The organism is Streptomyces sp. NPDC058221 (assembly GCF_042882365.1).
Classification (GTDB): Bacteria; Actinomycetota; Actinomycetes; order Streptomycetales; family Streptomycetaceae; genus Streptomyces.
The window spans coordinates 1-57,671 of record NZ_JBHVWF010000013.1; the positions used below are offsets into that span (position 1 = coordinate 1).

44 protein-coding genes and 2 pseudogenes (1 of these 46 running past the window's edge) are annotated in these 57,671 nt (G+C 70.6%); 24 read left to right on the forward strand and 22 right to left on the reverse strand.

Going from position 1 to position 57,671, the window contains the following annotated elements:
• Nucleotides 1-146: 146 nt before the first annotated feature.
• Entirely contained in the window at nt 147-8,522 is an 8,376-nt protein-coding gene (locus ACFVW8_RS06755; protein ID WP_389686776.1) for a type I polyketide synthase, read from the reverse strand.
• A gap of 282 nt (nt 8,523-8,804) precedes the next feature.
• On the opposite strand from ACFVW8_RS06755, the gene ACFVW8_RS06760 reads away from it, so the two are divergent.
• On the forward strand, nt 8,805-9,449 hold the full coding sequence (locus ACFVW8_RS06760) for a LysE family translocator (protein ID WP_389686778.1): 645 nt from the start codon (nt 8,805-8,807) through the stop codon (nt 9,447-9,449).
• A gap of 68 nt (nt 9,450-9,517) precedes the next feature.
• Here ACFVW8_RS06760 and ACFVW8_RS06765 read toward each other — a convergent pair whose 3' ends face one another.
• The 3 genes and pseudogenes from ACFVW8_RS06765 to ACFVW8_RS06775 all read right to left on the reverse strand — a co-directional run.
• Nucleotides 9,518-10,129 carry a hypothetical protein gene (locus ACFVW8_RS06765; protein WP_389686780.1) on the reverse strand — a complete coding sequence of 204 codons (612 nt, stop codon included), beginning with the start codon at nt 10,127-10,129 and terminating at the stop codon, nt 9,518-9,520.
• Between the two features lie 83 nt (nt 10,130-10,212).
• Complete coding sequence (locus ACFVW8_RS06770; protein WP_389686782.1) at nt 10,213-11,547, reverse strand: family 43 glycosylhydrolase; 1,335 nt, start codon at nt 11,545-11,547, stop codon at nt 10,213-10,215.
• A gap of 54 nt (nt 11,548-11,601) precedes the next feature.
• A pseudogene (locus tag ACFVW8_RS06775) lies at nt 11,602-13,089 on the reverse strand (sulfatase-like hydrolase/transferase); the annotation flags it as partial.
• Nucleotides 13,090-13,507: 418 nt separating this feature from the next.
• Between ACFVW8_RS06775 and ACFVW8_RS06780 the strand changes: the two are divergent.
• The 5 genes from ACFVW8_RS06780 to ACFVW8_RS06800 all read left to right on the forward strand — a co-directional run bounded on the left by ACFVW8_RS06780 (nt 13,508) and on the right by ACFVW8_RS06800 (nt 18,430).
• Nucleotides 13,508-14,701 carry an ROK family protein gene (locus ACFVW8_RS06780; protein ID WP_389686784.1) on the forward strand — a complete coding sequence of 398 codons (1,194 nt, stop codon included), beginning with the start codon at nt 13,508-13,510 and terminating at the stop codon, nt 14,699-14,701.
• Nucleotides 14,702-14,720: 19 nt separating this feature from the next.
• On the forward strand, nt 14,721-15,536 hold the full coding sequence (locus ACFVW8_RS06785) for an ABC transporter permease (RefSeq protein WP_389686786.1): 816 nt from the start codon (nt 14,721-14,723) through the stop codon (nt 15,534-15,536).
• Nucleotides 15,533-16,312 (forward strand): ABC transporter ATP-binding protein, encoded by a 780-nt coding sequence (locus ACFVW8_RS06790; RefSeq protein ID WP_389686788.1) that lies wholly within the window; start codon nt 15,533-15,535, stop codon nt 16,310-16,312. The genes ACFVW8_RS06785 and ACFVW8_RS06790 overlap by 4 nt, the downstream gene beginning before the upstream one ends.
• Nucleotides 16,313-16,401: 89 nt before the next feature.
• On the forward strand, nt 16,402-17,385 hold the full coding sequence (locus tag ACFVW8_RS06795; protein WP_389686790.1) for an aliphatic sulfonate ABC transporter substrate-binding protein: 984 nt from the start codon (nt 16,402-16,404) through the stop codon (nt 17,383-17,385).
• 73 nt (nt 17,386-17,458) lie between these two features.
• Complete coding sequence (locus ACFVW8_RS06800) at nt 17,459-18,430, forward strand: formylglycine-generating enzyme family protein (protein WP_389686792.1); 972 nt, start codon at nt 17,459-17,461, stop codon at nt 18,428-18,430.
• Between the two features lie 99 nt (nt 18,431-18,529).
• On the opposite strand, the gene ACFVW8_RS06805 is transcribed toward ACFVW8_RS06800, so the two are convergent.
• Nucleotides 18,530-19,108, reverse strand: a complete 579-nt coding sequence (locus ACFVW8_RS06805) for a TetR/AcrR family transcriptional regulator (RefSeq protein WP_389686794.1) — start codon at nt 19,106-19,108, stop codon at nt 18,530-18,532.
• 240 nt (nt 19,109-19,348) lie between these two features.
• On the opposite strand from ACFVW8_RS06805, the gene ACFVW8_RS06810 reads away from it, so the two are divergent.
• From ACFVW8_RS06810 to ACFVW8_RS06820, 3 genes are read left to right on the forward strand one after another with little or no spacing between them, the layout of a single operon-like run.
• The gene (locus tag ACFVW8_RS06810; RefSeq protein ID WP_389686796.1) at nt 19,349-19,999 is read left to right on the forward strand and encodes a CatB-related O-acetyltransferase; all 651 of its coding nucleotides are present in this window, start codon (nt 19,349-19,351) and stop codon (nt 19,997-19,999) included.
• A gap of 41 nt (nt 20,000-20,040) precedes the next feature.
• The gene (locus ACFVW8_RS06815; RefSeq protein ID WP_389686798.1) at nt 20,041-20,370 is read left to right on the forward strand and encodes an erythromycin esterase family protein; all 330 of its coding nucleotides are present in this window, start codon (nt 20,041-20,043) and stop codon (nt 20,368-20,370) included.
• Complete coding sequence (locus tag ACFVW8_RS06820) at nt 20,367-20,774, forward strand: VOC family protein (RefSeq protein WP_389686800.1); 408 nt, start codon at nt 20,367-20,369, stop codon at nt 20,772-20,774. Before ACFVW8_RS06815 ends, ACFVW8_RS06820 begins: the two co-directional genes overlap by 4 nt.
• A 47-nt stretch (nt 20,775-20,821) precedes the next feature.
• Here ACFVW8_RS06820 and ACFVW8_RS06825 read toward each other — a convergent pair whose 3' ends face one another.
• Both ACFVW8_RS06825 and ACFVW8_RS06830 read right to left on the reverse strand, forming a co-directional pair.
• Nucleotides 20,822-21,718: an aminoglycoside phosphotransferase family protein gene (locus tag ACFVW8_RS06825; RefSeq protein WP_389686802.1), complete on the reverse strand. Its 897-nt coding sequence runs from the start codon at nt 21,716-21,718 to the stop codon at nt 20,822-20,824.
• Between the two features lie 65 nt (nt 21,719-21,783).
• A complete protein-coding gene (locus tag ACFVW8_RS06830; RefSeq protein ID WP_389686804.1) occupies nt 21,784-22,242 on the reverse strand; it encodes a MarR family winged helix-turn-helix transcriptional regulator in 459 nt (152 codons plus the stop codon).
• 63 nt (nt 22,243-22,305) lie between these two features.
• Between ACFVW8_RS06830 and ACFVW8_RS06835 the strand changes: the two genes are divergently transcribed.
• A complete protein-coding gene (locus ACFVW8_RS06835) occupies nt 22,306-22,674 on the forward strand; it encodes a VOC family protein (RefSeq protein ID WP_389686806.1) in 369 nt (122 codons plus the stop codon).
• 110 nt (nt 22,675-22,784) lie between these two features.
• Here the strand turns inward: ACFVW8_RS06835 and ACFVW8_RS06840 are convergent, their stop codons facing one another.
• The 5 genes from ACFVW8_RS06840 to ACFVW8_RS06860 form a co-directional block, all read right to left on the reverse strand.
• Complete coding sequence (locus ACFVW8_RS06840; protein WP_389686808.1) at nt 22,785-23,648, reverse strand: hypothetical protein; 864 nt, start codon at nt 23,646-23,648, stop codon at nt 22,785-22,787.
• A complete protein-coding gene (locus tag ACFVW8_RS06845) occupies nt 23,645-24,898 on the reverse strand; it encodes a glycosyltransferase family 4 protein (RefSeq protein WP_389686810.1) in 1,254 nt (417 codons plus the stop codon). Before ACFVW8_RS06845 ends, ACFVW8_RS06840 begins: the two co-directional genes overlap by 4 nt.
• 99 nt (nt 24,899-24,997) lie before the next feature.
• Nucleotides 24,998-26,656: an acyl-CoA dehydrogenase family protein gene (locus ACFVW8_RS06850; protein WP_389686812.1), complete on the reverse strand. Its 1,659-nt coding sequence runs from the start codon at nt 26,654-26,656 to the stop codon at nt 24,998-25,000.
• A 31-nt stretch (nt 26,657-26,687) separates the two neighbouring features.
• A complete protein-coding gene (locus tag ACFVW8_RS06855; protein ID WP_389686814.1) occupies nt 26,688-27,308 on the reverse strand; it encodes a TetR/AcrR family transcriptional regulator in 621 nt (206 codons plus the stop codon).
• Between the two features lie 259 nt (nt 27,309-27,567).
• Nucleotides 27,568-28,167 carry a hypothetical protein gene (locus ACFVW8_RS06860; RefSeq protein ID WP_389686816.1) on the reverse strand — a complete coding sequence of 200 codons (600 nt, stop codon included), beginning with the start codon at nt 28,165-28,167 and terminating at the stop codon, nt 27,568-27,570.
• Nucleotides 28,168-28,369: 202 nt separating this feature from the next.
• Between ACFVW8_RS06860 and ACFVW8_RS06865 the strand changes: the two genes are divergently transcribed.
• Nucleotides 28,370-30,181 carry a subtype B tannase gene (locus ACFVW8_RS06865; protein ID WP_389686818.1) on the forward strand — a complete coding sequence of 604 codons (1,812 nt, stop codon included), beginning with the start codon at nt 28,370-28,372 and terminating at the stop codon, nt 30,179-30,181.
• A 6-nt stretch (nt 30,182-30,187) separates the two neighbouring features.
• On the opposite strand, the gene ACFVW8_RS06870 is transcribed toward ACFVW8_RS06865, so the two are convergent.
• Nucleotides 30,188-32,038, reverse strand: coding sequence for a sigma-54-dependent Fis family transcriptional regulator (locus tag ACFVW8_RS06870; RefSeq protein ID WP_389686820.1), 1,851 nt, complete (start codon nt 32,036-32,038; stop codon nt 30,188-30,190).
• 217 nt (nt 32,039-32,255) lie between these two features.
• Here ACFVW8_RS06870 and ACFVW8_RS06875 point away from each other — a divergent pair, with 217 nt between their 5' ends.
• From ACFVW8_RS06875 to ACFVW8_RS06905, 7 genes are all read left to right on the forward strand, one after another.
• Nucleotides 32,256-33,050 (forward strand): acetoin reductase, encoded by a 795-nt coding sequence (locus ACFVW8_RS06875; protein ID WP_389686822.1) that lies wholly within the window; start codon nt 32,256-32,258, stop codon nt 33,048-33,050.
• A gap of 55 nt (nt 33,051-33,105) precedes the next feature.
• Nucleotides 33,106-34,107, forward strand: coding sequence for an amidohydrolase family protein (locus ACFVW8_RS06880; protein WP_389686824.1), 1,002 nt, complete (start codon nt 33,106-33,108; stop codon nt 34,105-34,107).
• 1 nt (nt 34,108) lies between these two features.
• Nucleotides 34,109-34,903, forward strand: a complete 795-nt coding sequence (locus tag ACFVW8_RS06885; RefSeq protein WP_389686826.1) for an iron-sulfur cluster assembly protein — start codon at nt 34,109-34,111, stop codon at nt 34,901-34,903.
• Nucleotides 34,900-35,925: an NAD(P)-dependent alcohol dehydrogenase gene (locus ACFVW8_RS06890; protein WP_389686829.1), complete on the forward strand. Its 1,026-nt coding sequence runs from the start codon at nt 34,900-34,902 to the stop codon at nt 35,923-35,925. The genes ACFVW8_RS06885 and ACFVW8_RS06890 overlap by 4 nt, the downstream gene beginning before the upstream one ends.
• Before the next feature lie 259 nt (nt 35,926-36,184).
• Nucleotides 36,185-37,885 carry a serine/threonine-protein kinase gene (locus ACFVW8_RS06895; protein WP_389686831.1) on the forward strand — a complete coding sequence of 567 codons (1,701 nt, stop codon included), beginning with the start codon at nt 36,185-36,187 and terminating at the stop codon, nt 37,883-37,885.
• A gap of 317 nt (nt 37,886-38,202) precedes the next feature.
• Nucleotides 38,203-38,937, forward strand: coding sequence for a dienelactone hydrolase family protein (locus ACFVW8_RS06900; RefSeq protein WP_389686833.1), 735 nt, complete (start codon nt 38,203-38,205; stop codon nt 38,935-38,937).
• Nucleotides 38,938-39,217: 280 nt separating this feature from the next.
• Nucleotides 39,218-39,979: a hypothetical protein gene (locus ACFVW8_RS06905; RefSeq protein WP_389686835.1), complete on the forward strand. Its 762-nt coding sequence runs from the start codon at nt 39,218-39,220 to the stop codon at nt 39,977-39,979.
• A 34-nt stretch (nt 39,980-40,013) separates the two neighbouring features.
• Here ACFVW8_RS06905 and ACFVW8_RS06910 read toward each other — a convergent pair whose 3' ends face one another.
• Together ACFVW8_RS06910 and ACFVW8_RS06915 are read right to left on the reverse strand one after the other, a co-directional pair.
• Nucleotides 40,014-40,391, reverse strand: a complete 378-nt coding sequence (locus ACFVW8_RS06910; RefSeq protein ID WP_389686837.1) for a hypothetical protein — start codon at nt 40,389-40,391, stop codon at nt 40,014-40,016.
• Nucleotides 40,388-41,470 carry a DUF3533 domain-containing protein gene (locus ACFVW8_RS06915; protein WP_389686839.1) on the reverse strand — a complete coding sequence of 361 codons (1,083 nt, stop codon included), beginning with the start codon at nt 41,468-41,470 and terminating at the stop codon, nt 40,388-40,390. Before ACFVW8_RS06915 ends, ACFVW8_RS06910 begins: the two co-directional genes overlap by 4 nt.
• A 359-nt stretch (nt 41,471-41,829) precedes the next feature.
• Between ACFVW8_RS06915 and ACFVW8_RS06920 the strand changes: the two genes are divergently transcribed.
• Together ACFVW8_RS06920 and ACFVW8_RS06925 are read left to right on the forward strand one after the other, a co-directional pair.
• Nucleotides 41,830-42,510 (forward strand): response regulator transcription factor, encoded by a 681-nt coding sequence (locus tag ACFVW8_RS06920; RefSeq protein WP_389686841.1) that lies wholly within the window; start codon nt 41,830-41,832, stop codon nt 42,508-42,510.
• Between the two features lie 452 nt (nt 42,511-42,962).
• Nucleotides 42,963-43,646 (forward strand): annotated as a pseudogene (locus ACFVW8_RS06925) (sensor histidine kinase); the annotation flags it as partial.
• Between the two features lie 46 nt (nt 43,647-43,692).
• Here ACFVW8_RS06925 and hutH read toward each other — a convergent pair.
• Nucleotides 43,693-45,270, reverse strand: coding sequence for a histidine ammonia-lyase (hutH, locus tag ACFVW8_RS06930; RefSeq protein WP_389686843.1), 1,578 nt, complete (start codon nt 45,268-45,270; stop codon nt 43,693-43,695).
• A 62-nt stretch (nt 45,271-45,332) separates the two neighbouring features.
• Between hutH and ACFVW8_RS06935 the strand changes: the two genes are divergently transcribed.
• Genes ACFVW8_RS06935 through ACFVW8_RS06950 form a run of 4 tightly spaced genes read left to right on the forward strand, consistent with a single transcriptional unit; the run spans nt 45,333 to nt 50,939 of the window.
• Nucleotides 45,333-46,907, forward strand: coding sequence for an NAD(P)-binding domain-containing protein (locus tag ACFVW8_RS06935; protein WP_389686845.1), 1,575 nt, complete (start codon nt 45,333-45,335; stop codon nt 46,905-46,907).
• Nucleotides 46,904-47,974, forward strand: a complete 1,071-nt coding sequence (locus ACFVW8_RS06940; protein ID WP_389686847.1) for an alpha-hydroxy acid oxidase — start codon at nt 46,904-46,906, stop codon at nt 47,972-47,974. Before ACFVW8_RS06935 ends, ACFVW8_RS06940 begins: the two co-directional genes overlap by 4 nt.
• A complete protein-coding gene (locus tag ACFVW8_RS06945) occupies nt 47,968-49,338 on the forward strand; it encodes a cytochrome P450 (RefSeq protein ID WP_389686849.1) in 1,371 nt (456 codons plus the stop codon). The genes ACFVW8_RS06940 and ACFVW8_RS06945 overlap by 7 nt, the downstream gene beginning before the upstream one ends.
• The gene (locus ACFVW8_RS06950) at nt 49,335-50,939 is read left to right on the forward strand and encodes an MFS transporter (RefSeq protein ID WP_389686851.1); all 1,605 of its coding nucleotides are present in this window, start codon (nt 49,335-49,337) and stop codon (nt 50,937-50,939) included. The genes ACFVW8_RS06945 and ACFVW8_RS06950 overlap by 4 nt, the downstream gene beginning before the upstream one ends.
• Nucleotides 50,940-50,958: 19 nt before the next feature.
• On the opposite strand, the gene ACFVW8_RS06955 is transcribed toward ACFVW8_RS06950, so the two are convergent.
• The 6 genes from ACFVW8_RS06955 to ACFVW8_RS06980 all read right to left on the reverse strand — a co-directional run.
• On the reverse strand, nt 50,959-52,416 hold the full coding sequence (locus ACFVW8_RS06955) for a class I adenylate-forming enzyme family protein (RefSeq protein ID WP_389686853.1): 1,458 nt from the start codon (nt 52,414-52,416) through the stop codon (nt 50,959-50,961).
• Entirely contained in the window at nt 52,409-53,953 is a 1,545-nt protein-coding gene (locus tag ACFVW8_RS06960; RefSeq protein WP_389686855.1) for an NAD(P)-binding domain-containing protein, read from the reverse strand. Before ACFVW8_RS06960 ends, ACFVW8_RS06955 begins: the two co-directional genes overlap by 8 nt.
• A 63-nt stretch (nt 53,954-54,016) precedes the next feature.
• Nucleotides 54,017-55,435, reverse strand: coding sequence for a purine-cytosine permease family protein (locus ACFVW8_RS06965; protein ID WP_389686857.1), 1,419 nt, complete (start codon nt 55,433-55,435; stop codon nt 54,017-54,019).
• A gap of 54 nt (nt 55,436-55,489) precedes the next feature.
• Nucleotides 55,490-56,425: an ABC transporter substrate-binding protein gene (locus tag ACFVW8_RS06970; RefSeq protein WP_389686859.1), complete on the reverse strand. Its 936-nt coding sequence runs from the start codon at nt 56,423-56,425 to the stop codon at nt 55,490-55,492.
• The gene (locus ACFVW8_RS06975) at nt 56,422-57,108 is read right to left on the reverse strand and encodes an ABC transporter permease (protein ID WP_389686861.1); all 687 of its coding nucleotides are present in this window, start codon (nt 57,106-57,108) and stop codon (nt 56,422-56,424) included. Before ACFVW8_RS06975 ends, ACFVW8_RS06970 begins: the two co-directional genes overlap by 4 nt.
• A gap of 4 nt (nt 57,109-57,112) precedes the next feature.
• On the reverse strand, nt 57,113-57,671 hold the 3' portion of the coding sequence (locus tag ACFVW8_RS06980; protein ID WP_389686863.1) for an ABC transporter permease. Its footprint extends 92 nt past the window's final position; the window shows 559 of its 651 coding nt (coding positions 93-651); its start codon lies off the right edge, out of view; it ends in the stop codon at nt 57,113-57,115.

Genomic DNA, 57,671 nt, shown 5'->3' on the forward strand with positions numbered 1-57,671 from the left:
TCGTACTCGTTCCCTGACCGCGGCCCGACCGCACCCGGCCGGGCCGCCACTTGAGGGCCGTCGCTGCTGCTCACCCACGTTGCCCGGGACGCCGAAGCGCGCCGAAGTGTCCCGGGCACCGTCCTTCCGGATACGGGCGGAGCCTTCTACCGTGCGGCCTCCCGCCCGGACGCGGCCACCGAGTGCTGCCCGGAGAGCCAGGCGTGGACGGCGAGGGCGGTCGTGCGGGAATGCTCCTCCAGAACGGTGAAGTGGTCACCGGGCACGGTGATCTCGGAGTGCGGCAGCCTCCACGGCTCGGCGGCCCCGATGCCGGGCAGGCGGTCTCCGGCCCGGACGAAGAGGGTGGGGGCCGTCAGGGCCGCCGGCTCCCAGCCGGCGTAGAGCTCCAGGTAGCAGGCCATCGCCGTGAGCCGGTCGGCCTCGGCCGAGGCGAACTGCGCGGCGTTGTCCAGCATGCCTGCGGTCATCGCCGAGAGCGCGGGACTGTCGCCACCGCTGCCACGGCTGCCGCCGAGACCGCCGGCCTCGCCGGGGTAGGTGTCGATCAGGACGACGGCGGACGGAATCATGCCCGTGCTCTCGAGCTTCTCGGCAACCGCGTGTGCCACCCATCCGCCGGCCGAGCGCCCCAGCAGGACGAACGGTTCGTCGCCTGCGCACGCGCGCACGGCGGCGGCCTGCGCCGCCGCGAAGGCGGCCCGGGTGGCGGGCAGCCGTTCCTGAGGAAGGAACCCCGGGTTCGGCAGTACCGAAACCGGGCGCCTGTCCTGGAGAGCCTGCCCGAAACGGGCGTACTCGTGCGGCCCCGACAGTGCGCTGAGGGCGGGAAAGCAGATCAGGCGGGGCCCGGGGCCCCCCGTCGCGAGGGTGACGGCCGGGGGCGGTGAGCCGAGGACGTCGGTGTCCTCGAACACCTCGCGCAAACGTGCTGCGATCGTCAGGAGAGCCATCCCGTCCCACGCCCTGCCACGGGCGCACGCCGTACGGAAGAGCGCGGACAGGGAGTCGGAGTCAGTGCCCTCCCGGGCCGGACTCCTTCCCGTCGCACCGCTTCGGCGACGGGGCGAGGCCCCACCCGGGTCCCCGCCGGCCGCTGCCGGACCGGTGGGGCCGGGGGCAGCCGAGGGGCCGGGCGCTTCGGGGGCGTCCTGGGACCAGCGTTCCTCCAGGTGGGCAGCGACCGCACGTGGTGTCGGGTAGTCGAACAGGAGCGTGGCCGGCAGGGCGAGTCCTGTCAGCGCCGCCAGCCGGTTGCGCAACTCGACCGCGGCCAGTGAGTCGAGACCCAGCTCCGCCAGCGCGCGGTCCGCCTCGACGGCGGAGTCCTCCGAGCCGTGGCCGAGTGCCAGGGCGGCTTCCGCCCGGACCTGCGAGAGGAGCAGAGCACCGCGTTCGCCCGAGGGCGTGGCGGCCAGCCGTCGGCGCAGGGAGTCCTCGCCTTCGGCGCCGGGCCCCGTGAGCGATGCGGAGGACGTCCGTACGGGCTCCCGGCCCGGTACACGCGAGAGCGGCGACCCGGGTTCCCCGGAGCCCCCGGTCGCCGCCGGGTCGAGACGAGCGGCCACGAGGACCGCGTCCTGTCCTTCGATGGCGGTGTCGAAGAGCGAAAGGCCCTCCTCGGTCCGCAGCGGGACGAAACCGGACCGGGCCATCCGGCGCAGGTCCGCACCCCGTAGCCCGGCCGTCATCCCGTCGCTCTGCTGCCACGGCCCCCAGGCGAGCGAGGTGCCGGGCAGTCCGAGCGCCCCCCGGTGCTGTGCCAGCGCGTCCAGGAACGAGTTCGCCGCCGCGTAGTTGCTCTGGCCACCGGAGCCGAAGACCCCGGCCACCGAGGAGAACAGGGCGAACACCGCCAGGTCGCTGTCCCGCGTCAACTCGTGCAGGGCGAGGCCCGCGTCCACCTTCGGCCGCAGGACGCGGTCCAGCCGTTCCTGGGTGAGCGCCGGGACCACGCCGTCGTCCAGGACCCCCGCGGTGTGCACCACGCCGGTCAGCGGGTGCGCCTCCGGCACGCTCGCGAGCAACGAGGCGAGCGCCGTCCGGTCGGCGACGTCGCAGGCGGCCACCGTCACCTCCGCGCCCCGCTCGGTGAGTTCCGTGCGCAGTCCGGCGGCTCCGGGTGCATCGGCTCCGCGTCGGCCCACGAGCAGCAGGTGACGTACCCCGTGCACGACCACGAGGTGACGGGCGAGCGCCATGCCCAAGGACCCGGAGCCCCCGGTGACCAGGACGGTGCCGTCCGGGTCCAGCCGGCGCGGCCCGCCATCGGCTGTTGCTGTTGCCGTTGCCGCGTGGGATGCGCGGACCAGCCGCGGTACGTACGCGACGCCCTTGCGCACGGCTGTCTGCGGCTCGGGGCTCGTCAGGGCGTGGGTCAAGGCCGCTGCGGACGCGGGATGTCCGTCGACGTCGATCAGTGAGAAGCGGCCTGGGTTCTCGGTCTGTGCCGAGCGGAGCAGCCCCCACACCGGTGCGTGGACGAGAGCGGCATCCTCGTCGAGGACGCTTCCGTCCACCTCCGTTCCGGTGGCGATGACGCCCGAAGTCAGGATGACGAGACGTGACGTGGCGAGCCGTTCCTCGGCGAGCCAGTCCTGGACGAGCCGCAGCGCCCAGCCGGCCGCACGGTGTGCTGCCGCCGCGCGGTCCGGCCCGTCCGCCCAGCTGAGCGGAGGGCGGGCGATCACGACGGCCGGTGCGTCGGCCGCCGCAGAGGCTGGATCCGGGTAGACCGTCAGCCGGATGCCCGACTGCCGGAAAACGCCGCTCTGGGGCGGGTCCGGCTCCCCCAGGAGCCCGAAGGGGGGCGGTTCTGCCGGCGTGGGGGCGGGGGAGTCCGGCAGCCGCGTCCAGTCCAGGCGGAACAGCGAGTCGCTGTGTGCGCGTACGCCGCTCAACTGCTCCCGGGAGAGCGGCCGCAGGGCGAGCGAGCGCACTGTGGCCACGCGGGCCCCGTTCTCGTCGGCCAGCTCCAGCCTGGTTCTGTTCCCCTCCGCCCGGGACACCCGCACGCGCAGTGTGCGGGCGCCGGATGCGTACAACCGCACACCACTCCAGGCGAACGGGAGCGACAACGCCGGTCCGGTACCGCTGCCGGCGGCGTCGCTGTCGGGCACGCTCCGATCCAGCGTCAGCGCGTGCAACGCTGAGTCCAGCAGCGCCGGATGCAGGGTGAACAGGCGGGCGTTCGCGTGTTCCTCCTCCGGGAGTGCGACCTCGGCGAGGAGATCGTCGCCCAGGCGCCAGGCTGCCCGCAGGCCCTGGAACGCCGGTCCGTATCGGAGCCCGCTGTGCGCGAGTCCTTCGTAGAGGCCGACGCCTGCCTCGGTGCCGAGCGGCAGCGGTACGGCATTCGCCGGAGGCCATGGGGACGGTGCGTCCGCGGAAGTCCGCGGATCCGGTGGGCCGAAGTCCGCAGGGGTCAGGACGCCGGAGGCATGGCGGGTCCAAGGGCCGTCGTCGTATCCGGGAGTGTGCGTCCGTGCGTGGAACACCACGGCCCGGCGCCCGTCCGGGTCCGCGCGCGCCACCTTCACCTGGAGCTCGACCGCCCCGTCGAGGGACAGCACAAGCGGCGCCGTCAGGGTCAGTTCCTCCAGTACGGAGGCTCCCGCCCGGTCCCCGGCGTGGATCGCCATGTCGACGAAGGCCGTCGCCGGCAGGAGCACCGCGTCCAGCACCGAGTGGCCGGCGAGCCAGGGCTGGTCCCGCAGGGACAGCCGGCCGCTCAGCAGCAGGCCGTCGTCGTCAGCCGTCGTCGTCGCCGCTCGCAGGAACGGGTGGAGCGCGGCGTCGGTCTCCGCCGCGGGATCCGGCCGGTCGGCCTCCAGCCAGTACCGCTCGCGCTGGAACGCGTAGGCGGGCAGTGCCGTACGCCGTGCGCCGCGCCCGGCGAAGACCGCGTGCCAATCCACCTCCACACCGTGGGCGTGCAGCGCGGCCACGGTGGTGAGCAACGCGCCGGTCTCCGGCCGTGGACCGCGCAGTGTCGGGACCACCAGAGGCGCGGGGCCGTCCCCGCCGGTGCCTGACGTGGTTGTCGCCGTGTCCGGCGTGGCCGCCGGACGGTGGTCGGAGAGGCAGTCGCGGGTCAGGCCCGCGAGCACACTGTCCGGGCCGAGCTCCACGAAGTGGGTGGCTCCCCGCTCCCGCAGGTACCGCACCGAGTCGGCGAATCGGACCGGTCTGCGTACCTGGTCGGTCCAGTACCGGGGCGAGCAGATCTCCTCGGTGGTTGCGGGCCGGTCCGCAACCGAGGTGACCAGGGGAATCCTCGGCGGGGCGTAGCTGATCCCCTGCGCGACCGCGCGGAAGGCGTCGAGCATCGGTTCCATGTGCGCCGAGTGGAAGGCGTGGCTCACCCGGAGACGGCCGGCCTCGCGCCCCTGCGCGTGCCAGTGCGCGACGACCTCCAGGACGGCGGCTTCGTCTCCGGAGACGACCACGGAGCGACCGTTCACCGCTGCGATGTCCAGGCCCCGCGCTTTGCCCGCTCCGTCGGCCAGGTACGCGGTCACCTCGCTTTCGTCGGCCCGGACGGAGGCCATCGCCCCACCGGTGGGCAGCGCGTCCATCAGCCGGCCGCGTGCCGCCACCAAGGTGCAGGCGTCCGCGAGTGACAGCACCCCGGCCACGTGCGCCGCCGCCAGTTCACCGACCGAGTGACCTGCCACCATGTCCGGGCGTACGCCCCAGGACTCCAGCAGCCGGAAGAGGGAGACCTCCAGAGCGAAGAGCGCGGGCTGCGTGAAACGCGTCGTGTGCAGGAGCCCGTCCGCCGGCGAGCCCCCGGCACCCTCGGCGCTCCCCTTGCTGTCTTCGGCAGCGTCGGTGCTCACTGCGGTCCCGGCAGCGAACACCACGTCCCGTAGGGGCTTCGGCAGGAGCGGGTCCAGCAGCGCGCAGATCTCGTCGAAGGAACGGGCGTAGACCGGATGGTTCTCGTACAGCCCCCGGCCCATGCCGGCCCGCTGGCTGCCCTGCCCGGTGAACATGAAGACGACCGGGCCCGCCGGGCGGGGGCCGCTCGTGTTCCGGCCCGGCCGGTCGCGGCCCGCGGCCAACGCGTCCAGCGAGGCGAGCAGTTCTTCGCGGTCACCGGCCACCGGCACCGCGCGGTGCTCGAAATGGGTGCGGGTCGTGGCCAGGGAGAAACCGAGGTCCAGCAGGTCTGCTGCGGGGCGTGCCTTCACGTGGGCGTGCAGGCGCCGGGCCTGCGCCCGCAGCGCCGGTGCGGTCCTCCCGGACACCGGGAACGGCACTGCCGTCCCCCGGGCGCCCGTCGGTCCGCCGTCCGGGCGGTGGTCGCCCGGGGCACCCGGCTGCTCCACGGGCGCCTGCTCGATGACCACATGCGCGTTGGTCCCGCTGATCCCGAAGGACGACACCCCCGCGCGCCGGGGCCGCCCCGTCCGGGGCCAGGGCACCGGACGGGTGAGCAGCGACACGGCGCCGGACGACCAGTCCACGCCGGGGTTCGGCTCCTCGGCGTGGAGCGTACGCGGCAGTACGCCGTGTGCCATCGCCTGGACCATCTTCATCATGGCGGCCATACCCGCCGCCGCCTGCGTGTGCCCGATGTTCGACTTGACCGAGCCCAGCCACAGCGGGTGTTCCCGTGAACCGGCCCGGCCGAAGGTCTCCAGGAACGCCTCCGCCTCGATGACGTCGCCGAGCCGGGTGCCCGTGCCGTGCGCCTCCACCGCGTCGATCTCCGCGGGTGCCAGTCGTGCGTCGGCCAGAGCCTGGCGGATCACCCGTCGCTGCGCCGGCCCGTGCGGCGCGGTCAGACCGTTGCTCGCACCGTCCTGGTTCACCGCGGAACCGCGTACCACGGCCAGCACCGGGTAACCCGCCCGCCGGGCCTGCGACAGCCGGGTCACCAGCAGCATTCCCGCGCCCTCGGCCCAGCCGGTGCCGTCCGCCGCCGCACCGAACGCCTTGCAGCGGCCGTCGGGGGCGAGCGCGCGCTGCCTGCTGAACTCGACGAAGGAGCGGGGTGCCGTCATCACGGTGACGCCTCCGGCGAGCGCCATGGAGCAATCGCCCCTGCGCACGGCCTGGGCCGCCAGGTGCAGCGCCACCAGGGACGACGAGCACGCCGTGTCCACGGTGACCGCCGGCCCCTCCAGGCCCAGCGTGTAGGCGATGCGGCCGGAGGCGACGCTGCCCGCGTTGCCGATGCCGAGATAGCCCTCCACCCGTTCCGGTGTGCGGGTGAGACGGTCGGCGTAGTCGCTGTACATGAGTCCGGCGTACACACCGGTGGGCGTGCCACGCACCGTGGCGGGATCGATCCCCGCGTGTTCGAAGGCTTCCCAGGCGACTTCGAGCAGCAACCGGTGCTGCGGGTCCATGGCCAGGGCCTCGCGGGGCGAGATCCCGAAGAAGGCCGGGTCGAACCGGTCGACACCGGACAGGAAGCCTCCCTCACGTACGTAGGTACGGCCTGACCGCCCGGGGTCCGGGTCGTACAGCCCGTCCACGTCCCACCCCCGGTCGGTGGGGAAGGGGGTGATGGCGTCGGTGCCGTCCTCGACGAGCCGCCACAGGTCCTCGGGGGTCTCCACACCGCCGGGGAAACGGCAGGCCATGGCGACGATGACCACGGGGTCCTCGTCGCCGCCGGTCCCCTCCGGGCGGCCGGGCGCGGCAGCGGCAGTCCCGCCGGTGAGCCGCGACCGAAGATGCGAGGCGAGTTCGGCCGTGGTGGGGAAGTCGAAGGGCGCGGCCTCGGACAGGGGAAGACCGGTCGCCGCCGACAGCCGGCCGCACAGCATCGTCGACGTCAACGAGTCGAGCCCCAGGTCGCGGAAGGCGGTGCCCTGCCCGACCTCGTCCACGGCGCAGCCGAGCACGGCGGCGACCTCGGTCCGCACCAGAGCCGTCAGGTCCACCGCCGCCGCATCCGTCGGCGTGAGGGACCCGGCGGGCAGAGGGCGCCCGGACAGGCCTTCGAGCGCGTACCGCTTGACCTTGCCCGAGGCGGTACGCGGGATCGCGTCCACCTCGTAGAGGGCGGCCGGCACCTTGAACGGCGAGAGGTGCTCCCGGCATGCGGCGATGATCGCTCTCCTGTCCAGAGCTCCGGCGTCCGCCGGGACCAGGTAGGCGGCCGGGATCTCACCGGCCATGTCGTCCGGGAGGCCGGCGACGGCGGCATCCTGAACTCCCGGCAGTGCCAGCAGTACCGCCTCGATCTCGGAGGGATGGACGTTCTCCCCGGCCCGGATGATCAGCTCGCTGACCCGGCCGGTGAGGGTGATCTCACCGTCGGCGTCGATCCGGGCCAGGTCACCGGTGCGGTACCAGCCGTCGCGCAGAACCTCGGCGGTGTCGTCGGGCCGCTGGTGGTACCCCGCCATGACTCCGGGCCCGGAGACCCACAACTCGCCCTCGCCCGAGGCCTCGGCGCCACTTCCGTCGCCGATGCGGGCCCGCATGCCCGGCAGCACACGGCCGCAGGAGCCGGCCACCCGGGCGGCACCCGGCGCCGTCATGGTGACCGGCCCCGCCTCGGTGCTTCCGTAATGGTCAAGGAACGGGACCCGGCAGACTTCCTCGAAGGCCCGCTGGAAAGCGGGAGTGGCGGCAGCGCCCCCGCTCACGCAGCCACGCAGCGCCGGTGCTCCCAGGCCGTCGTCGCCCACGGCGTCGAGGAGCTTGCCGTACGTCGCGGGAACGCCGGCCAGCAGCGTGAACGGGTCTTCGGTCCGGTGCAGTTCACTCAGCACGTCCGTAGCGGAGAACCGTGGCAGGAGCACGGCGGACGCCCCGGTCGCGGTGACCCCGAGGACGCACAGGAGCTGCCCCATGGCGTGGTGGAGGGGCAGGGGCCAGAGCAGGCGGTCGCCGGCCGTCAGGCCGAGGACGGCCACGAAACCTGATGCCACCGACGACAGCCGGCTGCGCTGGGTGGACAGCACTCCCTTGGGCAGACCGGTCGACCCGGATGTGTAGAGGAGCCAGGCCACCTCGTCGAGCCCGAGATCATCCGGAGCCGGCACGGGCGGTTCGGTGGCGACCAGGGTCGCGTAGCGGACCATGCCCGCTTCCCCGGCCGAGTCGCCACCCGTCCCCGCCTCCGGGGATCCGCCTCGCGTCCCGGCGTCCTGGACGAGGATCACGCCCAGCCGCGGGCGCTGCGGCAGCAACGGCAGTAACCGGCCCAGGGAGGACCGGTCGGTGAAGACGATCCGGGCCCCGCTGTCATCCAGCAGATGTGCCAACTCGGCGGTGGTGCTCCGCGGGTCCATCGGCACACCGACCGCGCCCGCCCGGACGACGGCCAGAACGCTCTCCACGGCCTCGACCCGGCTGCCCAGAAGGATCGCCGCCCGCTCCCCGTGACGCAGGCCGAGACCGACGAGGTGACCGGCCAGCCGGCCGGTCCGCAGTTCCAGTTCCCCGTACGTCACACCGCAACGGTCGTCCTGGAAGGCGGTCTTGGTACCGTGCCGCCGGGCATGCTCCCGGAGCAGATCCGGCAGAGGACGCAGGGCGGGCACATGCACTGTCACCAGGATGAACACTTTCTCTGGATACGGGAGTTGCCGGTGATCACGATAGGCGACCGGTGTACTGGGCCGGGAGCGGTGGCCCACCTGCCGTCCTCGTCGGCCGAGGAACCCCGGACCACCTGATTCGCCCGGCCCTTGCGTACGGCGGTGGGCTTGCGGACATGGATCTCGCTGCGGCAAGGCCGTATGCTGCAGCGTCGCGGCCGGCGCTGCTCAGCGTCGTACCCGCCGAGGGTGCCCATTCCGCAGCAGGTACCCGACGAACGACCTGGAGGTTGACCGGTGATCACTCTCAGCGCAGTCGCAGGAGTGGCTTTGGTCGAACTGGGCATGGCGCTCACTCCGGGACCGAACATGATTCACCTCGCCTCCCGTGCGATCACCCAAGGCCGCAGGGCGGGCCTGGTCAGCCTCAGCGGAACCGCTGTGGGATTCGTGTGCTACCTGGTGGCCGCGGCTGCCGGCCTGTCCGCGTTGTTCGCCGCCGTGCCGCTGGCGTACACGGTGGTCAAGCTCGCAGGCGCCGCCTATCTGGCCTACCTCGCCTGGAGCATGCTCAAGCCCGGCGGCCGCTCGCCCTTCGCCCCGGCCCAGGACCTGCCTCCGGTCTCCGACGCCCGCTTGTTCTCGATGGGGTTGCTGACCAACCTGCTCAATCCCAAGATCGCTCTCTTGTATGCCGCCCTGCTGCCTCAGTTCCTGGACCCGCACGGAGGTCCGGCCTGGGGGCAGCTGCTCCAGCTCGGCGGTGTGCAGATCGTCGTGGGGATCTCCGTGAACGCTCTGATCATGCTGGCCGCAGCGCGGGTGTCGGGGTTCCTGGCCGCCCGGCCCCGCGCCATGACCGCCCAAAGGTTCGCGGCAGGCGGCCTGCTCGGCGTCTTCGCGCTGCGCACCGCCTTGTCCCGCACTGCTGTCACCACCTGAGCCGGGCCCGCGTCACTGCCGGGCCGGTCCCGCTGTGAGCGCGCGATACGGGGGCGAATGCGGCTGTACTACCCCGCTGTCCGCGGAACGCCCGGATGCCATGACGTCAGACCGTCCGTCGGGGTCCGGGCCTTCCAGGCGCGGAACTCGTCGTAGGTGCGGACCCCGTGGTCCAGGGCGGCCTGGTAGACCCACACCCCTTGTGTCGCCTCTCCCCGTGCCGCCGCGCCCTCCTTGATCGCGAGGACGGCATCGCGCGTCGAGTCGTCCAGGGCGGCACGCACGGGGGAGACGAGGTCCGCCGCGCGGGGGCCGGGGTGGTCGTCCGGGAGCCACCACATGTCGATCTGCCAGGTCTCTTCGGGCGTGAACTCGTAGTCCAGCCGCCAGTAGAGGCCCCGGTCCGGCAGATCCAGGGCATTGGTGAAGCGCAGCTTGCGCACTCCGGGCAGCTGGGCGCAGGGGGCGAGCACGGCGAACCCCTCCGCGATGGACGGGACGGGGGAGTAGACCTCCATGTCGATGTCCGGCTCCACCACCAGGTCCAAGGCGACGGATCCGACGAGCACGGGCGATCCGAGCGGCCTCCACCGCTCGAACAGCCCGAGCCGGTCGAGGATCGTGTGCGCGGTGACCCGGCGTCGGCGGGCGCGATCCAGGCGTGTGTCCGGGGTGTCCATCCGTGGATCCTAGGACGTGTCCACAGATGATCACGAGCGCTGGATCATGGTCGCGGGCGGTGCGTGAGGAGATGTCCGGTGCTTCAGCTCCGGCGCCGCACGTACAGACGGCCGCCCTTCGGGCCGGTCCACTCCAGGCGTACGACGCCGGGGACCGCCGCATCGCCTGCGCGGGACGGGTCGGCCCAGTAACCCGCTGCCGGATTGCGGAAGAAGGTGGCCCACAGGTTTCCGTCGCGGTCCGTGAAGAAGTTGTTGTGCCCGGCGCCCACGCCTGCGGTCCAGCGCTCCGAGTACGGTCCTTCGAAGCGGTCAGCGACGGCGACGACCGCGTCGTACTGGTACTGCGTCCGGCCGGTGGCCGCCGCCTCGTAGGCGTGGCGCGGGCTGCCGTAGGCGTCGACCGACGTACGGTCCCACGCGGCGTGCACCAGGTAGTACTTGCCGCCGTACTTGAAGACGTAGGCGCCTTCCAGATACGGCTCCGGGGCGTACGGACTCTGCTGGAACGCCGGGAGGTCCGTCGTCGTGACGATGTCCTCCATGTCGTCGCGGAACCTGGCGTAGAGGTTGTTGTGCAGCACCAGCCACGCGTCCCCTCCCTCCGAGAAGAGGCCGCCGTCGATGTGGTGGTACGCGCCGGGCTCGATGAACGCCGGCCCGCCGATGAACGAGTCGCCGAAGGGTTTGTCGAGGTTGCCCTCGGCGAGGCGGTACGGGCCCGCGACCCCGCCCTCGCTCACCAGCAGGAACGAGCCGACCTTCCGGGAGTGATCGCCCATGCACGCGACGATGTACCACGTGCCGCGGAAGTAGTGCAGTTCGGGCGCCCACGCCTCGCCGCGCTTGCCGAACTGGTCGTCGTACCAGTACTCCTGCCACGGGGCGACGACCGTGCGGCCGGGGCGGTTCTCCCCGGCGAACTCGGGTGACCACACCTTTCCCCGCTCGGCGCCGGGCCGGATGCCGGTGGTGTCGGCCAGCTGCCAGGGACCGTGCAGGGACCGGGCCGTCCACACGAAGATGCCGTCGTTCCAGGGGCCGGCCGCGGTGAGACCGGGGACGCGGGTGGTGCCGGTGGCCACGTAGAGCGGGCGGCCGCCGACGGTGAAGCAGTTGACGTAGGTGTCGCGCATCCAGACGCGGCCCGACTCCTTGTCACGAGGACGGAGTTCGAGGGGCAGGACGAAGGAGTTGTCCTCGCGAGGCCACAAGTCCTCGCGGGCGTCGGCGAGTCCGTACGACTCGGGCGCGGGCCAGTTGGACGGGTAGCGCTTCGCAGGGTGCGCCTGCGCCTGTGCGGGCGCGGGCAGTGCCTGGGCAGTGGCCGTGGGCAGCGCGGCCACTCCCACGGATCCGGCCAGGCCGGCCAGCATGGACCGCCGGCCGAGGCGCGTTCCGTTCTCGGATCTCGTCATCAGTCTGTCTCCTTCGTCGTCAAGGGGATACGGCGTGCTGTCGGTGGACGCGGTTCATGGCCGCCCGGCCTCGGAGCGCTGTTCCGGCCCACCGGATTCGAAGACGGAGAGCGTGGTGTCGTAGTCCGTCTCCACGTCGTACATCGGCGTCATCCAGTGGTAGAAGTTGTCGCCGCGCTCCCGGAGCAGGTCGTACAGCCGCCGGATCAGTGCCGTGCGCACGCCGAGCAGTTCCGGGTGGTCGTAGCGGTTGTGCAGCTCGTCGGGATCGGCATCGAGGTCGTACAGCTCGTTGCAGGACTCGGGGTTGACCACCAGCTTGTGGGTCCTGGTGCGCAACATCCGCTGCGGGTAGGGGAAATGGTGACCGTGGAACTCGGCGAGATGGTGCTCGTCCCACTGCGGGTGCTCACCCCGTACGAGGGGGAGCAGGCTGCGGCTGTCCACGGCCGGCTCCGTCGCGCTGCCCGCCAGGTCGAGGATGGTGGCGGTGCAGTCGGTGAGGGAGACGAACTCCTCACGTACCTGGCCCCGCGGGGCGCCCGGGACCTTCAGCAGCCCGGGGATGCGGTAGATGTCCTCGTACATCGCCGGCCCCTTGTCGTGCAGCCGGTGCGCACCGGTGAACTCACCGTGGTCGGCGGTGAAGAAGACCGCCGTACGGTCGTCGAGCCCCAGTTCGCGCATGGCGTCGAGGATGCGGCCGATCTGCTCGTCGACGAGCGTGACGTAGCCCCAGTAGACGGCGATCAGCTTCCGCGACTCCTCCAACGCCATGGTGTCGAAGGCCCAGAGCTTGCTGTAGTTCTGCTGGACGGCCGGTTTCGCCGCGAAGGTCTCGCTGACGGAGGCGGGCAGTTCGACCAGCGCGGGGTCGTACATGTCGTAGTACGCGTCCGGGATGATGTACGGCAGATGCGGGCCGAAGAAGTGGGTGGCCAGGAAGAACGGGGCCCCGTCACCGTGGTCCTCCTGTGCGGCGAAGCGGTGGAGCATCTCGATGGTGCGCGTGGCGAGGTAGTACTCGAAGGTGGCCTCGACCGGCTGGTGGAGGCGGGCGGCAAGGAGGTTCCCGGGGCTGCCGTTGGGCGTGGTGCCCCGCACCGGATCCGTGATGCGGTACGGGGGCAGTCCGTTGTCCGCCAGGTAGTCGAGGTAGTCGGGGTGGTCCACGGGGTTGTGCCAGCCGGCCAGGTCGGGGCCCTCGAAGCCGTAGTCGGCGGCGGTGCGCCGCACGCCGCCGTGCCACTTGCCGAGCAGGCCCAGGTTGTAGCCCTCGGAGCGCAGTTGCTCGGAGAAGGTGAACTGGCCGTCGGCGAGGTCCTCCAGATAGCCCACGTTGCGCTCGTAGTTGGCCAGCAGCTTGTGCCGGAACGGGGCCGCCCCGGTCAGCAGGCTGGCGCGCGCCGGGGTGCAGATCGCGGTGGGGGTGTAGAAGCTGTCGAACCGGGTTCCCTCGTCCGCGAGCCGGTCCAGGTTCGGGGTGTGCGTGTGCGGATTGCCGTACGCGCCGAGCGTGTCCACCCGGTGTTGGTCGGTAACCCGTAAGACCTTTTTGCGGCCCCCGGCCGCCCTTGGGGGGTGGACCGGCTCGCTCTTCCCCCGCGGGGGGCGCCCCCATGGGCGGGCTTATTGGCGGGCATGCCGCCATGACGCCCCGGCGCAAGCCGTTTCGGGATGGCGCTGCGGCTTCCGGTGCGTGCTCGGTGGTGCCGTGCGACGCATGCTCCGGCCTGGCGATTATTTAAGTCAAGAGCATGGACTCAAATCGTGCGGAGGTGTCCCGCCGAGGTGTGCAGCCACCGTTCCGCGGTCCCGAAGAGCCACGGGGCGGGGTGCCAGGCACGTTTGCACCGTACACGCAGGCAGGTCAGGGCGGTGTCGATGCAGGCGCTGTTGACACATGGCGTTCATATGAACAATTTGTTTCGGGTCATTGACGAAAATACTCCGCACTCACATGCTGTCCTCCATGCACGAACACGACGGTCCGCTGACGCGCCTGCGCCGCAGCCATGAGCAAGCGGTTCTTGAGCTGCTCCGCAGGCACGGCCCGCTGAGCCGCGCCGAGTTGGGCGATCGCAGCGGGCTGTCCCGCACCACGCTCCACGACATCGTCGCCGGGCTGGTGGGCAATGGCTCCGTGGTCACCGGTACACCGCATGTCGAAGTGCGCAAGCGGGGCCGGCCGGTGGAGAAGCTCAGCCTCAACCCGGCCGCCGGTGAGGCGGTCGGCATCGACTTCGCCCGCCGCGCCGTGCACGTCGCGGCCGTCAACTTCGCCCATGAGGTGATCGGTTCGGCGAGCGAGGCGCATGCCCCGGACCTGTCCTGGCCTGAGCGGATCGATATCGCACGACGTCTTCTCGCCGCGTCGGCCACCGTTCAGCTCGACGCACTGAGCGCGATCGGTGTCGGTGTGGTCGGACCGATCACCGACCCCGGAAGTGAGAACGCCCGTGCGCAGGGCATCGACGGCCTGCCGGACCTGCTGCGCAAGCAGTTCGGTGTGCCGGTGCTCCTCGACAACAACACCCGGCTCGCGGCGCTCGCCGAGGCGGTGTGGGGTGCGGCGGCGGACAGCAGCGACGTGCTCTACCTGCGGTTGTCGCACGGTGTCGGCGGCGGCATGGTCGTGGGCGGCGCCCTGCACCGCGGCCGCAACGGCCTGTCCGGCGAGTTCGGGCACATCACCGTGGACCGGGCCGGCAGACCGTGCGAGTGCGGCGGGACCGGCTGCCTGGAGACCCGTGCCTCACTCGACGCGGTGGTGCACCGCTACCGCGAGTCCGGCGGCCGGGCCGATGATCTCGCCGGGTTCCTCGACGCCGCCGATGCCGGCGAACCGACCGCCCTGAAGGTGCTGGAACACGTAGGCCACGACATCGGCGGGGTGCTGGCCGCGGTCTGCCAGGCCGTCGGTCCGGGCGTCGTCGTCGTCGGCGGCGAGCTGGCGGAAGCCGGCCCCGCACTGCTCGAACCGGTCGAACGGGCGCTGCGGCAGCAGCTGATGCCGATGGCCCGCCCACACGTGGACGTACGGCGCGCGACGCTCGGCGACGCCGGCAGCGCGCTCGGCGGCATCGCCCTGGTTCTCCATGAATCCCCCCTGCTCTCCCACTACCCGCAGCCCGTCCCCGAGGAGAACGCGTGAAGCCACCTGCGAGGAACCCATGGCTGTGATCGCTCCCGTGGAGAAGAAGTCCGCCGCCGAAGGGCGGCAGCGGCAGCCGCGCCGTTCCGGGCGCCGGCCCCTGATCCTCAACGCCGTCGCGGTGGCGGCAGGCATCGCCCTCTGGGGCGTCGTGGCCGCGCTGGGGCTGGTCGAGAACCTGCCCGCGCCTGCGGCGGTGGCGAAGAAGGCCGGCACCATGATCTCCGACGGGACCCTGGCGTCCGATACGTCGGCCAGTCTGCGCCGGGTCTTCCTCGGCTACGCCCTCGGCGTGGCCGCGGCCGTCCCGGTCGGCTTCCTCATGGGCTGGTACCCCACCGCGCGCGCCCTGATCGAGCCGTACATCCAGTTCTTCCGCACCATCCCGCCGCTCGCGCTCATCCCGTTGGCGGTCGTCCTGCTGGGGATCGGTGAGGTGCCGAAGATCGCCGTGATCTTCCTGGCCTCGTTCATGTCCTGCGTCCTCTCCTCCTTCCAGGGTGTGATCGACGTCGACAGGACACTCATCGACGCGGCCCGGGTGCTCGGCGCCTCGGACCGCACCATCTTCGCCAAGGTGGTCGTCCCGGCCTCCACCCCGTTCATCCTCGTCGGCATGCGGATCGGCCTCGGTGCATCCTGGGCCACCGTGGTCGCCGCGGAACTCATCGGTGCACAGGAGGGGCTGGGCTACCGGATGCAGAAGGCGTCCACCTGGTTCGACATGGACGCGATCTTCGTGTCCCTGATCACGATCGGCGTGCTCGGGCTCGTCATGGACCGGCTGCTGCTGCTGGCCGAACGACGCCTCACCGGCTGGCAGGAGCGACGATGAACAGCAAGATCAGTTTCCGTGACGTGGTGAAGACCTTCCCGCTGGAGGGTGTGTCCTTCACCGCGCTCGGCGGGGTGAGCCTGGACATCGCGGACCGGGAGTTCGTCACCGTCGTGGGCCCGTCCGGCTGCGGCAAGTCCACCCTGCTGAGTATGGCCGCAGGGCTGCAGGAGCCCGACTCTGGCAGTGTCCTCGTCGACGGAACGCCGGTGTCGGGGCCCGACCCCGACCGGGGGGTGATCTTCCAGCAGTACGCACTCTTCCCCTGGCTGACCGTGCGGCAGAACGTGGAGTTCGGGCTCAAGATCGCCTCCGTACCCGCCGCCGAGCGACGCCGGCGCACCGATGAGGCCATCAGCCTCGTGGGCCTGAACGACTTCTCCGAGGCCCTGCCCAAGACGCTCTCCGGCGGAATGAAGCAGCGCTGCGCCATCGCCCGTGCGTACGCGGTCGATCCCCAAGTGCTGCTGATGGACGAGCCGTTCGGGGCGCTCGACGCCCTGACCCGGGTGCAGTTGCAGGATCAGCTGCTGCAGACCTGGAGCCAGGAGAAGCGCACGGTGCTGTTCATCACCCACGACGTGGACGAAGCGGTCTACCTCGCCAGCCGGGTCGTCGTCATGGCCGCCGGGCCCGGTCGCGTCTACCGCGTCATCGACGTGGATCTGCCCTATCCCCGCACCGAGGAAATCCGGCTCTCGCCCGAATTCCTGCACATCCGCAACAAAGTGTGGACCTCCGTGTACCACCAGGAAGCCCCGCCCCGGGCGGCCTGACCCGTCATCCCGGGGCCCTCGCACCGGCACCCCCGTACCAGGAACTTCGCAGCATCAACCCGCGCACCACCGCGAGAGGAAATTCCAGCATGCCCAGAAAACCGATCAGCCGCGCCGTCACGGCCCTGCCACTCGCGTTCATGCTCTCGCTGTCCCTCAGCGCCTGCTCCGACAGTGCTTCGGAGGACAACGGCACGGTCCGGTTCGGCTACATCGGCGACTACAACGGGGCAAGTCTGCTGGCGATCGCCGACAAGCAGGGCCTGTGGAAGAAGGCGGGCCTGACCGCACAGGTGAAGTCGTTCAACAACGGTCCCGTGCAGGTCCAGGCGCTCAGTGCCGGTGACCTCGACTACGGGTACATCGGTCCCGGCGCGATGTGGCTGCCCGCCTCGGGCAAGGCCAAGGTCATCGCCATCGACACCCTCACCTACGCGGACCGGGTCATCGGCCGGCCCGGCTTGACGTCCATGAAGGACCTCAAGGGCAAGCGGGTCGGCGTACCCGAGGGCACCTCCGGCGACATGGTCCTCAACATCGCCCTGGAGAAGGCGGGGATGACCGCGAAGGACATCGACAAGATCAACATGGATCCGTCCACCATCGTCTCCGCGTTCTCCTCCGGAAAGATCGACGGCGCCGGCTTCTTCTACCCCGCCATCGACACCATCAAGAAGAAGGTTCCGGGCCTTGAGGAGATAGCCAGTACCAAGGACACGGGGGACGCCTTCCCCACGGCGTTCGTCGCCGGCAACAAGGTGCCCGGGGCGAAGAACAAAAAGGTGATCAAGGTGCTGCAGCAGGCCAATGACTGGCGCAAGCAACACCCCGCAGAGACCCTCACGCTCACCGCCAAGATGCTCCAGGTCACCGAAGCCCAGGCGAAGGCGGACGCCTCGCATGTCGAGACCCTCTCCACCGCGGACCTGGTCGCGAAGACCAAGGGCGGTGAGGTGGACGAATGGCTGAAGAAGCTGGGCGCGTTCTCCGTCCGCAACAAGCTGCTGGACGACAACCCGGACCCCGGTGAGTACTACGACGGCGATCTCTACGGGCAGACCTACGGCAAATAGTCTTTGACCACGAAACGATCTCCCCTCGTATGACGCAGGCCCCCCAGTGACTGACGAGATCCGCAGGACGGCCATGACCAGCAGCACCCCCGGCAGCGCAAGGCGCGGCAGGCAGCCGAGCAAGAAGAGCTGTTGCGCCCCGTCAGGCCCGAAGCAGCAGCCGCGCAACGTCCCGGACCTGCCCGCAAAGGGCGATCGCTCAGCCACGGCTGCGCGCCGCTCTCCCGCCGGGTACGCAGACCGGGTAGCCCTTCCCGGGGGAACCTTCCGCATGGGCAGCGAGGACGCGGACGCGAACCCCGGTGACGGGGAAGGGCCCGTCCGCGCCGTATCGGTCCCGCCCTTCGCCATGGACGCCTACGCGGTCACCAACGCCCGCTTTGCGGCCTTCGTCGAGGAGACCGGCTACCTCACCGAAGCGGAGGGGTTCGGCTGGAGCTACGTGTTCGCGAAGTTCCTGCCGGGCCCCCTGCGCAAGACGTCACCACGCCCGCCGGCCACCCCCTGGTGGTGCGGAGTCCAGGGCGCCGCCTGGAACAGGCCGGAAGGGCCGGACAGCCAACTGGACGGCCGCTGGGACCATCCCGTGATCCACGTGACGTGGCGGGACGCGACCGCCTTCTGCCGGTGGGCCGGAGGACGGCTGCCCACCGAGGCGGAGTGGGAGTACGCCGCACGCGGGGGTCTGGACCAGGCCCGATACCCCTGGGGCGACGAACTCACGCCGGACGGGGAGCACCGCTGCAACATCTGGCAGGGCACCTTTCCCTTCCGCAACACCCAAGCCGACGGCTTCGCCGGCACCGCTCCCGTGCACGCCTTCGCCCCCAACGGATTCGGTCTCTGCAACGTCGCGGGAAATGTCTGGGAGTGGTCCGCCGACCCCTGGCAGGCCAACGATCCCGACCGCCGCGCCATGAGAGGCGGTTCCTACCTCTGCCACGACTCGTACTGCAACCGGTATCGCGTCGCCGCCCGGACCGCGAACACCGTCGACAGCTCGGCGGGCAACCTCGGCTTCCGTATGGCCTGGGACGTCGGCTGACACCGGACCGGTGACGCGGCACCCGGGAACACCGGCCGCACCGCACGTCGGATTCGACGCAGTCCGCGCGACGACGTCACAGCCGGACCGTTCCACGCGTCACGGTCGTGGCTCCATCCCGGTGAAGAGGGCGCCGAGCACTCGGTCGATGTACTCGTGGGTCAGCGGTTCCTGCGTGATCAGCAGGCGGAAGTACAGCGGTCCGGAAAGGATCGCCATCGCGAGGTCCAGGTCGAAGGCGCGCGACAGACGGCCCTGGTCCCGGGCTGCTGTCAGGCGGGCGACGGTCCTGTCCGCCTGCGGAGCGATGAAGCGTTCGTTGAGCGCGGCGGCGACGCCGGGGTCGTGCTGTGCTTCGCTGACCATGGCCCGGAAGAGCGGGCTGAACGCCTCCCCGGCCAGCAGGTCGACGGTCGCGTGGATCTGTTCGCGGAGGTCGGCGGCCACGTCGCCCGTGTCCGGATAGTCCAGGACCGACTCGTTGAGCGACAGCAGTGAGTCGAGCAACAGGGCGCCCTTGGAAGGCCATCGGCGGTAGATGGTGTGCTTTCCGGTGCCGGCACGGGCTGCCACCGCCTCGATGCTGAGCCTGGCGTAGCCGACCTCCTGCCCCAGTTCCAGAGTGGTTCGCATGATGGCTTCGGTCAGGTCGGGGCCACGACGGCGGGCATTCGTCATGACCCCACTTTAACGGCACGGCACGTGCCGTTCTTGACAGGGGGCCGTGATCCCGGCACGCTTCTGCCGCATCGGTGCGGAACGTGCCGTGCCGTGCCTCTGGAGGGATGGGATGCATGGACGCCGACGTGATGCGTGGGTGCGGGGCCGACGGGCCTGATGCCGCCCGGTGAACCGCGTACCGCAGGCGTGCGTTCACTGCTCCTGGAGCGGCAACCGCAACTTGATGAGGAATCACCCATGCCCGTCCCTGCCGACCCCACAGTCCTCCACCCGATGCCCGGTCAGTCACGGGTGGTGCAGCTCGGACCGCTGGTGAAGTCTCCGCTGATCGAGGTGGGGGAGTACTCCTACTACGACGACCCCGACGACGCGACCGCGTTCGAGACGCGCAACGTGCTCTACCACTACGGCCCGGAGAAGCTGGTCATCGGCAGGTTCTGCGCACTGGGCACGGGGGTGCGGTTCCTCATGAACGGCGCCAACCACCGTATGGACGGTCCCTCCACCTTCCCGTTCCCCACCCTGGGCGGATCGTGGGCGGACCACTTCGACCTGCTGACCGGGCTGCCCAGCCGCGGGGACACCGTCGTCGGCCACGACGTCTGGTTCGGTCACAGTGCGACGGTCATGCCCGGGGTGCGCATCGGGCACGGCGCGATCATCGGCGCAGGCTCCGTGGTCACCAAGGACGTGCCCGACTACGGGATCGTCGGCGGCAACCCGGCCCGTCTCATCCGCACCCGCTACAGCGAACGGGACATCGCCCGGCTGCTCACGCTGGCCTGGTGGGACTGGCCCGCGGAACACATCACCGAGCACGTGCGCACCCTCATGTCCGGCAGCATCGACGAACTGGAGAAGGCGGCATCCCTGCTCCCGCACCGGTGAACCGCCCACATCCCAGAGCCCCTTGCGAAAGAGCCACCAGCATGCCAACTGCAATGGACCCGAAGCCCTTCAGCGACTGGCTCCACGGCCGTGCCACGTCGCACAACGCCCTGGGCGACGCGTACTTCGCCCTCGGGCTGACGAGCGTCACGGGACACACGGCCAAGATGCGCCGCGACGAGAAGGCCGCTTTCGGTTCCACCATCCACGACACCGCGCTGGAGACGCCCGTGCCCGGAAGCGTCGAAGCGGCCTTCGCCGACGCCGGTCTCGGGCTCGCCTCCGCCGACCTCCGCCGGGCCCGGGCCGAGAACCTCAGCGGGCTCCGCAGCACACCCGCCTCCACCGTCACCGAACTGGAGAAGCCATGACGAGCAGGTTCACCGAGCTGGTTGTCGACTGCCATGACCCGGAGCGCCTCGCGGCATTCTGGTGTGAGGTCCTGGACTTCAAGGTGATCGACCGGAGCGAGGACAAGGTCGAGATCGGCTCCTGGGAGCCGACCGTCGAGGACGTCCGGGCCCGCCAGATGCCGCCGACCCTGGTGTTCATCCGGGTGCCCGAAGGCAAGGTGGTGAAGAACCGGCTCCACCTCGACGTGAGCCCGGTCGACGGCAGCACCGACGACGAGGCGGTCAGGCTGCTCGGCCTCGGCGCCGCCAAGGTGGACGTGGGTCAGGGCCCGGCCCGGAGCTGGGTGGTCATGGCCGACCCGGAGGGCAACGAGTTCGATGTCGTGCGTACGCTCATGGCCTCCCCTCGTCCCACCACCTGACCGGCCGTCGGCGTCGAGCGGCGACGGCCAGTTCAAGGAAGCGTGCGTCAAACGCCCTTCAGGACACGGTCAAGTGCCGCCCGGCCTGCGGGTCCCCAGTGCGGCTTGCCGCCGGGAAGGCCCCGGTCGCCGTTCTGCCCCATGAGCATCAGGAAGAGGCTCTTCATGGCGGCCAGCCCGCGGGCGCGCCGGACCGCTGCCTCGTCCGCATGCGCGTACGTGTCGAAGAACCGCGCGGCCGTGCCCGCGGGCAGCAGCACCCATGCGGCGGCGAGGTCCCACGCCGGGTCGCCGGCGAACAGGTCTCCGAAGTCGACGATGCCCGAGAGCGTTCCGTCCGAGACGACGACGTTCGCGGGATGGAGGTCGCCGTGCACCCACACCGGCGGGCCCTCCCACGCGGGGGCCGCGACGGCGTCGTCCCAGACGGCCCGGACTCCGGCGGGGATGGCGTCGGGGTCAAGGGCCTGGAAGAAGTTCTCGAAGCCGTCCGTGCAGTTCCTGGGATGGGCACCGCGGTCCGCACCGTTCGGCGCCTCGGCGGGCGCCTCCACATGGAGCGCCCGGAGGAAGCCCGCCAGCGTGTCGGCCGCGTGGGCGCCGCGGCTGATCGTGCCGTGGTCCAGCGGCTCGCCGGGGACCCACGTCATCACGGTCCAGTGCTTGGGGAAGCGCTCGGACGGTTCGCCGAACCGTACCGGGGTCGGCACCGGGAGCGGCAGCCGCGGGGCCAGCACGGGCAGCCACCGCCGCTCCTTGAGCTGGAGATCCGGGGTGGGGTCCATGCGCTGCATGCGCACGGCCAGCTCGTCCCCGAGGCGCCACATCTGGTTGCCCCAGCCGCCCGGCACCTCGCGGACGGCCAGCCCCGCAAGGTCCGGATGTTGCTCCTGCAGCAGGCTGCGGACCAGGTCTTCGGTGATCTCGATCGCGGTGTCGGTCATGCGAAACCACAGTAATCGAGCCGCCGGCCTGCTCAGGGGCGGCGGGACGTACACCGAGGAACGAGCTATGCGCCGTCGTTGCTCTCGCGCAGGGAGTGGATCATGCTCTGCAGGATCCGGAACGCGCCTGACTGCTCGGTCTCGGTCATGCCGGCCAGCATCCTGACCTCGACGGACCGGACCGCTGCGGTCGCCTTCTCCAGGCTCTGCCGGCCGCGGGGCGTGAGCCGGGCCGGCAGAGCCTTCCCGACGGGCGCCTCCGCGGGCCTGGTCACATAGCCCCCTCGCTCCAGGGTCTGGAGCAGCACGTTCATCGACTGTCGTGTCACGAACGCGCCACGCGCGAGCTCGGAGTTCGACAGGCCCGGGCGTTGGGCCAGCAGCTCGAGGCAGGAGTAGTGCGTCACGGTCATCCCGAGTGGCCGCAGCACCTCCTCCATGGCTGTGCGCAGGGCGCTCGAAGCCTCTTTCAGCAGGTAGCCCAGTGATTTGTCCAGGTCGATGCCGACACCGTTTTGACTCATGTCAGTAGTCTGACATACATTGATCCATGTCAGGAATCTGACACGAAGCGAAGGAGCATCATCATGCCCGCCACCGGCCCCGACTTCATCTCCCTCCAGGCGCGCGACCTCGACGCTTCGCAGGCGTTCTACGAGCGCTACCTCGGCCTCGTCCGCTCGCAGGCCGGGCCTCCGCATGCCGTCGTCTTCGAGACGAAGCCGATCGCGTTCGCACTCCGCGACATCGTTCCCGGCACCGATCTCGCATCCGTTGCCCATCCCGGCATCGGTGCGGCGATCTGGCTCCACGCCACCGACGTCCAGGCCATCCACGATGCCCTCGTCGCCGACGGTCACACCATCGTCTCCGCGCCGGTTGACGGCCCCTTCGGCCGGACGTTCACCTTCGCCGACCCCGACGGCTACCAGGTCACTCTCCACGACCGCGCCTGATCCGCCCGACGCCACCGGACGGTCACCGCTCGCCCGCCCGCTGTGCCGGCCCGGGCCGGCACACGGCGGAGGGGGAGTCCGGCCCCACGAGCCGCCGTTCGCGGCGACGTTCACCGCGCGCTGCGCGGTGCGACCTCCACGGAGAGGTCGTTGTCGAGCGTGTAGTACGGACGCGCCGATACCCGGCCGATGACGGCGGCCGGATAGACGAAGACGGCCTTGCGATCGGCGATGTCGTCCAGCAGCCTGGCCACCCGGATCCGCGGCGCGCCGGTGGCCGGGCGGACATGCACGTCCCAGATCACCGGTGCCTCACCGGCTCCCGGCCCGCCGCCTTCCGGCACGAGCTCCTTGTAATCGACGGTGAACGAGAAGTCCCGGCCCGCCGCGGCCCGGAGGGCGATCTCCCGTACCTCGGCGTTCTTCCCCCGTCGGCTCAGCGACGCCGCCGCGCCCTCCTCCAGACGGGCGCCGAACAGCCGCGCTGTCACGGTCATCGAGTCATCCGTGAGGGCGATCCGGCCGGCCTCCGCGTGCAGAGTGCGCCACCAGGCCCGTACGGCGAGCCGGCCGTCCTTGGTGGCGTACGGGATCCGGACCGCCACCGGTGCGCCCCGGCCGTCGTCCCCGCCGGACACCAGCGTGCGCAGATCGCGCAGGCCGGGCAGCAGTGGTGTGCGCTCCTCCCCGGGCGCGCCCACGACGTAGGCATCCCAGCGGCCCTCCTCAAGAGCCGGGGCCGCCTCCAGTACGGCCTGCCACAGATCCTGCCCCGCAGGCTCCAGTTCGACGCAGCGGCCGGTCTTCTCCGGCTTGCCCTTCTTCGGGCGCAGCTGGAGCAGCAGCCGGGGACGTGCCGGGGCGGGCAGCGGCAACCGTACGCGTACGACCAACCGCCCTTCGGCCTCCATAGTCACCTCCCCGCGGGGCTTCTCCACCGGTTCGTTCATGCCCTTGCCATCGCTGCCACTCATCGCCGCGCCTTTCGTACGGTCCTCACGACGCTGCCGGCCGCGACGAGCATGGTGTCCCTGGCCGCGTAACCGCCGCTCACCAAGGCATGGTCCGTCCGGTGGGCCGGACGGCCGCCGCTCCGGGCCGCCAGTAGTTCCTCGAACAGCTGCTCGGCCTGGGCCACGACGGAGGCGGGGGAGTAACGCCGGGAGTTGTCCAGCGCGGTGCGTCCCATGCGCCGGCGCAGTTCGTCGTCGCGCACGAGGTCCAGCAGGGCTCCGGCCAGCGCGTCCCGGTCTCCGACGGGAACCAGCCGGCCGTCCTCGCCGGGGGCGATGATCTCGCCGGGGCCGTACGCGCAGTCGGTGCTCACGACAGGCAGCCCGCAGCGCATCGCCTCGACGATGGTCATGCCGAAGGGCTCGAAGTTCGATGCCGCCGCCCCGATCGAGCCCTTGACCCACTCCGCTTCCATCGGGGTCACCGCACCCATCAGGAACACGTTGTTGTACAGCCCGAGCCGGTCGATGAGCGCGCGGAGCCGCTCCTGTTCCTCGCCCCTGCCATAGATGCGCAACGTCCAGTCGGGATACTCCCCGGCGACCGCGGCGAAGGCCTCGATCAGCAGGTCGAACTGCTTCATCGGCACGAGTCGCCCGGCGGCGACCACGACCCGCCCGCGGCCGTCCGCCGGCGGGAGGGCCGGGGCGGGGACGCTGTTGGGCAGCGCCTGTACACGTACGCCCGGCAGCCGCATCTTGCGTCGGTAGGCGGCGGTGTCGGCCTCCGTGACCGGGGTGATCGCGTCCAGGCGCGGATAGACCCGGCGCAGCGCGTTGCGCAGCCGTGGCGGGTGGTTGTCGAGCGTGAGGTGTTCCTGCCCGACCCGCACCGCCCGCGCGGGGGCCTGGAGGGCCAGATGGACGTTGAGGCCGGGGCGGGTGCCCACGACGACGTCGGCGTCGAGCGACGCCAGCGCCTCGCCGATGCGCTCATCGGTGAGCGCGCTGTATTCCCGGTACCGGTACTCGGACGAGGGAAAGACCTTCGCCGGTGTCAGATGCCGCGGGTCGTTCTTCTCGTGCCGCAGATCCACCAGCGGCCGTAGCCGCACACGCGGGTCGGGCGTGAGGCTCGGCCGTTCCCGGTTCCGGAGAGCCGAGATGATCTCCACATCGTGCCGATCGGCCAGCGCTCGGGCCAAGTTGAACGTCGTGGCGATTGTCCCTCCAATCCCATATGCGTTGTGTATAAGAAATGAGATTTTCATGCCGTACATGACGGCCGGCATCTACGGAAGGTTGCCTGTGCGGCCTGGCCGCACGAAAAGAGATCCCCGCCTCAGTGCCGGGACTGACGCCGCCGGGGGTCACACGGGGAGACGTTCGAGCAGCCCGCCGAAGTCCGTTCCGGCCGGCAGGGTGCCGAAGGCCAGCCCCCGGTCCCCGGCCAGCCGGGACGCGCAGAAGGCGTCGGCGACACCGGCCGGTGCATGGCGTACGAGCAGGGAGCCCTGGAGAACGAGGGCCGTACGCTCGATGACGCGCCGGGCGCGCAGGGGCGCGTCCTCGGTCAGGACGAGATCGTTCTGGAGCTCCCGCCAGGCGGAGTCCAGCCGGCGGTCGGCGCCGGCTGCGGCCTCGATCTCCGCGCTCAGGGCCTGGAGGGACTCCGGCTCACGCGACAGGGCGCGCAGCATGTCCAGGGCGTTGACGTTTCCGGAGCCCTCCCAGATGCCGTTGAGCGGCGCCTCGCGGTACAGGCGCGGCATGCCGGACTCCTCGTCGTACCCGTTGCCCCCCAGGCATTCGAGGGCCTCGGCCACGGCGGCCGGCTGGCGTTTGCACACCCAGTACTTCCCGACCGCGGTCGCGAGACGGAGGAAGGCACGCTCCTGGGGGTCGCCCTGCTGCGCACGGTCCGCCGCACCGGCCAGCCGCAGCGCGAGCGTGGTCGCCGCCTCGGACTCCAGTGACAGATCGGCGATGACGTTGCGCATCAGGGGCTGGTCGAAGAGCTTGGCCCCGAACACGGTCCGGTGCCGCACATGGTGTGCCGCCTGGGCGAGCGCGGCACGGGTCCCGGCGGCGGAACCGAGGACACAGTCGAGGCGGGTCATGGTGACCATGTCGATGATGGTGCGCACGCCCCGGCCCTCGTCACCGACCAGCCAGGCCACGGTGTCGTCGAACTCGGGCTCGCTGCTGGCGTTGGAGCGGTTGCCGAGCTTGTCCTTGAGGCGCTGGATGCGGAACGTGTTGCGGCTGCCGTCGGGCAGGACCCGCGGAACCAGGAAGCAGGAGAGCCCGGCCGGAGCCTGGGCGAGGACGAGGAAGAGGTCGTTCATCGGGGCGCTGGTGAACCACTTGTGCCCGCGCAATCGCCATGTTCCGTCGGCCTGTTGCGTGGCGGTGGTGGTGTTGGCCCGTACGTCGGTGCCGCCCTGCTTCTCGGTCATGCCCATTCCCGCGAGCAGCCCGGGCTTCTCGGCCGGGGTGCGCAGACCGGCCTCGTACACACGGCTCGTCAGCAGCGGTTCGTACGTCCTGGCGAGATCCGGGGCGTGGCGCAGGGCCGGGACCGCCGCGTACGTCATGGAGACCGGGCAGCCGTGGCCGGCTTCCGCGCTGCTCCACACCATGAAGCCCGCCGCGCGCGCCACATGGGCACCGCGGCGCCCGTCCGCCCAGGCGGCGCCGCCGAGGCCCTCGCTGATCGCGACGTCCAGCAGGGCGTGGTACGAGGGATGGAACTCGACCTCGTCGACCCGGTGACCGTACCGGTCGTGGGTGCGCAGCCTCGGTTCGTGCCGGTTGGCCTCGTCCGCCCAGTGCTGCACCTCCTCGCTGCCGGCACGGCGGCCGAGCCGGTGCAGGTCGTCCAGATGCCACTCGGCGCCTTCGCGGCGCACCCCTTCGATCAGTACCGGGTCGTCGGCGACGTCATGGCCCACCAGCGGCGGTGGCTGGTTGGTCACCTCGTGGGTGGTCGCGGTGGGGTGGCTGTGCGGTGTGGGAATCGCGGGCATGAGAACCCTCCGGGCGGAGACGGGTGACGGGTCAGGGACGGGTTGACGAGGGGGCGGCGCCCGCGCAGCGCAGTGCCATCGCGGTCAGTTCGGCGAGGAGTTCGTCCGTGCCGTCCTCCTCCGGGGCGCCGAGCGGCGCCACCAGAACCTCGCCGACCGCGCCGGTGAGGGCGGCGGCGGTGACCTCACCGTTCTGGGGCGGCAGCGCACCCTGCGCCATGCCTTCCTCGATCACCTCGGCGAACAGGGTGCGGTAGATGCGGCGGAAGGCGAGACGTTCCGCGCCGACGGCGGGCTCGGCCGGCGCGGCGAGCAGCGCGTAGGCCAGCCCGCGGTTCTCCAGGGCGCGGCGGGCGAAGACCCCGACTCCGGCGGCGAGCCGTTCGGCCGGGGACCCGGGGCCGTGCAGCACGGATCCGAGGACGTCCACCTCGTGTTCCGCCGCACGTCGGAAGACCTCGACCGCGAGGGCGGCCTTCGACGCGAAGTGCTGGTAGACGGATCCGGCCGCGATACCGGCGGCGTCGGCGACCGCGGTCACGGACGCCTGGGACCAGCCCACCTCCGCCACGACCTCGGTGGCGCGGGCGACGAGATGCTCCCGGGCCGATTCGAGGCGGCGGATTTCGGCTGGGGTCTTGCGGTAGGCCATGGAAGAAGTGAAGCACCATTCATAGTTTCCCGACAAGGTGCGCCGGGTGCCGCGAGAGCTCCCACTCCGCAGCCGACCGCTGCCCGGGAGCGGCCGGTCGGCTGCGGGACGTCGCAGAGGCGCATCCCACTGCAGAATTCCTCGCCGGCGAGGAGAGCGGGATCCTCGCGCTTTCCGAAGAGCTCAATGGGCCGGTAGCGACCGGCCACGTCCGGCGCGAGCCCGGAGATCTCGTCGGCACCGGTCACTCACGCGGCAGTCAGCGGCCATCGCCCGCTCCTCGAACGGGCTCCTGTCCGGTGCCCAGGCAGTCCGGGCAATCCATTCCAAGACCGCACTCCACGCACCTGCGGCTGTCCACGAAGCCCAGGCCCTCACACGTCCGGCACGAGCCCCAGCCTTCGCACATGACGCACAGCTGGTGGCCGGGCCTCAACGTCTCCGGGGTGGCCACGCGTGGGGGACGGATCCAGTTGGTGTGAACCCATACGACGGGCAGCTCGCCCGAGATGCGCACAGCACTGCCCATGGCGCCGACACCTGCCTCGAATCCGTCACGTGTTGCCGTGAGGAGAGGAAGTCCGCCGAATCCCTCGCGGATCTCGGTCTGCCAGCCCGCCGCGACGAACACGTCGGCGGCGGCCGCAGCCGCGGTCCCGTACGGAACGCCGGGCAGTATCAGGGACATCGAGAACAGCTTGCCCATCGCCCCGGCCACCGTGTACCGGTCATCGGTGCGTTCCTCGACGCGTGGTTCGACGCAGGGGGCGACGGCGGCCGCGACGGCCCGCAGCTCCCGGCGCAGCCGGTCCACCGCACGCTCGAACTCCTCGCCCATGCCCTCGATTTGGCCGCTCACGGCTGCCGCCTCCTGCCTTGGCTCACGGTCGTACGGCGTACCCAACCAGACCGCCCGCCTCGCTGGAAGGGCTGGACGGCGCAGGCCGGTGGAAATCGTCCGCGAGATTGCTGTGCAGATTGTTGACAATCTTGTAGCGTGCGCGTCATGCCTTGACCACGAGGCTTCGGCGGAGCACCTGGTGCTCGATGAGGGGAGACCCATGCAGCGGCTTTACGTGTCCTTCGGGCGCGACGCACTCACCGACCCCGCGGGCATGCGTGAAGGGCGCCGGGCGGCGCGCAGACATCTCCTGAGAGGCGTGGCGGTCGCGGGCTCTCTCGCCCTCATAGCTGTCGCGGTGCCTGCCACCGCCGCGGTGGCCGATTCCGGGGCGGCGCCCTCGCAGAGCCGCGGCCGTGCCGCGGATCCCCAGGACGCCGCGCTGGCCTTCGACTCCGCGGCCTATACGACGATCACCGTCACCGTCGACGGGCAGCCGATGAACGTGCGCCGGTACAAGGAGCTCTGCTACGTCGCCAACCCGGTTGCCGCGGCGGCGCAACAGCCCGGTGGCCCCGGCGGCGGCACGACGACGATCCCCGACACGGCCTGCGGCTACCAGAGCATGAACGTGTTCGTCCCGGAGAGCGCCTTCGGGAACCAGCAGGCGCCGGTCTACTTCGCGGTGAACAACAGCGGCTGGATGGCCAGTTACCTCAGGGCGAGCGTGACCACCGGCGCCTCCTACGACAGCTCCACGAGCAACGTCGGCGCCGCTCTCAAGGCCGGATACGTCTTCGTCGACGTCGCCAACCGCAGCCGGGGTCTGATCGGCGCCGACGGTTCGTCGCCCGGGAAGGCTCCCGCGGCCGTGGTCGATGCCAAGGCCGCCGTGCGCTACCTGCGCCTCAACGACGCCGCCATGCCCGGCAGCGCCGAGCGGATCGTCGTCAACGGCACCAGCGGGGGCGGCGCCCTCGCGTCGATCCTGGGTGCCTCCGGCAACAGCGGCCAGTACGACCCCTACCTCGCCGCGATCGGCGCCGCCGGCATCGACGCGCGGGGGAGGAGCACCGTGCGCGACGACGTCTTCGCCGTGAACGCGTACTGCCCGATCACCGATCTCGGCAACGCCGACGCGGCGTACGAGTGGCTGTACAACGTCCTCGCCACCCGCGACACCACCGGCGAGAACCCCTCGCCTGCGGACGCGGCCGCGATTGCCGCCCGGTTCCCCGCGTACGAGAAGAGCCTCGGGCTGCGTAACCCCGACGGCTCCCGGCTCACCGCCGCGAACATGATCGACACCATCGAGAAGGAGGTCATCCGCTCCGCGGAGACCTACCTGAAGGCGGATCCCGCCCATACGATCCCGCCGCTGGGCGGCACCTTCGAGATCCGGTCCGGCGGGCCCGGGAGCCCGCCCACCACCAAGTCGTACGTCAACGACTGGATCGACGTCGACAACGCCGGCGACAAGGTGCTCTCCGTCGACATGGAGAAGTACCTCGCCTTCGTCGTCGCCCAGGCCGCACTCAAGACGACCCCCGCCTTCGATGCCGTGGGTGTCAACGGCAACACCACCAGCGGCACCGAGACGAACCTCTTCGGCCCGCCGGACCAGAAGTACCTGAACTACACCGAGTACAGCTGGAATCACAACGATGTCGCCGGTGACGGCAGCGGCATCGACGACACCGGCCTGACCTGGGATCAGTACACCGCGAAGAAGACCACCACCGTCGATGACCAGGTCCGCCTGATCAACCCCATGGACTTCGTCGGCACCCGCGCCGACACCGCGCCGAACTGGTACGTCCGCGCCGGTACCCGCGACCGGGACACCGCGTTCACCGTCTCGCTCAACCTCGACCGGGCGCTCGCGGCGGACAAGCAGGTCAAGAACCTCGACTACCGGCTTGCCTGGAACCAGCCGCACGCCGGCAACTACGACGTGCCCGAGGCCATGGCCTGGATCGCCGAGGCGGTCCGCAAAGCCGGCGACCCGGCCCCCTCCGGTCACCACGGGTAACGCGCTTCACACCGCCGTCACTGCGTGGTCCGGCCCCTCTCGGGGGCGGGCCGGAAGCGTGATGCCGTAGGACCTCATCTTGCGGTAGATCGTCGTACGGGAGATGCCGAGCCGTTGCGCCGCCAGCAGCTTGTTGCCGTCCGCCTCCATCAGGGCCCGGACCAGGGTGTCGCGCTCGGACGCCTCCCAGGCGCTCAGGGACCGGCTGCCCGCGCTGTGCAGGGACGGCGGCAGGTCGCGGAGCTCGATCCGGTACGTGCGGCGACCCGCGGCGGCCTTGCGCAGGGCGGCATCCAACTGGCGGATGTTGCCGGGCCAGTCATGCCGGCGCAGCACGGGCAGTACCTCCGCCGCGCACTCCACGTCCGGGCCGACGCGCTGCAACAAGCAGCCGACCAGGGCCGGAAGATCCGCGAGACGGTGCCGCAGGGCGGGCACCGCCGCCGCTTCGACGAAGGTGTGCCGCAGGGGTTCGGGTACGCCCGGTGCGCGGTGGAGTGTGCCCACGACCCAGGTGCCCCGTGCCGCCGCGGCGTCCAGCGCCCGGGCGACGGCGGTTGCCTGCTCGGGGGGCACGGCGTCGACATGGCGCAGGACCAGGGCGTGACCCGGCCCGGTGGTCGCCGCGCGCAGGTCGGCCGACAGGTCGGACCCGGTGTCGGCGGCCCGGGGAGCCTCGGCATCCACGATCACGGGTGCCGAGGCCGCCCCGGTCAGCGCGTGCGCGGCACTGACCAGTGCTGATTTCCCCGTCCCGGCCTCGCCGTGCAGCAGGAGCGGTGTCCGTTCACGAGCACAGCGCGATGCCGTACGGGAGACGGTGTTCCACGCCGGGTCCGTCCCGGCCAGGCCGGGCAGCGGCCACGGCCGGCTGCCGCCCCGCTCCTCACGGGAGCGGGAGCCGGGGCCGGCACCGGAACGGGGACGGGGCCGGTCGGATGGGCGGTCCGTGAAGGTCAGCTCCAGCAGGTATCCGGCCGCGCCCGTGTAGCTGTCCACCTGGCGGCACCGCATCAGCACGGTCTCTCCGCCGGTCAGCTGGACCTGCTTACGCGTGCGCGGTGCGTGCCCCAGTCCGGCGGCGGCCTCGTGGAGCAGCCGGTGATCGTCGCCGGTGAGCCTTGCCGTGGCCGCCGAGTTGGCGAGCACGAGATCCTGGCCGAGGCAGAGCACCGGCCGGTCACCGTAGTGGGTCACCTGCTGGAAGGCTTCGAGCAGGGCACGCTGGTGCGAACTGGTGAACTCGTACATCACGCGCTCGATATCGCCTGCGGCCTCCTGCACCAGCGCTGCCATGAGGGTGCGTGCCGGGCCGTTCCAGCAGGTCAGGTTCATCGCGCCCTCGACCCGTCCGGTGACCGAGTTACGGATCGGGGCGGCCGCGCAGGAGACGTTCTGCAGGCGTTCGTTGAAGTGTTCCGTGCCCAGTACGACATTGGGCCGGCGCTCCTCCAGCGCGACCCCGATGCCGTTGGTACCGACGAACTCTTCGGCGTAGTTGAAGCCGGGCGCCAGATGGACCCGGTCCAGGTGCGCCGAGAGTCTCTTCTCCCCGACCCGGCGGTCGCGGACCCAGCCCTTTCGGTCTGTCACGATCACACAGGCGTCCGAACCCGCCAGAGCCTGTTCCAGACGGTCCAGGACCGGGGTGGCGGCGCGCACCAGCCGGCTCTCCCGGTCGTAGTCCGGCTGGTAGGGGACAACCACCTCGTCCGTACCGATCCCCAGGTATTTGGAACGCTGCCAGGAGTTACGGATGCCCTCGGGCACGATCGTCGCGGGCGGGTCCGCGTTCGCGAGGAATTGCAGGCGTGCTCGTGCGATGTTCCGGTCCCGCGCTGTGCTGTCACTGAGCATGGCGCCTCCGATGAGCGTGTTTCCGCCATATTACGAACCCGTTTGCAGCTGTCAACGGGTGCTTCGCCCCGGCTTTCCCGCGCGTTCGCCGTGCCCTGACAGGGAGACGGGCCAGGTGTGTTCCACATTGAAAAACTCGACGGCGCTCCCCGCCCCCACGCTGAGGTCCAGCACCGCACGAAGGGTGCGGCGGCTCACGTCGAACACAGGAGCACCTATGACTTCCGCCGGCAACACGACCCGTACCGCGATCGTCACCGGTGCCGCCCGCGGCATCGGCCGCAGCATCGCGGAGCGGCTGGCCAAGGACGGGCTCGATGTGGCAGTCGCGGACCTCCCCGGCATGAGCGAGGAGCTGAGCGAGGTGGCGGCCGGCATCGAGAAGACGGGCCGCCGGGCCCTCGCCGTGCACGCCGATGTGACGAGCAAGGAGCAGACCGACGCGCTCGTCGAAGAGGTGGCGGGCAGCTTCGGCAAGGTCGACGTCTATGTGGCCAACGCCGGTATCGCCCGGGTCACCCCGCTGCTGGACACCGGGCTCGACGAGTTCGAGCAGGTCATGGCAGTCAACCTGCGTGGCATCTTCCTGTCCTACCAGGCCGCGGCACGGCAGATGATCGCCCAGGGCGGCGGCGGAAAGATCATCGGTGCGGCTTCCATCGTCGCGTACCGCCCGTTCGCGCTGCTCGGCACCTACTCGGCGTCGAAGTGGGGCGTACGCGGCCTGACCCAGGCCGCGGCCATGGAGTGGGCGCAGTACGGCATCACCGTCAACGCGTACTGCCCGGGAATCGTCGGCACCGACATGTGGGACCTGATCGACGAGCGGCTGGCTGAGGCCGAGGGTCTGCAGAAGGGCCGGGCCATCAAGAAGTACGCCGAGGCCATCGCTCTCGGCCGGGTCGAGGAGCCCGCGGATGTCGCGTCCTTCGTCTCGTACCTGGCCTCGCGGGACTCGGACTACATGACCGGCCAGTCCGTCATGATCGACGGCGGAATCCAGTTCTCCTGACGCGGGCCGGCGAGCGCCCACCCGGTCAACCAGCCATCGTGCACTGAGGAGAGAGATGTATTCCAAGGACGGCGAGAACTACTTCATCGTGGACGCGCACGTCGCGCTCTGGGACGCGCGCCCCGAGAACCAGCTCAACATCCACGGCAAGCAGTTCATCGACTGCTTCTACGACTACCACCGCAACCTGAGTCCGGAATCGGAACTGTGGCCGTACGAGGAGTACCTCTACTACGGCGGCGAACGCCTGATGAAGGACCTCTTCGTCGAGGGGTACGTCGACCACGCCATCTTCCAGCCCGCGCGGCTCGGAGCGTTCTACCGCAACGGCTTCGGGCAGACCGAGGAATCCTTCGCGCTCGCCCGGCGGCACCCGGACAAGCTGACGTACAACCACTCCTGGGACCCCCGGTATGAGCAGAAGGGACTCGATCAGCTGCGGCGGGACGCCGAGCGTTTCCAGCTCAAGGGCGCGAAGCTGTACACCGCGGAGTGGAAGGGCGACAGCCGTGGCTACAAGCTCGATGATCCGTGGACCTATCGCTACCTGGAGGCGTGTCAGGAACTCGGGATCAACAACATTCATGTCCACAAGGGGCCGACGATCCGGCCGCTCGACCGGGACGCGTTCGATGTGGCGGACGTCGACAAGGCGGCCACGCAGTTCCCCGAGATGAACTTCGTCGTCGAACACTGCGGCCTGCCCCGGCTGGAGGACTTCTGCTGGATCGCCACGCAGGAGCCCAATGTGCACGCGGGTCTCGCGGTCGCGATGCCCTTCATCCACAGCAGGCCGCGGTACTTCGCGCAGATCATCGGCGAACTGCTGTACTGGCTGGACGAGGACCGTATCCAGTTCTCCAGCGACTACGCGCTGTGGACGCCCCGGTGGCTGATCGAGCGGTTCGTCGACTTCCAGATCCCCGAGGACATGACGGGGGAGTACGCGCCGATCACCCTGGACCAGAAGAAGAAGATCCTCGGACTCAACGCGGCTGCCATGTACGACATCGAGGTGCCTGCCGGGCTGGACGTCGCCGAACCGGCGGTGGCCTGAGATGGCAGCCGAATCCCGGGAGCTCGCGGCTCGTGCGGCGCTGGACGCGGTCCACGACCCCGAGCTGGACGAGCCGATCACCGACCTCGGCTTCGTACGCTCCGTGACGGTGACCTCCGACGGGGCGCTCACCGTCCGTCTCAGGCTCCCCACCTCGTTCTGTTCGCCGAACTTCGCGTATCTGATGGCCTCGGACTCCAAGGACGTGCTGACGGCGCTCCCGTGGACCCGGGATGTCGCGGTGCTTCTCGACGACCACCACGACTCGGACCTGATCAACCGAGGGCTGGCCGCGGACGCCGGCTACCGCGGAACGTTCGGGGCCGAGGCGGAGAAGGATCTCGAAGCGCTCCGGCTCACGTTCCGCCGCAAGGCGCACACCGCGGCGATGGAGCGTGTGCTCGCTCTCGTGCTCCGCGAGAATCCGGACCTCGCGGAGGAGGACCTCCAGGACGTGGTTCTGGGCGACCTCCCCGACGCGGCGGCATCCGGCGCGCTGCTAAGGCGACGTGCGGCTCTGGGACTCGGCGTGGCGCCGTCCGACCCGGTCCTGGTCGACGAGGACGGGCGGCGGTATCCGCCGGGAGAGATCCCGCTGCGCCTCCGCTTCGCCCGTGCGGTCCGCGTGTCGATCGACGGCAACGCGCACTTCTGCCGGGGCCTGCTCCGCACCCGGTATCCGCAGTCCGCAGGTGACCAGTCCCCGCGCGCCGGGGAGCCCGTGCACGCGGGAGTACCCGCGCACCCGGGGGAGCTCCTCCACCTTACCGCTCCGCCGAAGGGGAACGCCTCGTGAAAGCAGTCCAGGTCGTGGGCTACGGCCAGAACCTCGAGATGGCCGATGTCCCGGCTCCCGAGGTCACCGGCCCGTTCGACGTGATCGTCAGGATCGGCGGTGCCGGTGTGTGCCGCACCGACATCCACATCCTGGAGGGTCAGTGGGCGCAGAAGTCCGGGGTGGCACTGCCCTACACGATCGGCCACGAGAACGCCGGCTGGGTCCACGCGGTCGGCAGTGCCGTCACCAATGTCTCGGAGGGCGACAAGGTCATCGTGCATCCGCTGATCACCTGCGGGCTGTGCCGGGCGTGCCGGGCAGGTGACGACGTGCACTGCGAGAACAACCTCTTCCCCGGCATCGACACGGCCGGCGGCTATGCCGAGTACCTGAAGACCTCCGCGCGCAGTGTCGTGCGGATCGACGACTCCCTCGAACCGGCCGATGTCGCGGCTCTCGCCGATGCGGGTCTCACGGCGTACCACGCCGCTGCCAAGGCCGCCCGGAAGCTGCGACCGGGTGACAGCTGCGTCGTGATCGGCGCGGGCGGGCTGGGGCACATCGGCGTACAGGTGCTCAAGGCCGTCACCGCCGCCGAGATCGTCGTCGTCGACCGGAACCCCGACGCGGTGGCCCTGGCCGTCTCCATCGGGGCCGACCACGGGATCGTCGCCGACGGCGGCCAGACGGACCGGGTGCGCGAACTGACCGGTGGGCACGGGGCGGAGGCGGTCATCGACTTCGTCGGTGAGGGCGGCTCCACCAGGGACGGCGTCGGCATGCTGCGACAGGCGGGCGACTACCACGTGGTCGGCTACGGCGAGAACATCGACGTTCCGACCATCGACATCATCTCCGCCGAGATCAACTTCGTCGGGAACCTCGTCGGCACCTACAACGACCTGTGCGAGCTGATGGTCCTCGCCGCGCAGGACCGCGTGCGGCTGCACACCGCCAAGTACCCCCTCGACCGATTCCAGGACGCCCTGGACGATCTCGGAAGCGGCCGGATCCGGGGCCGGGCAATCCTCGTCCCGTGACCACGCGCCGAACGAACGCGCCGCGACGCCGCGGGTCGTCAACGTCAAGGTGCCCCAGGGCGACTGGTCGCTGCTCGGTGAAATGACGGTCAGCGAAAGCTGAGGCGGGCAGCGGAGTCCAAGGGGGCCGAAGCCGGTCAGGGCTTCGGCCCCCCCGAGGCGGCAATCACAGTGCTCGGATTCGCTGTTGGGCCGTTGGGTAATTGGGTACCGCATTACTGTTGGGGCATCAGACGCACTCTGAGCGGGGGCCTTTGCGGTGCGGGATCATCTTCTCGGGGGTCGATACCGGCTGATTCGTCAGCTGGGTGAAGGCGGCATGGGGCAGGTGTGGGAAGCACACGACGGCACCCTGGAACGCTTGGTCGCGGTCAAGGTGATCACCCTGCTGTCCGGCGGCGGCAGCCGGGGCGGCGAGGCGCGGACCCGGTTCCTGCGCGAGGCCCGGATCACCGCTCTGCTGCAGCATCCCAACATCGTGACCGTCCATGACCTCGGCGAGACCGAGAGCGAGGACGGCAAGGCGCCCTTTCTGGTGATGGAGCGCCTCCGGGGCGAGGGGCTCGACGTGGTGCTGCGTCGCGGACCGGTCGGCCTGGCCGAGGCGGCCGAGTGGGGCGCGCAGATCTGTGACGCGCTCGCCGAGGCGCACCGGGCCGACGTCCTGCACCGGGACATCAAGCCGTCCAACATCCATGTCCTGCCCTCGGGGGCGGCGAAGGTCCTGGATTTCGGCATCGCGCGGGCGGCCGACCCGTACGCGACGGCGGACCGGATCACCCAGACCGGCTTCATCGTGGGAACGCCGCCGTACATGGCCCCCGAGCAGGCCCGTGGACACCCCGAGGCGCGCAGCGACCTGTACGCGCTCGGCTGCCTCCTCTTCGAGATGATCACCGGTCGGCTGCCGTTCCTGGCCCCGGACACCGTTGGCTACCTCACGGCCCACCTCACCCAGGAGGCGCCGGCGCCCAGTTCGGTCGCGGAGGGGATCCCGGCGGGGTGGGACGAGGTCGTCCTCATGCTGCTGCGCAAGGACCCGCGCGAGCGGAACACCAGTGCAGGCGAGCTCGCCGGCGTGTTGCGGCAGCTCGGACGCGCGCCCTGGCACCCGCCGACCGTGGTGGACCGCGGTGGTCCGGCAGCCGAGCTGGCGCAGGCGCGCAGGCGCGAGATGCGAGAGCTGGCCACGGCGCTTCGGAGACTCGAGCACAAGCGTGCCCGGGTGCGGACGCAGCAGCACCAGCCGGAGCAGAGGCAGGCGCGGCAGCCGGCACAGCAGCCGGCACGGCGGCAGACGCGGGAGTCGGAACGGAGACGTGAGCGCGAGGAGCCGTCCGGCCACGCCTTCGCATCGAGCACCAGGGACCTTCATCCGGGCGAGTTCGCAAGGCCGTTGGGCCCGCGCGTCTCGGGGTTCTGCGTGAAGGCGCTGATCGGCGCGGTGGTGCTGGTCCTGTGGGCAGTTGTCTACCACCAGTTCCATCCCGAGGAAGGCTGGATGCCCGTCGGACCGGACTACGCCGTGATCGCCATCGTGCTGATCGTCTGCGCGGTCTGGGAGTACGACAGGGCGGCGAACGAGAAGAAGGCCCCGTACAGCAGGATCCGCCTCGAGGCGGGGCAGCTCACCGTCGAGCAGGAGGTCATGCGGCAGGGGCGGACACGCGTTGCCGTGTTCTCCGTCCCCTGGGTGGCGATCGACCGGATCGGGGTCGAGGGACCGGGGCGCGGGGCCCCCGTCGTCGTCTGGTTCCGCACCGGCAGCAGACCCACGACGCAGTGGTTGCAGCAGAACGGCGCCGGCCCCCACCCGAGCGGGGAGGGCTACATCCTTTGCCACCCGGCCCGCGCCGCCTCCGGTCAGGGGCCCGCGAACGCCGTGGTCCGCCGGCTGCGCACGGAGCTTGCCGCGTACGCCCACGGCAAGCACGTCGTGCTGTCCGGCCGGCCGGCATGAGGACAGCACGACGGCGTTCGGGCCGAGTTCGCGAGCGCTCTCCTCGACCGGGCCGGTGGCACCCCGGTGATGGGGGCGGTCTCGAACAGCGCAGTGGGCCGGGACTGGCATCGATCTCGTGCGCTGGGCTATGTTGTGCGGCGATGACTACCGGGACGGCATTGAGCCACACACGGATTGGCGACCCGGCGCTCCTCTGAGCGCCGTTCGGGCCGGGGCAGGCCCTCTGTTGGACGGAGGATCCGGCGCTGTTGCGCGGGCTCCGCCTCCTGTCGTGTTGACCACAGTTCGACACCTCAACCACGACAGGAGAACTCATGCCCACCGAAACGCTGCAGATTCCCACCGCGGACGGCCAGGCCGACGCTTTCGCCGCCTTCCCCGACGGCGACGGACGGCACCCAGGGGTGCTCATGTACCCGGACGGCTTCGGTATCCGGCCCGTGGTACAGGAGATGGCCCGCGAACTGGCCGGGCACGGCTACTACGTGCTCGTCCCCAACATCTTCTACCGGCACGGGCCGACACCCGTGATCGAGCTTCCCGAATACATCGGTGAAGAGGCCCGGTCCGCGGTCTTCGCGCAGGTGATGCCCTTGATCGAGGCACACACGGCTGAACGTGCCCTGAGTGACGCCGATGCCTACCTCAGGTTCCTCACCACCCGGCCCCGGGTCGGCGCCGGCCCGGTCGCGGTGACCGGTTACTGCATCGGCGGCCTGCTGGCGACGCGCACAGCCGTGGCCCATCCCGGCCAAGTGGCCGCCTTGGCCGCGTTCCACGCCCCCGTGGGCGCCGACGGACCCGATGCTCTCGCGGGGCTCACCGCACGGGTCCACTTCGGCCACGCCGAGGGGGACCTGACGCCCGATGCTCTCGGCGAGCTCAACCGGGCCCTGGATGCCGCAGGTGTCGGTTACACCTCCGAGATCTATCCCGGCACGGTCCACGGATTCACCATGTCCGACACCGAATCCTTCAACTCCGCCGCGCTTCAGCACCATTGGGACCGCCTGCTGGCCCTCCTCGGCGACTCCCCGGCCGGCAGCTGAGGCGGCGGCTCGGCGACCGGACCTGAGGTATCCGGCCCGGAATCCGAGAGGTCCCCCGGAGCCGGTGTGCGGGAGGCCGCAGCCCGGCCGCGCCTGGAGGCCTGAGCCGCAGGGCCCAGCGGTTCATTGAGGTCGGATCAGCGCGTCCCCGGCTCTCTCGGACTGCACGCCGCCGAGCAGGGGCTGGGGGGCCGCTGGTGCCGGCCCAACTGCCCCTGCCCGGTTGCGCTGTCTGTCCTTTGGCTGCCGTCCCAGGACGCGGTGTGTAGCCTCAATGGTTATGGCTGCCGACGCGCCGGACACGCGCCGCGAGTACCGATTTATGGGGAGTACACACAAGCTGTGGCTCAGCCTTTCCGCTCCGGCACTGGGGGCCGTCGCGCTGGTCTACGACATGGCCGGTTCACCCGTGATTGTGCCCATCGCGGTGGGTGCGGGTTTCACAGCACTGTTCGTCTTCGTGGGCGTCGCCATCGCCCGGGTGCCGGTAACGGCGACCCTTTGTGACGAACACCGCCTCACGGTCCGGAAAGCGTTCGGCACACACACGATGGCCTGGCAGGACGTGCAGGGGATCGAGATCCACAACGTCGCAGGCCATGAGGTGGTACCAGGGGAAGCCCCCCGCCGCCTGGTCGTTCTGTATCACGCGACGGGCAGTCGGCACGTGCTGCCGCATCTCGATGACCGCAAGTGCCAGGATCTGGCCCACGAGGTGGCCCTGCTGCGGCAGATGTGGCTGGCGTACCGGGGACAGGACTGGAGCCCTGTGCCCGACGTGCAGGACCGGATCGCGCGCAGCCGCCGGCGCAGCCGGGACATGTCGCTGTTCACACTGTCATTGCTCTCGCTGATGATCACGCTCTTTGCCGGGGCGGGAATCTTCTGGGCCGCGAGTGAGATGGGCATGTACCCGGCTGACGGCATAGGCGCCCCGGATTCTTTCGTCGAGATGCTGCTTCACCCCATGACGCTGCTGGTACTCCTGCCCGTGGTGACAACTGTTGGTCTCCTCGCGGCCACTGTGATCCGCCGCCGTTGAGAGCCCCGGCCGCGTACCCCTCCGGGCCGGGCGGTCAGCGAATCTCTGTGTCCGCTCCTGCCGCGTGCATGGCAAGGAGGAGGTTGCGGCCGAGCCCGTACCGCTCCGGCAGCGGGTCCTTCAAGGCTGCCTCGCGCTCGATCATGCTGGTCCGCAGACGCACCGGGTCAACGAAGAACGTGCGCTTCCTGGCGATCTTTCCGTCGATCACGTCGATCAGTTCGACGACGATCATCGACCACGGGTTGCCTGCAAGGCCGCCGCCGTGTACGCACTGATCCGTGCGTACACGGCGGCGCTCAACAGCCAGGATCTGTATGACGCTCTCGTCCGGACCGTTTACACCACAACCGCAGCCCTCCTCGGAGTGGAGCCCCTCGCGAGGCAGGGCCGGCCCGGAACCGGTTGTCACGCCGGGGTCGTGGCCGCCCGTGCGGCTTCGGTCCCTGGGCGTGGGCCGCGGCGCCGGTCGCGCAGCCCGGCTGACAGGACTGCTGCGACAATTCCGCCGAAGGCCCAGGCACCGAGGACCCACAGGGCTCCGGTGGTGGCGTTTCCGTCGAAGTAGACCGTGTTGCGCACCACGGTCGTGCCGGCGCCGGGCGGCAGTGCCTGACCGATCGCGCGCCAGAACGGCGGCAGCAGTGATGCGGGGTACACCCCGCCGGAGCTGGGGTTGCCGAGGATGGTGAAGATGAGGATGGTGAGGCCCAGACCGACCGTGCCCGCCAAGGACTGCAGGGCCACGCCCACGGCTCCGGAGGCGAATACCACCAGCGTGCCGATTCCGACGAGCTCCCAGAAGGCACCCGGAAGGCAGTGCAGCACAGGGCCCACGATGATGGCCCCTCCGATACCGGAGACGAAGGCGTAGGGCACCATCGCCGTCAGCCGCACGAGGATACGGCGGAGGGTGGGGCGTTTGGAACCGGCCGCCATGTTCAGGGCCGATGCGGCGAGGTAGCCGCCGATCGTCCAGCTGAGGACCAGGTAGAAGGACGAGAGCCCTCGCGAGTCCCCGGCCGCGGGCGGCCGGATGTCACGTACGGCCATCTCGCGGTTCTGGGTCCGTTCGATCGCCTGCATGACCTTCGTGGCGGCATCCGCCGCTGAAGTCCCGCCCGCCGAGGCGATGAGCAGGGTGTCGGTGCGCCCGGCAGCGTCGACGAGGAGGGCCGCGTCCGTGCGCCGGTCCAGGAGCCGGGCCCGGGCCTGGATCCGGTCCTCGGCCGTGCTGACGTGCAAGGGGGTACCCGGCAGTGCGTTGAGCCGGGCCACCAGGTCCTTCTCCATGGCTTCCGGTGCGACCACCACGACCGGGATCCGGTGTGGTTCCGGGGCGTGGAAGGCCCCCATGTAGGACAGGGCGAAGCCCAGTTGGAGCAGGAGAACCCCGACCATGACGAGGACCGCCCGGGTCGAGATCGCATCGCGTAACTCCGCCAAGGCGCCGCCTCTGTCCGCCGTTGGCCGACCCTTCGCATACGCCATATGAACTCCTGTACTCGGCTGTGTCGGTGCGGTCCACCCGCAACCACCACATCCTCGGCCGGACCCGAAGCCAGGCCGGGAGGCCACGCCTCGTCCGAGGCTTCCTCCCCTGTTCGGCCGAATGCCCCGGCGGGCAGCCCGCCGGGCCCGCACTCCGCCAACGCCACCGGACCGGGCCCGCCGCCTGCGGACCGACCCGGCCGGTCACACGACTCGCCGCCAGGACCCGTACCCGTACATCACACCGGTGGGCCCCGGCTACGCCGGCCTTCGCCCGGACCAGGACCCCCCGACCGGGAACCCCGTGGCGGGCAACGGCGTTGACTCGTGTTGCGGGGAGGGGCGAGGAGACTGAGACGGTGGAACAGAAGCATGTGAGCGATCCGTGGCGGCTGTTGCTCGTCGAGGACGACGGGGAGCTGTCCTCCATGCTCTCCGAAGTGCTGCGGGAGGAGGGGTACGCGGTCGACGTGGCGGCCGACGGCCACCGGGGTCTGCATCTCGGCCTCACCCGGCGGTACGACGTGCTCGTTGTCGACCGGCGCCTGCCGGTGCTGAACGGCATCGAACTGCTGGGCCGGCTGCGTTCCAGCGCGGTCCGCACGCCGGTGCTGCTGCTCACCGCGATGGGAACCGTGCACGACCGGGTCGACGGGCTGGACGCCGGCGCCGACGACTACCTGGTGAAGCCGTTCGACCTCGACGAACTCAGCGCCCGGTTGAGGGCGTTGTGCCGTCGGGCACTCGACGGCACCGATGTGCTGAGGATCGGCTCGGGCCATCTGTACGTCGGTCACCGCGAGGTCCGGCTGGCCGGCGGGGAGCGGATCACCCTCGCGGCCCGGGAGTTCGAGCTGCTGTGGGTGCTCGCCGCGCACCCGGAGACCGTGCACTCGCGCGAGCAGTTGCGCCGGACGGTGTTCCAGGAGGCGTCCGCCTCGTCCCTCGTCGACACCTACGTCTACTACCTCCGTCGCAAGCTGGGCCGGCGGGTCGTACGCACGGTCCGCGGGGTCGGCTACCGCCTGGGGGCGGTGTGAAGTCGTCGGCGGACGCGGAGGGGGCGGCGGTACGCAGGGCGCGGCTGCGGATCGCGGTGATCACCGGCGCGATCATCACGCTGCTGATCACGGTCGCCGGCGGTGTCTCGCACACGGTGATGGTGGGCGCGCAGAACGACCAGGTGTGGCGGGAGCTGCGGCACAGCGCGGCATACGGCGACCTGTCGAGCTCGCCCGTGTGCAGCTGGCTGTACGAGCCCGGCACGACGCCACTGGCCAACGCCCCCGCCGGCTTCCCGGTGCGGGCCGACGTGGACCGGGTGCTGCGGGCCCACGAGCCCGTGGAGCGCACCGTACGGCGCAACCACACGCAGTACGTGGTGCGTACGCAGCTCCGGGCGGACGGGAAGCCGGTGCAGGCGGTGTTCGACATGCGCTTCCAGCTGGCCGACCGGGATCACCTGTGGACCGCGCTGGGAGTCGCCGAGCTGATGGGGTTGCTCGCCGCCGCCGTCACCGGAGTGGTGCTCGGGCGCCGGGCCGTGGCACCGCTGGCCGAGGCGCTCGCCCGGCAGCGCCGGTTCGTCACGGACGCCAGCCACGAACTGCGCACCCCGCTCACCCTGGTGTACACGCGGGCACAGGTGCTGGTGCGGCAGGCGGCCGCCGAGGAGCTGCCCGGCGCGCATCGTGAAGGGCTGACCCGGCTGGTCGGTTCGGTCGGCAGGCTCGGCGATGTGCTGGACGACCTGCTGCTGTCGGCCAGCCTCGCGACGGGCCCGGCGCGGCGGTCGGAGCACCGGCCGGTCGATCTCGTGGCGCTGGCCCGGTCAGCGGTCGCCGAGGAGTCCGACCGGGCGCGGGAGGGAGGCCTCACCGTCGTCGTGAGGAGCCCACCGCACCCGGTGACCGTCGACGGTGTCGAGTCGGCGCTGCGGCGCGCCGTGGGAGAGCTGCTGTCCAACGCGATCAGCCACACCCCGGCGGGCGGGCGGATCGTGGTGGAACTGACCCGTTCCCGCGGGACGGTCGGGCTGGCCGTCTCGGACACCGGGCCGGGCTTCGATGCCGCCGGTGGCGAACGGCTGTTCCAACGATTCCACCGGGCCGGCGAGGGCGGCCGGTACGGGCTGGGACTCGCGCTGTTGAAGGAGGTGGTCACGCATCACGGTGGCACGGTCGACGCGGCCAGCCGGCCCGGGAGCGGCGCCCGGTTCACCATCACGTTCCCGGAGTGCGGCCCGCTGCCGGCCCGTGCCCCGGCACGTCCGGCCGGGGCAGATCGCGGGTGGCGAGCAGGTGTGCCGCGGCGCGGACATCCGCGTCCAGCGGACGGTCCGGATCGACGGGGGGAATGGCTTCGATGAGTGCGTCGAGGAGTCCGGCGCACGCGGGGGAGGTGGGGCGCCGGCCGCCGACATGGACGGTCTGGCGCAGACCGAGCGCGAGCGACCCGCACAGGAGACCGAGCAGTTCAGCCATGTCGTAGGAGCGCAGGGCCGCCTGGGTCCCGAACGGCACGACGTCCTGGTTGTGGAGGTTCGTCGGCAGGCTCTGCATTCCGGCGGGTGTCGCGCACCGGCGGATCTCCGCCACGAACGCGGTGGTGGCCAACTGCACGCCCTGCAGTCCGTGCTGGGCGCCCGGCACGGTGGCGAGCATCGGCGGCAGGCCCCCGTTGCGTGCCGGGTCCATCAGCAGGTCGAGCTGTCGTTCGGCGAGGTTGCCCAACTGGGCGGTCACGGAGGCGAGCAGGTCGGCCGCGAACGCGGCGGGCTGCCCGAAGAAGTTCCCGCCGTGCACCACCTTGCCCCTTCCCGCCATCCCGTTCTCCGCATCGTCGTGGAAGAAGAGCGGGTTGTCGCTGACGCCGCCGAGATCCGCGGCGACCACACCGTCGACGTAACGCAGCGCGTCCTCGGCCGCCCCCAGCAGCTGCGGGGAGCAGCGGATGCTGTACGGCTCCTGCAACGGCCGGGTACCGGAGGGGACGGTGCCGGCGAGCGTGCCCCGCATCTGCGCACCGACGTCGATCGCACCGCTGTGGCCGTAGGCGCGCAGCAGGTCCCCGTCGAGGAAACCGGGGTCGCAGCCGAGAAGGTCGGCCAGCAGACAGGTGAGGTCCATCAGTGAGCGGTGCGCCGCTCGGACGGAGTCGTGGGCCAGTGCCAGGGCCGCCGTGGTGACGGAGGTGCCGTTGACGAGAGCGAGGGCGTCACGGCCGTCCAGGGTGAGCGGGCGCAGCCCGGCGGCGGTCAGAGCGTCGGCGGCCGGCATGCGGCGGCCGTCCACATAGGCGTGTCCCCGGCCGCGCAACGCCTGTGTGGCGTAGGCGAGCGGAATCAGGTCTCCACTCGCCCCGACGGAGCCGTACCGGGGGACGGCGGGAACGAAGGTCGTGGCGAACATCGCGGCGAGCCGGTCGACCACCTCGGCGGACACGCCCGACAGCCCCTGGGCCAGGGACCAGGTGCGCAGCAGGAGGGAGGCGCGGCAGATCTCCTTGGGCAGGTCCGGTCCCTGGCCCGCGCCGAGGTGGGCCAGGGTGTTGTCGCACTGGTCGGCCTCGTCAGTACGGCCGGCGTACCCCACGAGTGCGCCGAATCCGGTGGTGGCGCCGTAGATCGCGGGGGCATCGCCGCTCTCGCTGTGCCGCAGGCCGTGAAAGAGGCGGCGGCCGCGGTCCAGGCGCGACCGGGCCGCGTCGTCCACGGCGACAGTGAGCGGCGCCGCCGAGCGGCGCAGGGCGGCGGAGTCCAGAGGGCCGGTGAGCGAGACGCTGTCGGTGGTGGTGAGCACGTCCGGAAACGTAGGCCGGGAATCTCAGAGCGCTCTGAAATCCGGTGGATAGCTTCCGCAGCATGACCCATGACTACCTGATCATCGGAGCGGGGCCCGCCGGACTGCAACTCGCCGCCTTCCTGGAGCGGGACGGCGCGGACTACGTCGTTCTGGAGCGCGGCAGTGGTCCGGGCACCTTCTTCACGCGGTTTCCCCGGCACCGCAACCTGATCTCGAACAACAAGGTGCACACCGGGTACGACGATCCGGAGCTGCGGCTGCGGATGGACTGGAACTCCCTGCTGAGCGACGACCCGGAGCTGCTGTTCACCCGGTACAGCCCCCGCTACTTCCCGCCCGCCGACGACCTGGTGCGCTACCTGTCGGACTTCGCCTCCAGGACCGGGGTGCGCGTGCGGTACGACACCGCGGTCGAGACGGTCTCCCGCGATGACGAGGGATTCACCGTCACCGACCACACCGGCAAGCAATGGCGGGCCCGGCGTCTGGTGACCGCCACCGGGATGACGCTGCCGAATCTTCCGTCGGTCCCGGGCGTCGAACTGGCCGAGCACTACGACACGATCGACACCGATCCGGAGTCCTACACCGATCAGCGGGTGCTCATCATCGGGCGGGGCAACTCCGCCTTCGAGACGGCCGAGAACCTGATGGAGAACGCGGCGGTCATCCACCTCGTCGGTTCGGGCTCGCTGAAAATGGCCTGGCGAACGCACTACGTGGGACACCTGCGCGCGGTCTACAACAACTTCCTGGACAGCTACCAGCTGAAGTCGCAGAACGCTCTCCTCGACGGACGTGTGCTCGCGATCCACCGGGACGAGGACGGCTTCCGCGTCCCGGTCGCCTTCGAGCGGGCCGACGAGGTCGTCAAGGATCTCCGCTACGACCGGGTGATCATCGCGACCGGATTCCGGTTCGACGCCTCGGTCTTTGACAGCACGTGCACGCCGGACCTGATCGTCGACGGCCGTTTCCCGGCCCTGACGCCCATCGGAGAGTCGGTCAACGTCCCCGGCCTGTACTTCGCGGGAACGCTGATGCAGGGCCGTGACTTCAGGAAGTCCACCACCGGCTTCATCCACGGCTTCCGCTACGCGGTGCGGGCACTGCACCGCGGGCTGCGGCAGCGCCACCACGGCGAACCCTGGCCGGTGACGGAACTCGGGGACGCCACGCAGCGGGCCGTCGACGCGGTGATCGCCCGCGTCAACCGGTCCTCCGCGCTGTGGCAGCAGTTCGCCGTCCTCGGTGACCTGCTGCTGCTCGCCCCGGACGGCACGCTGCGCTACGCCGAGGAGGTTCCCGTCGACCACGTGCCGGACGCGGTGCGCGGCGGGGACTTCGGCGACGTCGACGCCTACGCGGTGATCACCCTGGAGTACGGGGCGGACCACGATTCGGTGGACCCCTTCGACGTCACCGCGGGCCGCAAGACACAGCGGGATGTCGCGGGCCTGGACGGCCGCTATCTGCATCCCGTCGTGCGCTGGTACCGGGACGGTGCGTTCGTCGCCGAGCACCACGTCACGGAGAACCTGGAGAACGAGTGGGACGACGAGGAGATCCACCGCGCCCCGCTGGGCACCTTCCTCGCCGCACACCGCAGCCCGGCCGCCCCGGTGGCGTCGTGACGCTCCGCGAACTGCACGAGACAGCAAGGAAGTTACTGGATCCGGTCCTCTACGACTATGTGGCGGGCGGCGCGGGCGAGGAACGTGTCATCGCCGAGAACGAGCAGGCGTTCGACCAGTACCGGCTGCTGCCCAGGGTTCTGTGCGGCAGCGAGGAGCGTGACACCGCCGTGGAACTGCCGGGCGGCCGCCGGGCGGCGCCGGTGCTCGTCGCACCGACCGCTTTCCACCGGCTGGTCCATCCGGACGGCGAACGGGCCACGGCCCGCGCCGCCGCCGCCGAGGGCGCGGTCCTGGTGACGGGGACGGCGGCGACCGTCGCGGTCCCCGAGGTCGTCGCGGCGGCGCGCGAGGCGGCCGAGGCCCCGGCCGTGTGGTTCCAGCTGTATCTGCACCCGCGCCGGGAGGTCACCGAGGCGCTCGTCCGGCGTGCCGAGGAAGCGGGGTGCACGGCGCTGGTGGTCACCGTCGACTCGCCGGTGTTCGGCCGGCACACCAGGGACCTGCGCAACGGGTTCACCGACCTTCCGCCCGGCCATGCCGCGGAGAACATGCGCGACCTGCCGGGCGCCGGTCCTGGCGTGCTGACGGACATTCCCATGTCCCCGGCGGTCCACTGGCCGGACTTCGCGGAGACGGTGCGCGGCACGTCACTTCCCGTACTGGTCAAGGGCGTACTGCATCCGGACGACGCACGGCTCGCCGTCGACCACGGCGCCGCCGGGGTGATCGTCTCCAACCACGGTGGCCGCCAGTGCGACGCGGTGCCGGCAGCCGTGGACTGCCTGCCCGCGATCGCCCGGGTGGTCGCCGGCAGGGTGCCGGTCCTGCTCGACGGCGGGGTGCGCAGGGGCAGCGACGTGGCGGTGGCCATCGCGCTGGGCGCGGCGGCCGTCGGTGTGGGACGCCCGGTCGTGTGGGGCCTGGCAGCCGAGGGGGAGACGGGAGTGCGGCGCGTCCTGGCGACGCTGCGCGACGAGTACGACCACACCCTGGCCCTGTGCGGCGGGCGCCGGAACGCCGATCTGACAGCCGGCTCGGTCGTCCGGAAGGGCGGGATGTGGTGAGGAACCGGACGGGGACGGACACGTGGTGGCTGCCACGCGGTGTCGTGTCGATGCGGGTGCGCATCTTCGAGAAGGTCAACGGCGACCGGGCGGTGACCCTGCCCAGCACGGCGCACGGGCCGGAGGTCTTCGAACGGGTCTACGCCCACCCGGCCGCGAACGGCCGGAGCGAGGGCGCGGGCCTGTCGGATCTGTTCTGGTACTGGCTGGCGCCGGGTCCCGAGGTACACCAGGAGCACCTGGAGCCCGGCGAACGCTACGAGGACGTGGCCGCCACGACGCGGCGCATCGTCGCCGGGAGCTCGGCCGCACTCGTGGCGACGGCCGGCCGGGCCGTGGCCGACGCGCTGGAGGCGGTGCCGGACTCCAGGATGAGCCTTGTTCGGCTGCGCGACCTGGTGATGCCCGCATGGGCCGCGTTCTGCTACGAGCTGGTCTTCCAGGAACCGTGCCCCCCACGCGCCCGAGACCTGATCACCGGGCACGCCGGTGATGTGATCACCGCCCTGAAGTGCACCGGCCTGCGCCATCCGCGGCGCAGGGCCCGGCTGACGACGTATCTGCGCGCCCGGGTCGAGGCCGGCGACGTGGCGCATCCGCTGCCGGCCTCACTGTCGCTGCCGGAGCAGGTGCACTACCTGCAGGGGACCTTCTTCAACACAGCGGTGGTGCAGCTGTCCGAGGCGACCGCACACGTCCTGCTCGCTCTGGCCCACCACCCTCGGGTGCAGGACCGTCTGGTCGCCGATCCGCAGGACGACCGGTACCTGACGCAGGTGCTCGACGAGACGATGCGGTTGTACCCGCTGTTCGGCATCGCCCACCGCATCACCACGGGCGAGATCCCGCTCGACGACGAGACCGTGCTGCCGGCCGGCTCCGTGGTGTGCTTCAACTACCCGGACTACCACGCCACCGGATACGAACGGCCCGACGAGTTCGACCCGGACCGCTGGACCGGCCTGGTCGCCAAGGACGTCCACCACATCCCGTACGGAATGGCGGCGAACCGTCCCTGCCCGGCCTGGCGGCTGTCGCCGCTCGTGCTGCGCGCCGCGGTCCGCGAGGTGCTGCACCGGTTCCGGCTGGACTCGACGGCATCGCACACCCGTTCCATCCCGCACCGGGCCCCCTGCCTGCTGATTCCGCGCGGCCTGTCTCCCCAGCCCCGTCGCCTCCACGCGTTGCGGAGATTCGTCCGGCTGCGGGACGGGGTCGAGGACGTGACCCGCGGCGTGCGCCAGCTGGTGCTCGGCATCGTCATGGTGCTGCATGCCCGTCAACAGCGCCCCGCATCCCGCTACTTCGGGGAGCGCCCGGCCGGGAGCTGCCCCGTCCCTCACCCGGAAGGAGGGAACGGATGACGCCCCCGGAGGCCGCCGCCGAGGCGGGCCCTCCCTCCGGGCAATCAGCATCGCTGATACCCCGGCCCTTGATGTTCTGGACCGGTGTCGCCCTCACCTGCGCCGGCGTCGCCCAGCATCTGTGGATGTTCATCGATTCCGCATCCATGGGATTCCACATGGCCATGATGGGAATGTCGTGGGTGATGTGGGGCGCCATGGCCGCCATCGTCGTGGGCGTGGTGATCTCCGGGTTCGCGGTCATGCAGCGTCCTGGAGCAGGACCGGCGGCCGCCCCCGCCCCTGCCCGGACGACCCCGGCAAGCCGGCGCCGTCTCATCGCCGTTCTGAGCTTCGCGCTCATGGTGGACCAGATGAAACCCGCCACTCTGGCATTCATCCAGCCCGGCATGCGCGCCGAGTTCCACCTCAGCGCCGCCGAGGTCTCATGGTTGCCCACGGTGGCCCTGAGCGGCACGGTGGTGGGATCACTCGTGTGGGGCCGCGCCGCGGACCGCATCGGGCGCAGGGCCACGATCCTCATCGCGTCCCTGCTCTTCCTCGGTACGACGGTGTGCGGCGCCATGCCGACGTTCGGCGGCATCCTGGTCATGTGCGCATTGATGGGGATGGCAGCCGGAGGCATGCTGCCGGTTGTCTACGCCCTCATGACCGAGAGCCTGCCACCCGGACGGCGCGCGGCCATCATGGTGCTCCAGGCCGGACTCACCACCACCGGCGGCTATATGGCGGCTGCCGGACTGGCGGCCGTACTCATCCCGCTGACCGGGTGGCGCATTCTGTGGTTCGCCCAGCTGCCGCTGGTCCTGATCCTGATCGCGCTGAACCGGTGGATTCCGGAATCAGCCGCCTTCACCGCCCGGCAGCAGCAGCCCGGGCGCGTCCCCGCCTCGACCCTGTTCAAACGCCCCCAGACAGCCAGGACGCTGGTCGTCAGCGGCTACGCACTCGCCTGGGGCCTCGTCTACTGGGGCTTCATCACCTTCCTGCCCAGCCAGCTGGAGGCCTCGGACCGGCACGGCATGTCCGCCGCCACGCTGCTGTTCGTCTCGTCGCTGCTGTCCGTCCCCACCTGCGTGGTCGCCGCCTGGCTCTACATGCGCTGGTCGGCGAGGGGCACCATGGTCGTCTACGCGGCCCTCACCGTCGGGGCACTGCTCGCCCTGGCCCTCGTCGGGATGGACGGCAGCCGGCCCGTCCTCCTGACCGCCGTGATGCTGCTGTTCGCCGGAACCGCCGGAGTCATCGCCCTCATCGGCCCCTACACGGCCGAGATCTACCCCGTGGCCATCCGGGGAACCGCGGGCGGCTGGGCCGCGGCCGTCGGCAAATCCGGCGGCGCCTTCGGGCCACCCCTGATCGCACTGGTCCTCTCCGCCCCGGGAGGCATGCGCACCGCCGCCGTGTTCGTCGCGCTCCCCATGGCCCTGGCGGGGATCGCTGTCGCCGTCCGCGGGAGCAGCCGGCCGGCCGCTGCCCAGGATCCCGAGGGCGCCACCCGGCTCAACGCCGAACTCGACGATCTGGTGCGCAGCGAAGCCGTCCCCGCCGAGCAGACCACGACGGCAACGCCCCTGCCCGGTGAAGGTACGGCGATATGAGCGGCCTTGTCGCGCGCTCTCAGCCGTCGGCTGCGAGACGCCGCTTGTCCGGCTTCCCGGCAGGCGTGAGCGGCACCTCTCCGATGAGGGTGAGCCGGGTCGGGGCGCACGCCTCGCCCAGGTCTGCCGTTACCAGTGCGCGGAGTTCACCGAGGTCCGGAGTGCGGCCGGCCGCGGGTACGACGAAGGCGTGGACGGCCTCGCCCGTACGGTCGTCGGGGACGGCGACGACGTATGCCTCGGCCACGGCGGCATGACGGGCGAGCAGCCGCTCGACAGGTCCGGCGTAGTGCACCTGGGCGTTGACGATGACCACGTCGCGGGTCCGTCCGGTGAGCCACAGCCGGCCCGAGGCATCGAGCCGGCCGAGGTCGCGGGTACGTACCCAGCCGTCCGTGAAGACCTCCGCGGTGAGGGCGGGTTCCTGCCAGTAGCCGCAACTCTGCGACGGGGTCCGCACGAAGACCTCACCGGCGGTGCCGTGCGGGACCGGGTCTCCTGAGCCGTCCCGGATCTCCAGCTCGACGGGCGGCACTCCGAGCGAGCCGGGCGGCTCCTCCGGCACGGCCATGGAGATCATGCCGGTCTCCGTCTGCCCGTAGCCGTGGAAGACGACCGGGCCGAGCACCTCGGCGGCCTCCCGCAGCCGCCCCGGCTCAAGCGGCGACCCGGACACCATCAGCGCACGCAGACCGCTGAGGTCGACGGGCGACTCGCGCTGGCTCGCCACGAGTTTCGTCAGCCGGGCCACCGTGATGACGCTCGCGGTCGCCCGGTGCCGAACGAGGGCGTCGGGAAAGGCAGGCGGGTCGGCGGTGACGAGGGTGCCGCCGGCGGCCAGGGCCAGCAGTCCGTACTCCATCATCACCTGGCTGGCCAGGGTGCCGAACACCAGGAACCGGTCCAGGCGCCGGGCCAGCTCACGGATGGCCGGCGGCCGGTCGTCCGGCCGGAGCGCCCAGCCAGCGGTCAGCGCCGCGTAGGTCTGGGCGCACGCCTTGGGGATGCCGGTGCTGCCGCTGGTGTGCAGGAGCCGGGCGACGTCCCCGGGCCGCGCGGAGATCCGCGGCCGGACGCCGTCGTCCGCAGCGGACAGCAGCTCGTCGACCGTCAGGACGAGCCGGGTGCGATGCGTGGCCGGGCCATCGGGACAGCCGGGTCCGTCCGTGACGCATACGTCGATGTCCCTTAGCAGGTAACCCTGCTGAGGGCCGGTCAGCCCGGGTGGTATGCCGACCACCCGGGCTCCGACGACATGGGCGGCGATGATCGCCGCGAACGCCTCGGGGCCGACCTTCACCAGCAGCGCGAGGCCGTCGCCCGGGCCGACGCCGTGCCGCCGAAGGCCGTTCGTCGCGCACCGCACCATGCGAAGGAGCTCTGCTCCCGACACCTCCCGGCCGGCGTGCTCGAACACCGGGCGGTCGCCCGCCGTGTCGAGGATGTCGAGTACGGGGCCGGGGAACTGCTCAGTCAAGGCACTCCTTCACGAACGCGGTGAGCGGCTGCCGGTGGACCGCCGCCAGGTTCCACTCGTTCTCGAGGTTCTCCGCCAGGTGATGGGTGCCGTCGAGCACACCGTCCCGGTAGTGGCGGACCACGGGATGGAGATAGGTGGAGTCCATGGCATGGTCGACGTCGTTCTCGACGACGCGCGGGACGCCCACGTCGAACGGATCGCTCAGGTCGTGATCGGGTCCGTACTCCAGGTCGATGACGAACCGGTGCGCGGCGGGCCCGAGACCGCCGTCGGCGATGTAGTCCAGCGGGACCTCCTCCTGGTACTGGGCCCGGCCGCCCTCCACACCGACCACGTCGCCGAGGAACCCGAACTGCTGCCAGAGGCCCGACGAGCGGTTGACGCGGGCGATGACGGCGTCGGCGACCGCCTCCGGTGACGCGGTCAGCGTCCGGGTGGGCCACGGCCTGCCCAGATGGCGGGCGCCCAGGATGCGGTGCAGGGCGCGCGTCCCGTAGCGGAATCCGTGGATGAAGCCGCTGGTGGACTTCTTGAAGTCCCGCTGCTGCGTCACGGTGCCCGCGAAGTAGAGGTCAGGTACGTTCACCGACTCGAAGGCGGAGGTCTGCTCGGGGAACCGGTCGTTGATGACGAGCGCGGGCCGGCAGGTCTCGTCGAACACGGAGGCGTCGAAACGGAAGCCGGTGCACGCGATGATCCGGTCGTAGTGCAGTTCGCGGAGCGGTTCCCGGGTCCGTGTGTAGCGCAGCATCACCCGGAAGCCGCCGTCCGCGGATTTCTCGATGCTCTCCACGACGCCGTCGAGAACCGAGTTCTGCGACTTGAGCTGGTAAGTGTCCAGGAAGTTGTTGTTGACCGCGCGCAGATGCCCGACGTAGTGGGTCTTCCAGGCGAGCTTGACCGAGTGGGGGCCCGCGACGTGGATCACCGCGGCCTTCTCGATGAGGGAGTCGGCGGTTTCGAACGCGGAGTTCCCCTTGCCGATGATCAGTACCCGCTGATTGGTGAAGGACGTCGGGTCGGGGTCGAAGGTGTCGTACCGTTCGGCGAGTTCGATGCCCGGAACGGGTGGCTCGTTGAACCGGGACAGGCCGGTCGCCACGACGAGCCGGCGGGCCTGCCAGGCGCGCCCCCCGCGGTCGAGGACGGTGAAGACATCGTCCGCGCGGGAGATCCGTACGGCCTCCGTCCCGTACTCGACGCGGATGCCGGTACGCGCAGCGAAGTCGGTCAGATAGCGCACCCAGTCGTCGGCGTGCGGGAAGTAGCGCTCGCTGTACCGGGTGAAGAGCAGTTCCGGGTCGTCGCTGAGCAGCGAGTTCCAGTCCATGCGCAGGTTGAGCTCCGGGTCTGTGAAGCCCGTGTTCACCTTGTTGTTCGAGATCATCTGCCGATGACGGGGATAGCGGGTGAAGAAGGTCCCCGGTCCGCTTCCCCGCTCCAGGACGACATAGTCGCACCCGTCGCGTTCCAGCAGAGAGGCAAGTTGAAGTCCGGCCGGTCCGGCCCCGATGACGATGTAGTCGCGCACCATGGGCCGGACGCTAGTGACGTGAAATCAGAAGCCTCTGAGATTGGGCGCATCGGACCGTTCCCGTCAGGAGCCGTCGGGCTCCTGCGCAGACGCCAGGGTGTACCGGGTCTCCTCCGGGACGTGCGACGTATCGCGGCGGGCCAGCAGCCAGTACAGGGCGGCAGGGACCAGCAGGCCCACGATCCAGGAGATGTCCGCGCCGCCCAGCGGAGCCACGAGCGGGCCTGTGTAGAAGGTCGTCGCGAGGAACGGGAGCTGGGCCAGGACGCCCAGGGCGTAGACCGTGAGGGCATCCCAGCGCCAGGCGCCGTAACGGCCCTCGGGGTCGGTGAGCGCCGGTATGTCGTACCGTTCCCGCGAGATCAGGTAGTAGTCGACCAGGTTGATCGCCGACCAGGGCGTGAAGAACGTCAGCAGGAACAGCAGGAAGTCCTTGAAGGACGTCAGGAAGCTGTCCTTGCCCAGGAGCGCCACAGCCGTCCCCGCCACCATGATCAGTGCGATGTACGCGGTCCTGCCGCGCTGCGACAGCGTCTTCTGGCCGCGGAACCCGCTGATGCCGGTCACCATCGACATGAAGCCGCCGTAGGTGTTGAGCACGTTGATGGTCAGCTTGCCGAGCGCGATCACGAAGTACAGGAAGGACGCGATCAGGCCGGTGCCGCCGAGGCCGACCACGTACCCGACCTGGTTCTCGATGAACGCGTCCCCCGCGCTCGCCGCCACGAGCACCCCGAACGTCATCGACCACTGGGAGCCGATGGCCGATCCCGAGAGGGTCCACCAGAACGTGGCACGTCCCGACGTCGTACGCGGCAGATAGCGTGAGTAGTCCGCGACGTACGGGCCGAAGGCGAGTTGCCAGGACGCCGAGAGCGACACGGCGAGCAGGAACATCGGCAGGTGGAAGTGCGCGTCGCCGAGCAGCGCCGACAGATCCACCCGGTCCAGGAGACGGATGCCCAGGAAGACGAAGGTCAGCGCGCAGACCACGCTGGCCACCCGCCCCAGGACGTGGATCACGCGGTAGCCGACCGCCGCGGCGACGGCGGTGATGACGGCGAAGACGATGATGCCGGTGGTGTCGTTGGTGTGCGTGAGCTCGGCGGTCGCCTGTCCGGCCAGGACACTGCCGCTCGCGAAGAAGCCCACGTACATGAGGACGACCAGCAGAAGGGGCACGACCGCGCCGCGCACCCCGAACTGGGCGCGGGACTGGATCATCTGGGGCAGGCCGAGCTTCGGGCCCTGCGCGGAGTGCAGGGCCATGACGGCGCCGCCGAGCAGGTTGCCCAGCAGCAGGCCGGCCACCGACCACACCACGTCGCCGCCGAAGACGACGGCGAGTGCGCCCGTGACGACCGCGGTGATGTGAAGGTTGGCACCGAGCCAGAGGGTGAACTGACTGAACGCGCTCCCGTGCCGTTCGTCGTCCGGTACGACATCGATGGAGCGTCGCTCCACCAGGTCTTCAGCTGCCATGACTCGGTTACCCGGCCTCTCGGTGGTGTGTCGTGCCGCTCGGTCCCGCGGCGGCTACTTCTTCTTGATCCCGTGCTGTGCCGCCCAGTCGGCCGCTACGTCCTCCGGGTCCTTCTTGTCCTTGTCCACCAAGCGGTTGAGCTCGGTGAGGTCCTCGGTCGTCAGCGCGTTGCCGAGCCGGGCGAGAGCCCTGCGGACCGTCGAGTCGGCCTTGCGGTCGGCGATGAGAGGGACGACGTGCTGGCCGGGCACCAGGTTCTTGGGGTCGGTGAGGACGACCCAGTGCTCGGCGGCGATGTCGGTGTCGGTGGTGAAGAGGTTCGCGACGTCCACGTCGCCCTTCTTCAGGGCGCCCTTGACCAGCGGCCCCGAGGAGTCGAGGGACTTGAACTCCTTGAACTCCACGCCGTACACGTCCTTGAGGCCCACCGCGCCCACCGTGCGCTTCTTGACCTCGGGCGCCGCGCCGATGACGAGCTTGCCGTTGTGCCGGGCAAGGTCGGCGAGTGACTTGAGACCGTATGTGTCGGCGGTCTCCCGGGTGACGACGAAGGCGTCGGAGTCCTCGGCCTTGCCGTAGGGAAGGATCTGGAGGCCGTGTGGCAGGGCCATGGCGAGGGCGTTCTGCATCTCGCCCTCCTCCGTGGCCTTCGCCTTGGCGTCGAGGTAGTGCAGCAGAGCGCCCTGGTACTCGGGCAGGAGGTCGATGTCCCCGCCCTTGAGAGCGGGGATGAGGATCTCGCGGGTGCCGAGATTGGGGCGGACCGTGGTCTTCACGCCGGCCGCCTGGAGCGCTGCGGCGTACAGGTACCCGAGGACCTGGTTCTCGGTGAAGTTGGCGGTGCCGATGGTGACGCCGTCCTTGCTGGAGCCTCCGCCTCCGCCGCCGGATCCCTCTCCGTCGAGCGAGGTGATGCCGCTGCTGCAGGAGGCGAGTGCGGGTACGGAGGCGGCGGCGAGGAGTCCGCCGAGGAGATTTCTGCGGTTCATCGTGCTTGCTCCAGGTCCGACTTGGCGGGGCGGTTACGGAAAAGGACGCGCTGGAGTACGGAGAGCGCGAGGTCGAGGACGACGGCGACGAGGGCGACGAGCACGGCGCCACCGAGCACCTGCACGAGGTCGCGCTGGGCGAGCCCGTCGAAGACGTACCGGCCGAGTCCGCCGAAGGAGACGTACGCGGCGATGGTGGCGGTCGCGACGACCTGGATGAGCGCGAGCCTGAGCCCGGTCATGATCAGGGGGAGCGCGAGAGGGAGCTCGACATGCAGGAGCACCTGGTGCCGCCGCATGCCCTGGCCGTGCGCCGCGTCCCGCACCTCGGGGTCGACGGCGGTCATCCCGGCGTACGTGTTGGTGACGATGGAGGGAACGGCGAGCGCCACGAGGGCGATGTAGACGGGCCACATCGACAGGCCGCTGGCGAGGAAGACCAGCACGACGAGCCCGACCGTGGGCAGCGCACGTCCGAAACTGGAGAGGTTGATGGCGAGGAAGGCGCCGCGCCCGGTGTGCCCGATGAGCAAGCCGACCGGCAGTGCGATGGCGGCGGCGATGAGGGTGGCGAGCAGCGAGTACTGGAGGTGCTCGGCGAGGCGGTGCCCGATGCCGTCGGGGCCCGTCCACTGCTCGCCGCTGACCAGCCAGGAGCCGAGCCCCTTGAAGAGTTCGTACATGAGGTCAGGCCCCCTTCTTCTGCCGGCGGGTCCAGGGCGTCAGGACGTACTGGAGGGTGACCAGCAGCGCGTCCGCGACGAGCGCCAGGAGCAGGGTCAGGACGACGCCGACGATGACGGGGGTGGGGAAGTTGCGCTGGAACCCGTCCGTGAAGAGCTGCCCGAGTCCACCGTCGCCGATGTACGTGGCCACGGAGACGAGGGAGATGGCCATCACCGTCGCGATCCGCACGCCCGCCATGATCACGGGCAGGGCGAGCGGCAGTTCGACGGTGAGCAGGGTGCGCAGTGGCCGGGTTCCCATGGCCTTCGCGGCTTCCTTCGTCTTGGCGGGGACCGAGTCCAGGCCCTCGACGGTGTTCCGCAGGAGCACGACGAGCGTGTAGATCGTCAGGCCGATGACGGTGGTGGTGCGGGTGAGCCCGCTGACCGGCAGCAGGAGCACGAAGACGGCGATGGACGGGATGGTGAACAGGACGTTCGACAGCCCGAGGAGGAGCCCGCGGAGCCTGCGTACGCGGTGCGCGAGCACGGCCAGGGGGAAGGAGACGATCAGGCCGAGG

Excerpts from the sequence above, each read along its gene's own strand:
- ACFVW8_RS06870 (WP_389686820.1), bottom strand. The coding sequence starts at position 32,038 with ATGCTCAGTGACAGCACAGCGCGGGACCGGAACATCGCACGAGCACGC.
- ACFVW8_RS06885 (WP_389686826.1), top strand. The coding sequence starts at position 34,109 with ATGGCAGCCGAATCCCGGGAGCTCGCGGCTCGTGCGGCGCTGGACGCG.
- ACFVW8_RS06915 (WP_389686839.1), bottom strand. The coding sequence starts at position 41,470 with ATGGCGTATGCGAAGGGTCGGCCAACGGCGGACAGAGGCGGCGCCTTG.
- ACFVW8_RS06780 (WP_389686784.1), top strand. The coding sequence starts at position 13,508 with ATGCTGTCCTCCATGCACGAACACGACGGTCCGCTGACGCGCCTGCGC.
- ACFVW8_RS06790 (WP_389686788.1), top strand. The coding sequence starts at position 15,533 with ATGAACAGCAAGATCAGTTTCCGTGACGTGGTGAAGACCTTCCCGCTG.
- ACFVW8_RS06770 (WP_389686782.1), bottom strand. The coding sequence starts at position 11,547 with ATGACGAGATCCGAGAACGGAACGCGCCTCGGCCGGCGGTCCATGCTG.
- ACFVW8_RS06820 (WP_389686800.1), top strand. The coding sequence starts at position 20,367 with ATGACGAGCAGGTTCACCGAGCTGGTTGTCGACTGCCATGACCCGGAG.
- ACFVW8_RS06805 (WP_389686794.1), bottom strand. The coding sequence starts at position 19,108 with ATGACGAATGCCCGCCGTCGTGGCCCCGACCTGACCGAAGCCATCATG.
- ACFVW8_RS06810 (WP_389686796.1), top strand. The coding sequence starts at position 19,349 with ATGCCCGTCCCTGCCGACCCCACAGTCCTCCACCCGATGCCCGGTCAG.
- ACFVW8_RS06785 (WP_389686786.1), top strand. The coding sequence starts at position 14,721 with ATGGCTGTGATCGCTCCCGTGGAGAAGAAGTCCGCCGCCGAAGGGCGG.
- ACFVW8_RS06880 (WP_389686824.1), top strand. The coding sequence starts at position 33,106 with ATGTATTCCAAGGACGGCGAGAACTACTTCATCGTGGACGCGCACGTC.
- ACFVW8_RS06800 (WP_389686792.1), top strand. The coding sequence starts at position 17,459 with ATGACCAGCAGCACCCCCGGCAGCGCAAGGCGCGGCAGGCAGCCGAGC.
- ACFVW8_RS06970 (WP_389686859.1), bottom strand. The coding sequence starts at position 56,425 with ATGAACCGCAGAAATCTCCTCGGCGGACTCCTCGCCGCCGCCTCCGTA.
- ACFVW8_RS06950 (WP_389686851.1), top strand. The coding sequence starts at position 49,335 with ATGACGCCCCCGGAGGCCGCCGCCGAGGCGGGCCCTCCCTCCGGGCAA.
- ACFVW8_RS06830 (WP_389686804.1), bottom strand. The coding sequence starts at position 22,242 with ATGAGTCAAAACGGTGTCGGCATCGACCTGGACAAATCACTGGGCTAC.
- ACFVW8_RS06975 (WP_389686861.1), bottom strand. The coding sequence starts at position 57,108 with ATGTACGAACTCTTCAAGGGGCTCGGCTCCTGGCTGGTCAGCGGCGAG.
- ACFVW8_RS06825 (WP_389686802.1), bottom strand. The coding sequence starts at position 21,718 with ATGACCGACACCGCGATCGAGATCACCGAAGACCTGGTCCGCAGCCTG.
- ACFVW8_RS06845 (WP_389686810.1), bottom strand. The coding sequence starts at position 24,898 with ATGAAAATCTCATTTCTTATACACAACGCATATGGGATTGGAGGGACA.
- ACFVW8_RS06965 (WP_389686857.1), bottom strand. The coding sequence starts at position 55,435 with ATGGCAGCTGAAGACCTGGTGGAGCGACGCTCCATCGATGTCGTACCG.
- ACFVW8_RS06815 (WP_389686798.1), top strand. The coding sequence starts at position 20,041 with ATGCCAACTGCAATGGACCCGAAGCCCTTCAGCGACTGGCTCCACGGC.
- ACFVW8_RS06960 (WP_389686855.1), bottom strand. The coding sequence starts at position 53,953 with ATGGTGCGCGACTACATCGTCATCGGGGCCGGACCGGCCGGACTTCAA.
- ACFVW8_RS06900 (WP_389686833.1), top strand. The coding sequence starts at position 38,203 with ATGCCCACCGAAACGCTGCAGATTCCCACCGCGGACGGCCAGGCCGAC.
- ACFVW8_RS06875 (WP_389686822.1), top strand. The coding sequence starts at position 32,256 with ATGACTTCCGCCGGCAACACGACCCGTACCGCGATCGTCACCGGTGCC.
- ACFVW8_RS06935 (WP_389686845.1), top strand. The coding sequence starts at position 45,333 with ATGACCCATGACTACCTGATCATCGGAGCGGGGCCCGCCGGACTGCAA.
- ACFVW8_RS06795 (WP_389686790.1), top strand. The coding sequence starts at position 16,402 with ATGCCCAGAAAACCGATCAGCCGCGCCGTCACGGCCCTGCCACTCGCG.
- ACFVW8_RS06905 (WP_389686835.1), top strand. The coding sequence starts at position 39,218 with ATGGCTGCCGACGCGCCGGACACGCGCCGCGAGTACCGATTTATGGGG.
- ACFVW8_RS06865 (WP_389686818.1), top strand. The coding sequence starts at position 28,370 with ATGCAGCGGCTTTACGTGTCCTTCGGGCGCGACGCACTCACCGACCCC.
- ACFVW8_RS06850 (WP_389686812.1), bottom strand. The coding sequence starts at position 26,656 with ATGCCCGCGATTCCCACACCGCACAGCCACCCCACCGCGACCACCCAC.
- ACFVW8_RS06840 (WP_389686808.1), bottom strand. The coding sequence starts at position 23,648 with ATGAGTGGCAGCGATGGCAAGGGCATGAACGAACCGGTGGAGAAGCCC.
- ACFVW8_RS06765 (WP_389686780.1), bottom strand. The coding sequence starts at position 10,129 with ATGGACACCCCGGACACACGCCTGGATCGCGCCCGCCGACGCCGGGTC.
- ACFVW8_RS06855 (WP_389686814.1), bottom strand. The coding sequence starts at position 27,308 with ATGGCCTACCGCAAGACCCCAGCCGAAATCCGCCGCCTCGAATCGGCC.
- ACFVW8_RS06835 (WP_389686806.1), top strand. The coding sequence starts at position 22,306 with ATGCCCGCCACCGGCCCCGACTTCATCTCCCTCCAGGCGCGCGACCTC.